Annotated in this window: 49 protein-coding genes (2 of these 49 only partly in view); 33 read left to right on the top strand and 16 right to left on the bottom strand. The window is 60.0% G+C overall.

Features of this window, described 5'->3' with window-relative positions:
• The 5 genes from mrdA to recF form a co-directional block, all read right to left on the bottom strand.
• Positions 1–849, bottom strand: partial view of a penicillin-binding protein 2 gene (gene mrdA / locus ACILSO_RS02885; protein WP_395735858.1) — the 5' end (the start) only. The gene continues 1,407 nt to the left of window position 1, outside the view; only the first 849 of its 2,256 coding nucleotides appear in the window; it begins with the start codon at positions 847–849; its stop codon lies off the left edge, out of view.
• A 19-nt stretch (positions 850–868) separates the two neighbouring features.
• Complete coding sequence (locus ACILSO_RS02880) at positions 869–1,375, bottom strand: hypothetical protein (protein ID WP_395735857.1); 507 nt, start codon at positions 1,373–1,375, stop codon at positions 869–871.
• Between the two features lie 114 nt (positions 1,376–1,489).
• The gene (gene mreC, locus ACILSO_RS02875) at positions 1,490–2,359 is read right to left on the bottom strand and encodes a rod shape-determining protein MreC (RefSeq protein ID WP_395735856.1); all 870 of its coding nucleotides are present in this window, start codon (positions 2,357–2,359) and stop codon (positions 1,490–1,492) included.
• An 80-nt stretch (positions 2,360–2,439) separates the two neighbouring features.
• Positions 2,440–3,471: a rod shape-determining protein gene (locus tag ACILSO_RS02870; protein ID WP_377169129.1), complete on the bottom strand. Its 1,032-nt coding sequence runs from the start codon at positions 3,469–3,471 to the stop codon at positions 2,440–2,442.
• Between the two features lie 215 nt (positions 3,472–3,686).
• Entirely contained in the window at positions 3,687–4,757 is a 1,071-nt protein-coding gene (gene recF, locus ACILSO_RS02865; protein ID WP_395735855.1) for a DNA replication/repair protein RecF, read from the bottom strand.
• Positions 4,758–4,836: 79 nt separating this feature from the next.
• Between recF and hisS the strand changes: the two genes are divergently transcribed.
• The 20 genes from hisS (at position 4,837) to ACILSO_RS02765 (ending at position 30,749) form a co-directional block, all read left to right on the top strand.
• Positions 4,837–6,129, top strand: a complete 1,293-nt coding sequence (hisS, locus tag ACILSO_RS02860; protein ID WP_395735854.1) for a histidine--tRNA ligase — start codon at positions 4,837–4,839, stop codon at positions 6,127–6,129.
• Positions 6,130–6,178: 49 nt separating this feature from the next.
• Positions 6,179–11,590 (top strand): neutral/alkaline non-lysosomal ceramidase N-terminal domain-containing protein, encoded by a 5,412-nt coding sequence (locus ACILSO_RS02855; RefSeq protein ID WP_395735853.1) that lies wholly within the window; start codon positions 6,179–6,181, stop codon positions 11,588–11,590.
• Between the two features lie 109 nt (positions 11,591–11,699).
• Positions 11,700–12,836 carry an NAD(P) transhydrogenase subunit alpha gene (locus ACILSO_RS02850; RefSeq protein ID WP_395736153.1) on the top strand — a complete coding sequence of 379 codons (1,137 nt, stop codon included), beginning with the start codon at positions 11,700–11,702 and terminating at the stop codon, positions 12,834–12,836.
• A 6-nt stretch (positions 12,837–12,842) separates the two neighbouring features.
• On the top strand, positions 12,843–13,124 hold the full coding sequence (locus tag ACILSO_RS02845) for an NAD(P) transhydrogenase subunit alpha (RefSeq protein WP_395735852.1): 282 nt from the start codon (positions 12,843–12,845) through the stop codon (positions 13,122–13,124).
• A 13-nt stretch (positions 13,125–13,137) separates the two neighbouring features.
• Positions 13,138–14,526, top strand: a complete 1,389-nt coding sequence (locus ACILSO_RS02840; protein ID WP_395735851.1) for an NAD(P)(+) transhydrogenase (Re/Si-specific) subunit beta — start codon at positions 13,138–13,140, stop codon at positions 14,524–14,526.
• A gap of 9 nt (positions 14,527–14,535) precedes the next feature.
• Positions 14,536–15,339, top strand: a complete 804-nt coding sequence (locus ACILSO_RS02835; RefSeq protein ID WP_395735850.1) for a metallophosphoesterase family protein — start codon at positions 14,536–14,538, stop codon at positions 15,337–15,339.
• Positions 15,340–15,425: 86 nt separating this feature from the next.
• Complete coding sequence (locus ACILSO_RS02830) at positions 15,426–16,769, top strand: DUF1501 domain-containing protein (protein WP_395735849.1); 1,344 nt, start codon at positions 15,426–15,428, stop codon at positions 16,767–16,769.
• Between the two features lie 63 nt (positions 16,770–16,832).
• Complete coding sequence (locus ACILSO_RS02825; RefSeq protein ID WP_395735848.1) at positions 16,833–17,825, top strand: DUF1080 domain-containing protein; 993 nt, start codon at positions 16,833–16,835, stop codon at positions 17,823–17,825.
• Between the two features lie 184 nt (positions 17,826–18,009).
• Positions 18,010–18,966, top strand: coding sequence for a cell division protein FtsQ/DivIB (locus ACILSO_RS02820; RefSeq protein WP_395735847.1), 957 nt, complete (start codon positions 18,010–18,012; stop codon positions 18,964–18,966).
• Positions 18,967–18,974: 8 nt separating this feature from the next.
• On the top strand, positions 18,975–20,192 hold the full coding sequence (gene ftsA, locus ACILSO_RS02815) for a cell division protein FtsA (RefSeq protein ID WP_395735846.1): 1,218 nt from the start codon (positions 18,975–18,977) through the stop codon (positions 20,190–20,192).
• A 42-nt stretch (positions 20,193–20,234) separates the two neighbouring features.
• Positions 20,235–22,013 carry a cell division protein FtsZ gene (locus ACILSO_RS02810; protein WP_395735845.1) on the top strand — a complete coding sequence of 593 codons (1,779 nt, stop codon included), beginning with the start codon at positions 20,235–20,237 and terminating at the stop codon, positions 22,011–22,013.
• Positions 22,014–22,065: 52 nt separating this feature from the next.
• Positions 22,066–23,385, top strand: coding sequence for a dipeptidase (locus ACILSO_RS02805; RefSeq protein WP_395735844.1), 1,320 nt, complete (start codon positions 22,066–22,068; stop codon positions 23,383–23,385).
• A gap of 102 nt (positions 23,386–23,487) precedes the next feature.
• On the top strand, positions 23,488–26,748 hold the full coding sequence (locus ACILSO_RS02800; RefSeq protein WP_395735843.1) for a PSD1 and planctomycete cytochrome C domain-containing protein: 3,261 nt from the start codon (positions 23,488–23,490) through the stop codon (positions 26,746–26,748).
• 64 nt (positions 26,749–26,812) lie between these two features.
• Positions 26,813–27,472 carry a hypothetical protein gene (locus ACILSO_RS02795; RefSeq protein WP_395735842.1) on the top strand — a complete coding sequence of 220 codons (660 nt, stop codon included), beginning with the start codon at positions 26,813–26,815 and terminating at the stop codon, positions 27,470–27,472.
• 150 nt (positions 27,473–27,622) lie between these two features.
• Positions 27,623–27,862, top strand: coding sequence for a hypothetical protein (locus ACILSO_RS02790; RefSeq protein ID WP_395735841.1), 240 nt, complete (start codon positions 27,623–27,625; stop codon positions 27,860–27,862).
• Positions 27,859–28,434 (top strand): hypothetical protein, encoded by a 576-nt coding sequence (locus ACILSO_RS02785; protein WP_395735840.1) that lies wholly within the window; start codon positions 27,859–27,861, stop codon positions 28,432–28,434. Before ACILSO_RS02790 ends, ACILSO_RS02785 begins: the two co-directional genes overlap by 4 nt.
• 22 nt (positions 28,435–28,456) lie before the next feature.
• Positions 28,457–28,699 (top strand): hypothetical protein, encoded by a 243-nt coding sequence (locus tag ACILSO_RS02780; RefSeq protein ID WP_395735839.1) that lies wholly within the window; start codon positions 28,457–28,459, stop codon positions 28,697–28,699.
• Positions 28,696–29,247 carry a hypothetical protein gene (locus tag ACILSO_RS02775; RefSeq protein WP_395735838.1) on the top strand — a complete coding sequence of 184 codons (552 nt, stop codon included), beginning with the start codon at positions 28,696–28,698 and terminating at the stop codon, positions 29,245–29,247. The genes ACILSO_RS02780 and ACILSO_RS02775 overlap by 4 nt, the downstream gene beginning before the upstream one ends.
• A 6-nt stretch (positions 29,248–29,253) precedes the next feature.
• Positions 29,254–29,964, top strand: a complete 711-nt coding sequence (locus tag ACILSO_RS02770; RefSeq protein ID WP_395735837.1) for a hypothetical protein — start codon at positions 29,254–29,256, stop codon at positions 29,962–29,964.
• Positions 29,961–30,749, top strand: coding sequence for a sterol desaturase family protein (locus ACILSO_RS02765; protein ID WP_395735836.1), 789 nt, complete (start codon positions 29,961–29,963; stop codon positions 30,747–30,749). Before ACILSO_RS02770 ends, ACILSO_RS02765 begins: the two co-directional genes overlap by 4 nt.
• A gap of 12 nt (positions 30,750–30,761) precedes the next feature.
• Here ACILSO_RS02765 and ACILSO_RS02760 read toward each other — a convergent pair whose 3' ends face one another.
• On the bottom strand, positions 30,762–31,355 hold the full coding sequence (locus ACILSO_RS02760) for an RDD family protein (RefSeq protein ID WP_395735835.1): 594 nt from the start codon (positions 31,353–31,355) through the stop codon (positions 30,762–30,764).
• Between the two features lie 151 nt (positions 31,356–31,506).
• Between ACILSO_RS02760 and ACILSO_RS02755 the strand changes: the two genes are divergently transcribed.
• Positions 31,507–32,976: a DUF1501 domain-containing protein gene (locus ACILSO_RS02755; protein WP_395735834.1), complete on the top strand. Its 1,470-nt coding sequence runs from the start codon at positions 31,507–31,509 to the stop codon at positions 32,974–32,976.
• 123 nt (positions 32,977–33,099) lie between these two features.
• Here the strand turns inward: ACILSO_RS02755 and ACILSO_RS02750 are convergent, their stop codons facing one another.
• Positions 33,100–33,573: a lipocalin family protein gene (locus ACILSO_RS02750; protein WP_395735833.1), complete on the bottom strand. Its 474-nt coding sequence runs from the start codon at positions 33,571–33,573 to the stop codon at positions 33,100–33,102.
• Between the two features lie 146 nt (positions 33,574–33,719).
• Between ACILSO_RS02750 and ACILSO_RS02745 the strand changes: the two genes are divergently transcribed.
• Positions 33,720–34,355 carry a YqjF family protein gene (locus ACILSO_RS02745; RefSeq protein ID WP_395735832.1) on the top strand — a complete coding sequence of 212 codons (636 nt, stop codon included), beginning with the start codon at positions 33,720–33,722 and terminating at the stop codon, positions 34,353–34,355.
• Positions 34,356–34,445: 90 nt separating this feature from the next.
• Here ACILSO_RS02745 and ACILSO_RS02740 read toward each other — a convergent pair whose 3' ends face one another.
• The 6 genes from ACILSO_RS02740 to ACILSO_RS02715 all read right to left on the bottom strand — a co-directional run bounded on the left by ACILSO_RS02740 (position 34,446) and on the right by ACILSO_RS02715 (position 40,871).
• The gene (locus ACILSO_RS02740) at positions 34,446–35,033 is read right to left on the bottom strand and encodes a hypothetical protein (RefSeq protein WP_395735831.1); all 588 of its coding nucleotides are present in this window, start codon (positions 35,031–35,033) and stop codon (positions 34,446–34,448) included.
• 31 nt (positions 35,034–35,064) lie between these two features.
• On the bottom strand, positions 35,065–36,435 hold the full coding sequence (locus tag ACILSO_RS02735) for an APC family permease (protein ID WP_395735830.1): 1,371 nt from the start codon (positions 36,433–36,435) through the stop codon (positions 35,065–35,067).
• 4 nt (positions 36,436–36,439) lie between these two features.
• The gene (locus ACILSO_RS02730; RefSeq protein ID WP_395735829.1) at positions 36,440–37,678 is read right to left on the bottom strand and encodes a glycosyltransferase; all 1,239 of its coding nucleotides are present in this window, start codon (positions 37,676–37,678) and stop codon (positions 36,440–36,442) included.
• The gene (locus tag ACILSO_RS02725) at positions 37,671–38,945 is read right to left on the bottom strand and encodes an MFS transporter (RefSeq protein ID WP_395735828.1); all 1,275 of its coding nucleotides are present in this window, start codon (positions 38,943–38,945) and stop codon (positions 37,671–37,673) included. Before ACILSO_RS02725 ends, ACILSO_RS02730 begins: the two co-directional genes overlap by 8 nt.
• A complete protein-coding gene (locus ACILSO_RS02720; RefSeq protein ID WP_395735827.1) occupies positions 38,942–39,610 on the bottom strand; it encodes a hypothetical protein in 669 nt (222 codons plus the stop codon). Before ACILSO_RS02720 ends, ACILSO_RS02725 begins: the two co-directional genes overlap by 4 nt.
• Positions 39,611–39,692: 82 nt before the next feature.
• Positions 39,693–40,871: a PQQ-binding-like beta-propeller repeat protein gene (locus ACILSO_RS02715; protein ID WP_395735826.1), complete on the bottom strand. Its 1,179-nt coding sequence runs from the start codon at positions 40,869–40,871 to the stop codon at positions 39,693–39,695.
• A gap of 131 nt (positions 40,872–41,002) precedes the next feature.
• Here ACILSO_RS02715 and ACILSO_RS02710 point away from each other — a divergent pair, with 131 nt between their 5' ends.
• From ACILSO_RS02710 to ACILSO_RS02695, 4 genes are read left to right on the top strand one after another with little or no spacing between them, the layout of a single operon-like run.
• Positions 41,003–42,799, top strand: a complete 1,797-nt coding sequence (locus ACILSO_RS02710; RefSeq protein WP_395735825.1) for a sulfurtransferase — start codon at positions 41,003–41,005, stop codon at positions 42,797–42,799.
• The gene (locus ACILSO_RS02705) at positions 42,796–44,016 is read left to right on the top strand and encodes an AGE family epimerase/isomerase (RefSeq protein WP_395735824.1); all 1,221 of its coding nucleotides are present in this window, start codon (positions 42,796–42,798) and stop codon (positions 44,014–44,016) included. Before ACILSO_RS02710 ends, ACILSO_RS02705 begins: the two co-directional genes overlap by 4 nt.
• A gap of 58 nt (positions 44,017–44,074) precedes the next feature.
• A complete protein-coding gene (locus ACILSO_RS02700) occupies positions 44,075–45,127 on the top strand; it encodes a type IV pilus twitching motility protein PilT (RefSeq protein ID WP_395735823.1) in 1,053 nt (350 codons plus the stop codon).
• A gap of 16 nt (positions 45,128–45,143) precedes the next feature.
• On the top strand, positions 45,144–46,238 hold the full coding sequence (locus ACILSO_RS02695) for a type IV pilus twitching motility protein PilT (RefSeq protein ID WP_395735822.1): 1,095 nt from the start codon (positions 45,144–45,146) through the stop codon (positions 46,236–46,238).
• Between the two features lie 72 nt (positions 46,239–46,310).
• On the opposite strand, the gene ACILSO_RS02690 is transcribed toward ACILSO_RS02695, so the two are convergent.
• Positions 46,311–46,490 carry a hypothetical protein gene (locus ACILSO_RS02690; protein WP_395735821.1) on the bottom strand — a complete coding sequence of 60 codons (180 nt, stop codon included), beginning with the start codon at positions 46,488–46,490 and terminating at the stop codon, positions 46,311–46,313.
• 155 nt (positions 46,491–46,645) lie between these two features.
• On the opposite strand from ACILSO_RS02690, the gene ACILSO_RS02685 reads away from it, so the two are divergent.
• The 3 genes from ACILSO_RS02685 to ACILSO_RS02675 all read left to right on the top strand — a co-directional run bounded on the left by ACILSO_RS02685 (position 46,646) and on the right by ACILSO_RS02675 (position 50,842).
• Positions 46,646–47,998, top strand: a complete 1,353-nt coding sequence (locus ACILSO_RS02685) for an OFA family MFS transporter (RefSeq protein WP_395735820.1) — start codon at positions 46,646–46,648, stop codon at positions 47,996–47,998.
• Between the two features lie 154 nt (positions 47,999–48,152).
• Positions 48,153–49,451, top strand: a complete 1,299-nt coding sequence (locus ACILSO_RS02680; RefSeq protein ID WP_395735819.1) for an FtsX-like permease family protein — start codon at positions 48,153–48,155, stop codon at positions 49,449–49,451.
• A 14-nt stretch (positions 49,452–49,465) separates the two neighbouring features.
• Complete coding sequence (locus ACILSO_RS02675) at positions 49,466–50,842, top strand: FtsX-like permease family protein (protein ID WP_395735818.1); 1,377 nt, start codon at positions 49,466–49,468, stop codon at positions 50,840–50,842.
• Between the two features lie 47 nt (positions 50,843–50,889).
• Here ACILSO_RS02675 and ACILSO_RS02670 read toward each other — a convergent pair whose 3' ends face one another.
• Positions 50,890–52,683, bottom strand: coding sequence for a DUF3592 domain-containing protein (locus ACILSO_RS02670; RefSeq protein WP_395735817.1), 1,794 nt, complete (start codon positions 52,681–52,683; stop codon positions 50,890–50,892).
• A 57-nt stretch (positions 52,684–52,740) separates the two neighbouring features.
• Here ACILSO_RS02670 and ACILSO_RS02665 point away from each other — a divergent pair, with 57 nt between their 5' ends.
• Both ACILSO_RS02665 and speA read left to right on the top strand, forming a co-directional pair.
• Complete coding sequence (locus ACILSO_RS02665; RefSeq protein WP_395735816.1) at positions 52,741–53,454, top strand: TIGR02206 family membrane protein; 714 nt, start codon at positions 52,741–52,743, stop codon at positions 53,452–53,454.
• A gap of 74 nt (positions 53,455–53,528) precedes the next feature.
• Positions 53,529–55,466, top strand: a complete 1,938-nt coding sequence (gene speA, locus ACILSO_RS02660) for a biosynthetic arginine decarboxylase (protein WP_395735815.1) — start codon at positions 53,529–53,531, stop codon at positions 55,464–55,466.
• Positions 55,467–55,473: 7 nt separating this feature from the next.
• Here speA and aat read toward each other — a convergent pair whose 3' ends face one another.
• Positions 55,474–56,049 (bottom strand): leucyl/phenylalanyl-tRNA--protein transferase, encoded by a 576-nt coding sequence (aat, locus tag ACILSO_RS02655; RefSeq protein ID WP_395735814.1) that lies wholly within the window; start codon positions 56,047–56,049, stop codon positions 55,474–55,476.
• A 52-nt stretch (positions 56,050–56,101) separates the two neighbouring features.
• On the opposite strand from aat, the gene pgsA reads away from it, so the two are divergent.
• Positions 56,102–56,695 (top strand): CDP-diacylglycerol--glycerol-3-phosphate 3-phosphatidyltransferase, encoded by a 594-nt coding sequence (pgsA, locus tag ACILSO_RS02650; protein WP_395735813.1) that lies wholly within the window; start codon positions 56,102–56,104, stop codon positions 56,693–56,695.
• A gap of 29 nt (positions 56,696–56,724) precedes the next feature.
• Positions 56,725–57,671: the 5' portion of a ribosome biogenesis GTPase Der gene (gene der, locus ACILSO_RS02645; RefSeq protein ID WP_395735812.1), read on the top strand. Its footprint extends 430 nt past the window's final position; the window shows 947 of its 1,377 coding nt (coding positions 1–947); the start codon lies at positions 56,725–56,727; its stop codon lies beyond the right edge, outside the window.

Genomic DNA, 57,671 nt, shown 5'->3' with positions numbered 1-57,671 from the left:
ACGCAGGGCCTTGTCTGCAATGATTTGGATGCGCGCATCCAGTGTCAGGTAAACATCATTTCCTTTGCGTGGCTCCTCGTATTCCTCGTCCACCTCGCCAACAGGCCTGCCGCGCTGGTCGCGCTGCATGACGCGTACTCCAGGCTTGCCACGCAGATAGGTGTCGAAGCTTTTTTCCACACCGGCGCCGCCGAAGTCATCCGGCACATAGTAGTCCCAGCCTTTTCGATCTTCGACGGAAGCACGCTGATCGTCCGGCAGACGCACGTAGCCGAGGATGTGGCAGGCGACAGATTTGAGCGGATAAACGCGCGAGGCACGCTCGGCTACCGTGACACCGGGCAGACCCAGGTTGTGCTCGGCGATGCGGCTGAACTCGGCAAAGGTAAGGTCATCTCGATACACCCATGGCACTGCGCCGTTGAAGCTGCGATAATGCACCCTCAGCGAATCTTTGGTGTAGTCCTTGTGCACGCCGAGTTCACGCATGCGGTCGGCAATCGTCTCTTCAAAAATCGTGAAGATGTCGAGCTCCGAATCCTGGCGTTTGATACCTTGCTTGATAATGTCGAGAGTAACTTCAGGAAGAGGGATTTTTTTGATCTTGGCCTGGCGTTTGAACTCTGTGACGACCTCGGCAAGGTTGATGCGAACTTCGAAGCTGGCCTTGTTAGTGGCCAGCACGACGCCGTTGCGGTCCTTGATTTCTCCCCGAGGGCCGGGAATGCGGGCCCGTTCCTTTTTCGCTCCAGGGACCATTTTGGCAAACTCCTCCCGGCGATCAATCTGCAGCGACCACAGCCTGAAGACAAGCAGTCCGAACCCGCACATCATGGCGAGGGCGAACATGTAGAGACGGAAGCGGTATTTAACGACCATCGAATCGGTACCTCAGGCCTTCGTATTTGATTTCATAGCTCGACAGGCGGGCCAGCGAATAGAGCAGCAGGAAGATGAGCGGCGCGGCGAGCATGGCAAGCAGGCTGTCGGTGATCATTTTCGTCCAGACACCGGCTGGAAACTGCAGGGAGCCGCGGAGAAACGTAATGATCAGGAACTGCGAAAGCAGCCAGGCAAAGGTGGCCAGGCCGACCATCAGCACTGGAAGCTCAAGCCGTCCGCGCTTGAACAATGGCCGGATGCCCTGCAACAGGGTGCCGAGCATGCCAAACAGAACGATGGAAAGGCCGAAGGGCAGCGGATGACTGCCCGCACCCAGCTCGGAATCGGCTCCCGTGCCAAAAACGTCCTGCGCGTTGGAGAGGCTGTCCACAACGCCCGGCAAATGGCGGGCATCCCAGAGGAATCCGGTCATGAACGCGAGCAGCAGCATCATCGAAAAAGGTGACGCCACTGATGCGCTGAAGAAAAACACGGCTGGAAGAAACAGCGTGGCAAACTGGGCGATCTCCAGCCCAGGGATGAACTCCTGCACCATGAAGGTGACCAGGAGCAAAATGATGGAGATCGGATGAAACAGCATGACGGCTCAGGGCTTGGCACGGGCTGGCTGAACCGCAGGCTCCGGCGCTGGCGCGGGAGCAGCCTCCGGTGCGGCCACCTGCATTTCGATCACAAAGACGTAATCCAAGGTGGAGAAATCAACGGCGGGCTCGATAACGGCCTCTCCGGATATCTCACGATTTTCAAAACGTTTCACCCGGCCCAGCAAGAGATCCGGCGGGAATACACCGCCTTCTCCCGAGGAGTAGACGCCGGCTCCGGCATTGATGTTGGAGTTACGATTCAAGAAGCGCAGATGCAGTTCCGGGCGCACCTCGAGCGCGGCACGCTCCCCGCCGAGGATGCCCTGCTCCAGCGTGCCTTCGATTTTCGCTGAAACACGGCACATTTCATCGGTCAGCAAAATCACCTTGGCCATGTGCGGGGCCAGTGTGGAGGTCTTTCCCACCAAGCCCACGGAGGTAATCACCGGACTGTCGGTGCCGATGCCATCCAGAGACCCTTTGTCGATGATAAGGCTGTTCCACCAGGTGCTGGAACTGCGGCGGATCACTTTGGCTGCGGTCATCTTGAACGGAGCCGACTGTTTGAACTCGATGATCTGCCGCAGCTTGGCATTCTCTTCGATGATTTGATTGTACTTCTGCTGAAAGATGCGCAGCCGTTCCAGCTGCACCTTCTGCGCGTCGTATTCGCGCTTCAGATCCGCCGGATTTACCTGCGGGGCCACGGCAGCCTCCGCCGCATTTTCCATGGCCGCACTGCTATGGATAAAGGGTGACAGCAGACTCATGACACGAGCCTGAATCTTGCGGGTGGTCGCAGTGTCGAACGTAAACACGGCGACCAGCCCTGCTATGAAGATCAAAAGCGCGAGGATGTTGAGCTTTTTCATGATTGGCCTTTCCTCCTGGCTGGATGCGGCGCTTTTCGGCAGACACCTTCAAGCGGGCGCAACACAGCGCGAGATGGTCATCAGACTTCGGTCGTGCTCACTTTGCGAAGGAATTCGAGTTCGCTGAGAACACGTCCGGTGCCTTCGCCGACAGCACTGAGTGGATCTTCAGCCACATGCACTGGGAGCGCCGTTTCTTCCTGCAAAAGCTTGTCGAGGCCGCGGAGCAAGGCACCGCCTCCAGCGAGCATGATGCCTCGATCCACAAGATCCGCCGAAAGCTCCGGCGGGCAGCGCTCGAGAGTGGTACGCACTGCATCGATGATCGCATTGAGCGGCTCCAGCATCGCTTCACGAACTTCCTGGCTGGTGATCGTGATTGTTTTCGGAAGACCCGCCACCATGTCACGTCCTTTGACCTCCATGGTCGTTTCCTTGCCGAGAGGGAAGGCGGAGCCGATGCGCAGCTTGATCTCTTCCGCCGTGCGCTCGCCAATCATGAGATTGTAGGCGCGCTTCATGTAATTGATGATGGCTTCGTCGAGTTCGTCTCCTGCCACACGCACGCTGCGGCTGTAAACGATGCCCGAGAGCGAAATGATGGCCACTTCGGTCGTGCCACCGCCAATGTCGACGATCATGTTGCCGGCAGCCTCCTGTACCGGCAGCCCCACCCCGATGGCTGCCGCCATGGGTTCCTCGATCAAATAAACCTCACGAGCGCCCGCCTGCTCTGCGCTTTCTTTGACGGCCCGCTTTTCCACCTCGGTAATCCCGGAAGGAACGGCGATGACCACGCGTGGCCCGCGCATCTTGCGCCCCCCGCCCTGCACCTTTTTGATGAAGTGACGCAGCATGGCCTCCGTAACCCGGAAGTCCGCGATGACGCCATCCTTGAGGGGGCGGATGGCAGTAATACCACCCGGCGTGCGTCCGAGCATGCGTTTGGCGTCGTCACCCACAGCGACGACTTCGTTGGTGCCGGTTTTAACCGCCACCACTGAAGGCTCTCTGAGGACAATGCCGTGATCTTTTACATAAACGAGAGTGTTAGCCGTGCCAAGATCGATGCCGATGTCTTGGGCAACAAAGCCGAAAAGTTTGCCAAACATTTGAGAATAAAGGGGAAAGGTGTTGAAGCGAGCGGGTGTCAGAATCCAGATGCGCGACGGAGAATTCCAACTATTTTGAAAATCACGAAAAGCAACGCGCGCACGGCAATCTAACCCATTATAAAGCTAAAACCGCCTGAAAATGCGTCAAGGGATGTTTCTAAGAAGCGCGGAATTGGCAATTTCAGCCTAATTTCGGCTAAAAACCAGCCTTTTCACCCCCGGAGGCGGCGGAATTTCGCCTCTTGGACTGCAAAGACCGTGCCCGCAAGATGGTCGGAATCCACCCAGTCCAGATTCGTGGTTGTGATGATTTTTTGCGTCCCGGGGGGGAGACAGGCCAGGAGGGCGCGGCGGCGGTGGGCGTCCAGTTCGCCAAAAACGTCGTCCATCAGCATCAGCGGAGGCGAACCGCCGGCGTGCTCCAGCACCCGCGCCTGGGCGAGTTTCATGGCCAGCGCAAAGGATCGCTGCTGGCCCTCAGACGCAAAAGTGGTCGCATCAAGGTCATTCAATCGCATGCCGATGTCATCTCGATGCGGACCGAATGCCGTTGAGCGGGTCCGGGCTTCTTCGTCGCGCATGGAAAGCAGTGCATCGAACAAGCTTGTTTCGGCATCACTCGTGCGCTGGAACATGATGCCCACCTCCTCTGCTCCATCGCTGAGCTTTGAGTGCGCCACCGTTACCTCGGGCTGCAGCGCAGCGCACAGCTCTGAGCGTCGCAGCCACAGCGTCTGTGCGAAGCCGTCCATCACTCTTGCAAACGCATCCGCCTGCTTCCACGCAATGCTGGCATCACGTTTCAAAACATAGTTGCGCCCACGCAAGGCACGCTCGTAACCACGCAGGGCATGCAGGTAATCAGGGAACATCTGGCTTGCGGCAAAATCGAGAAATCTTCGCCGGTGTTCGGCTCCACCACGCAGCAGGTTCATGTCACGGTGATCCATCCACACCACCACGCCCGAGGCGGCGAGATAGTCCGCTGATTTGCCGCAAACAGCGCCGTCAAGCGCCAGCCTGCGTGTGGTGGCTGATTGCGCATAACGCAGCCGCCGGCCATGCCAGTGAGCCTCGACCAAACAGGTGGCCGCGCCAAAACGCACCAACTCGGCCCGATTTGACGTACGTGGTGATTGCAGGCGCAGGAGCACGCACGCGGCCTCGATCAGGGAAGTCTTTCCCTGGGCATTCCGGCCGACCAGCAGCGTCACATCGGGATGCAGCTCCAGCTTCGCCTCGGCGAAGCAGCGGAAATCGCGCACAAACAGGTCGGAGAGCATGCAGTCAAAACACTTCCGCACCATGCCGCATTTCCGGTTGCGTTCACGTTGTGCATGAAGATGAATTCCGCCCCCCTCTATGGCCTCATTTCAAACAGTCAAAGGCTTTCGCGACTTCTTCCCCCAAGAATGCGCACTGCGAAACTACATCACAGAAACCTGGCGCTCCGTCGCACGCCGCTATGGCTTCGTGGAGTACGAGGCTCCACTGTTGGAAGAAACGAATCTCTACCGCAAAAAAAGCGGCGATGAAATCACCAACCAGCTGTTCTGTTTTCGCGACAAAGCGGAACGCGAAATCTCCCTGCGTCCGGAGGTCACTCCATCGCTCGCACGCATGGTTGCGGAGAAGCAGCGTGATTTCAAAAAGCCGATCAAATGGTTTCAGATCGGCCCCTGCTTCCGCTACGAAGTTCCCCAGAAGGGACGCGGGCGCGAGTTCATTCAGTTCAACGCCGACATCCTCGGCGACTCTTCGTCCGCACCTTCGGCGGAACTGATTGCGCTGGCAATCGACGTTCTGCGCGAGTTCGGCATCTGCACTCCCGAGGACTTCATCATCCGCCTTAGCAACCGTGAAATCTGGAATATCTTCCTCGCTGACAAAAAAATCGCCGAAGAACACACCACGACCTTTCTGAGCATCATCGACAAAATCGAGCGTGCATCTGCCGAAGAAACTGAAAAGAAGCTTTCTGTGATCGGCCTGACTCTGGCTGAAGTTCGTGATTTCATGGCCTCCACCAATGAGAACCACCCCGCCTTTGCCGAGCTGCGGGAGAACCTCACGGCCCGCGGTCTGTGGAAGTTTGTCGAAATCGATGCCACTATCGTCCGCGGTCTGGCCTACTACACAGGAGTGGTTTTCGAAGTCTTCGACAAAAAACACGGGCTACGCGCCCTCGCTGGAGGCGGAAGCTATGACAAACTGTGTGCGCTCATTAGCGACGGCACCGTGGATCTGCCTGCTGCAGGCTTTGCCATGGGCGATGTCGTGCTCGGCATTCTGCTGGAGCAGACACCGAGCGCACAGATGAAGCTGACCAGCGCCTATCTTGCGGCCAGCAGCATCGATGCCTTCGTCGTCGTTGCCGATGAAGCGCAGCGCCCGCACGCGCTTGCCGCAATCCAGGCCCTTCGCGCGGCAGGCATCCGCGCTGACTACAGCTTTGGACCGCAGAAAGTTGGCAAGCAGTTCCAGGCGGCAGAAGACCGCAAGGCGCGTTTTGCCATCGTCTTTGGCGCTGAATACCCCGAGGTCGTGATCAAGAACCTCCTGGCCCGCTCGCAGAGTGCGGTGCCTGTGGACGGCCTCGTCGCAGAAGTGCAGAAACTTCTCGCCGAGCCCGCTATCGGTCCGCTGATCGCGTAAACGCAGGGCAAGCAAGCGGTCTTCACGAGCGTTGGTTTAGGCCAGCCTCATGAAGATTCTTTCCGTTCTTGTCAGTCTTTTCCTTCTCTCCTCTCAGGTGCAGGCGGAGTTCCGCGCCGGTGTCGCTGCCGTGGACATCACGCCAAAAACATTCCCCCGCATTATCGCGGGTGGTTTTCTCGAGGGGCGTGGAGAAAAAATCGCGGACAAACTGCATGTGCGGAGCTTTGTGCTGGACGATGGCAAGATGAAGATCGCTTTCGCCATCGTGGACACTTGCATGATGGAGCAGTCGCTCATCGATGAGGCCAAGGCTTTGGCATCGAAGCAGTGCGGCATTCCTATGGACCGGATGATGGTCAGCGCCACGCACACGCATTCCGCCCCGGCGGCCATGGGCTGCCTTGGCACGCGCAAGGACACGGAGTACGGCAAATTCCTCACACCGAAAATTGCCGAGGCCATCGTGGTGGCGGACAAAGCCTTGCAGCCCGCACGCATCGGCTGGGGCAGCTTCGATGACTGGGAGCACACGCACAACCGCCGCTGGATTCGCCTGCCCGGAAAGGAAGTCGTCGATCCCTTCGGCGAACCCACGGGCCGCGCCAACATGCACCCCGGCTACCTCAGCAAAGACGTAGTCGGCCCCAGCGGTCCGGTGGATCCGCAGCTCTCGGTCATCTCGCTGCAAACGAAGGATGGGAAACCGCTCGGAGTGCTGGCGAACTACTCGCAGCACTACTTTGGCAGCGGCCCGATTTCGTCAGACTATTATGGACTCTTCTGCAAACACCTCGCGCAGAAGATGGGCCAGCCGGGCGAGGGCAACAGCTCCTTCGTCTGCGCCATGAGCCAGGGCACCAGCGGAGACCAGATGTGGATGGACTACGGCGCCGAGAAAAAGACCATCACGCTGGATGCTTATGCAGATGCCATTGCGGACAGCGCCATGCAGGCGCTGAAGGAGGTGACTTATGATGATCAGGCGACCCTGTCCATGATGGAGGAGACGCTGCTGTTAAACTATCGCACGCCTGATGAAAAGCGCCTCGCTTGGGCGCGCCCCATCGCTGCGAAAATCGTGAATGACGTCCCCAAGGACAAGCAGGAGGTGTATGCGCGTGAGGCTTTGATTCTGCACGAACGGCAGAAGACGACGGTTAAACTGCAGGCGATCCGCATCGGCACGCGGGAGGCGGGAGACCTCACCATCACCACCATGCCCAATGAGGTCTATGCACTGACAGGGCTGATGTTGCGATGGAACGCGCGTTTCGCCACCCATTTCAACATCAGCCTGGCCAATGGTGCCGAGGGGTACATCCCCCCCGAAGAGCAGCATGCACTGGGAGGCTACACCACCTGGCCGGCACGCACCGCAGGGCTGGAGGTGGGCGCCGAAGAAACAATCCGGGGCATGCTAGGCCTCATGCTCGAGAAGATCAATCCCTCCCGAGGCAGGGGGTATAGTTACGACGCCCCAGCTTACACCATGGCGGTCATCGACTCGCTGGAGAAACTCCATCTGGACTTTCAATACGGGACGGACTTTGGACGCAATGAAGCCGGAGTCGAAGTAAGCGGCGGGCATGCCTTGTGGCTGCCGGGTGTGGGGGCAGGCCTGGGCTATGGGGATGAATCCCATCTCAAAACAGAGGTCAGAGTCCCCCCTGATAAAATCAACCGCTCCATCCATCTGGCAGGCGGACACATCCGAATCCCAAAACTGGGGCTCGCCCCTCAGGCTTCCATCGGCTTGTGGTTCTGGCTGGGCCACGAAAGCGGTGCAAGCGACCGCACAGGGGAGCTGATCGACGCGCTGGGTGTCAGCTTGAAGGCGCATCAGGATGCCTCTCATCGCGTCAGGCTGACGCTGGGTGGAGAGGAGACCAAAGGCGATCTCCGCGCAGATGACTGGCACTTTGCGGTGCTCATCCGCGACGGGGAGAATGTGCGCGTTCATGTCGATGGCAGTGAAAAACCCGTTCTGAGCGGCAAGGCCGGGGTGGCAAAAAATGACCTGCTTTTTGGCGAAGGACTCGAAGGTCGCCTTGATGAAATCACCTTTTGGGATCGTGTCATTGAGCCCTCGGTTGTCGCTAAACTTTGGGACGTTTCAAAGGTGGCCGAAGACAATGTGCGGCACGCGATTGCGCGGAAAGAACGCGCGAAACAGGCCCAAGCTCAAAACTCGGCGCTGTTGAAGGGACACGAGAACTGGTCGGCATCGATGCGCTTTCGCAGCACCAAAGCGAACGAGGTCAGCCCTGTGACGGCCTACCTCATCTCGCGCGGGCCAAAGGGCGATCATCAGGCGCCGGGTGATCATCTTGGCATTGGTGGAAACTTCAAGGATTCGCAGCCAGGCAGGTTGTTTGTCTTCAACGGCAATGCCGCGAATCAAATCGTGCGCGGGCAGACGATCATCGCGCCAGGCACATCGAATGAGGTGAAGCTCGAACGCCAAGGTAATCACGTGAAGGTGATGCTGAACGGCAAGGTTGAGATCGACACCGAACTTTCCGTCACCGCGCCCGGCTCGACAGAACTCTTCTTTGGCAGGCGCTGCGATGACTTCGCTCCACTCCAAGGAGAGTATTCAGAGGTGGTGGTCGCCGGCCTGGAAAAGCCGACTGCCGCCACGCCCGCAAAACCGAAGGTTGAACTCGCCTCACAGCCGCTTTCTCCGGAGGAGTCGGCAAAGAAATGGCATTTGCGCGAGGGGTACCGCATTGAACTCGTCGCAGCGGAGCCGGTGGTGCTGGACCCGGTGGCGTTTGACTGGGACGACAAAGGAAGGCTGTGGGTGATCGAGATGGCAGACTACCCGCTAGGGATGGATGGCAATGGCAAACCCGGCGGACGCGTGGTGATGCTGGAGGATGAAAATGGCGATGGGCGTTACGACAAGCGCACGGTGATCGTGAACGACCTCAGCTACCCCACCGGCATCCTGGCCTGGCGCGAGGGCGTGCTCGTGACCGCTGCACCGGACCTTTTTTTCATCAAGCCGAATGGCGAAAAACAGGTGCTCTACACAGGCTTTAGCACGGGCAATCAACAGCTGCGCGTCAACGGCCTGCGCTGGGGCATGGACGGCTGGGTGTATTGCGCGGCTGGCGCACACCACGGCGGGTATAACAAAGGCACGCAGATTGAATGCAAGCTGACCGGGCAGAAGATCGACCTCGGCAGCCGGGACTTCCGCTTCAAGCCGGACACGGGCGAATTTGATCCCCAGAGCGGCCCTTCGCAGTTTGGCCGCACGCGAGATGACTGGGGCCACTGGTTCGGCGTGCAGAACAGTTATCCGCTGTGGCATTTCGTGCTGCAGGATCACTACCTGCGGCGCAACCCCCATGTGATTCCGCCGGACCCCATTCATCAACTCTTCCAGCGCAATCCACCGGTCTATCCCGCCAGCAGCATGGAGAAGCGTTTCCACAGCTTTGACCAATCAGGGCGCTTCACCAGTGCCTGCGGCATCGAGATGTATCGGGATCGAGTGCTGTTTGATGATGGCAAAACTCATGCCTTCACCTGCGAGCCCTTTCACAATGTAGTGCAGCACCATGTGCTGGAAGATGACGGCGTGACCTTCAAAGCCACTCGCGATCCCGCAGAGGCCAAGATGGACTTCCTCGCCAGCGAAGACCGCTGGTGCCGCCCCGTGATGGTCCGCACAGGGCCCGACGGCGCGCTGTGGGTGGCGGACATGTACCGCTACATGATCGAGCACCCGCAGTGGCTTCCGCAGAATGGGAAGGATGAGCTGCTTCCACACTATCGCGAAGGAGATAACAAGGGACGGATTTGGAAGGTGGTCCGCTCTTCAGAGCCAGTTAAAGGCGAGACCAAGATACAGGGCCTGGCCTCCACGAATGGGTGGCAGCGTGACAAGGCGCAGATGGAGCTGATGTGGAGCGGTGCAAAGACTTCTCTCGACCCCCTTCTGGATGAAAAGCTGCCGCAGGCAAGAGCGCAGGCGGCATGGACACTGCTAGCGACAGGCAGGCTGACAACGGCCATGTGTTTGAAACTGCTGGCGGATGAGTCCCCGAGGGTGCGCGAGCAAGCTCTGCAAATGGCCGAGCGGCTGGAGTGGAAAGGCGACGAGTCGGGGACGCTCCACCAGGCGCTGATGAAACTCACGGCAGACACGGATGCGAAGGTGCGGCTGCAGCTGGCCTGCTCGGTCGGTGAATGGCATGAGCCAGGCATGAGTTCCGTTCTGGTCGAACTGATGAAGAGAGACAGCGGGGATCCGATCATCCTTGGCGCGATCCTGAGCTCGGCATCCGACTTCCTGCTGGAAATCTCCGAGCATGCTCCGGACGCAGCATTTGAGCCTCTGGTCGGCATGGCCATTCATGCGTGGTATGAAGCCGCGCTGGCGAACCTGTGCGATCGCATGCTGATTCACGACGAGTTCAAGGACAGCCTGGAGCCGAGGCTGCTGCTGTTGCACAAATTCCTTCTCATCGCACAAGCCCAGGGAACCACGATTCTGAAGATGAAGGAGCGCGCCAGGACGGAGCGGCTGACGTCCTATCTCGAAGAATTGATGCAATACACCAATGCTGCCATGACCATTCCTTGGGACTGGAAAGACGCTCCGCTCTCGGCCCTGATCGCCATGGGTGAAATCCCTGTCATGGTGCCAGGGTGGGAGGCCAAGGGATATGAAACGCTTCAGAACTGGCTGGCCTATTCTCGGGCCGACCTTCAGCAAGCGGCAGTGAATGTGCTTGGCCGCCATCCGAAACCCGAGACGGACGATCTGCTTTTGGACAAGCTTCCAACGGCAACGCCCTTGCTGAAGCAGGACATCCTCACCGCGCTGCTCAGCCATGAGGATGGAGCATTGAAACTTCTGACCGGCATGAAGAACGGCAAGCTTCATCTCGCCGGCCTGATGGATGCCGCCACTCAAACCCGCCTGCTTCAGCATCCTTCCAAGCCCGTGAAGGCACTCGCCAAAGTGGTGCTTCAAGAGACTGGGGCATCGAAGCGCGCAGATGTGCTCGCGAAATTCAAACCGGCGCTCAAGCTCAAGGGCGATGCCACGAAAGGGAAGCAGGTGTTTGCGCAGGCATGCATCACCTGCCACAAGCTGGATGGCGTCGGCATCGACCTGGGGCCGGACCTGCGCAGCGTGGTGGAGCATGATGCGGAGAAGCTCATGAACTCCATCCTCGACCCGAGCGCGATCATTGAGCCGGGGTTCATGGCCTACAATTGCACACTCAAAAGTGGCGAGCAGCTTTATGGTGTGATCGCCACGGAAACGAGCGCGAGCCTGACGCTGAAGATGGCGGGGAATGTGACGAAGTCCGTACTGCGCAGCGAGATCACCAGCTTGCAGAGCACGGGCATGTCCCTGATGCCGGAGGGGCTTGAAGCGGCCCTCTCACCACAGTCGCTGGCGGATTTGATCGCGTATTTGAAAGTGCCGAAATGAGAGAATGACAGCTCCCGCTAGGACCCGAGCCTAGTCCATCACTGCTTTCATTCTTTACACGATGACGGCTAGATGGCAGTCTCCGACATCGTTCGTGTCCACCAAGCCCATGACCGTCGTCGTTTCCAAAGAAACCCATGCAGGAGAGACGCGCACCGCCCTGGTGCCTGAGCATGTGGCGAAGCTGGTGGCCCAGGGAGCTAGGATCGAGGTGGAAGCAGGCCTGGGCATTTCGTGCGGCCACGATGACGTGGACTACACTCGTGCAGGCGCGACGGTTCGAACAGATCGAGCGGCAATGCTGACTGCGGCGGACATCATTTTACAAGTTCGCAAGCCCGCTCTTGAAGACGTGAAAAACCTCCGCGCAGGCGCGGTGCTCATTGCTTTGCTGGATCCTTTTCAATCCCCGGAACTCATCTCGGCCCTTGCTCAACAAGGCGTGAGCGCCATCAGCCTTGAAATGGTACCGCGCAGCACGCGCGCGCAAAAGATGGATGTACTCTCGTCGCAGGCAAGCCTGGCCGGCTACGCCGCCGTAATCGCCGCCGCAGCGGAAACGGGAAAGATTTTTCCAATGATGATGACCCCCGCCGGCACGATCAAGCCGGTGAAGGTTTTCATCATCGGCGCTGGAGTGGCCGGACTGCAGGCCATCGCCACGGCCAAACGGTTGGGCGCCAAAGTGGAGGCTTTCGATACGCGGCCGGTCGTGGAAGAGCAGGTGAAGTCCCTCGGCGCGAAGTTTGTGAAGATCGACGTGGGTGAGACCGGCCAGACGGAGGGCGGCTATGCCAGGGCGCTTACCGATGAACAGCTCAGGCTCCAGCGTGAAGGCATGGCGCGCGTTTGCGCGGAATCAGACATCGTCATCACGGCAGCCCAGGTTTTTGGCCGGCGCGCACCAGTGCTCCTCACCAGCGAAATGCTGGATGCCATGAGGCCCGGCAGCGTCGTGGTCGATCTCGCAGTCGAGAGCGGCGGCAATGTCGAAGGCGTGGCGGCGGACCAGATCATTGAGCGCAAGGGCGTCAAAATCGTCGGCACGGCCAGCCTGCCTGGCCGCGTGCCCGTGCATGCGAGCCAAATGTTTTCGTCAAACGTCACCGCTCTGCTGACCGAGTTCTGGGACAAGGAGACGCAGGCGCTGAAGCTGAAGCTGAACCTGGACGACGACATCCTCAAAAGCTGCGTCGTCACCCATGGCGGTCGCATCGTGAATGAAAAAATCGCCACCACACCGTGACATGCCATGACTTCGGAAATGCTCGTCTTCACCATCTTCGTGCTGTCGATTTTTCTCGGCTTCGAGCTGATCTCCAAAGTTCCCTCCATGCTGCACACGCCCCTGATGTCCGGCACAAATGCCATCCACGGCATCATCCTGCTTGGGGGCATGCTGGCGCTGGCAGAAGCGGAGGGCTTCATTCAAACCACCGCTGGCTTTCTCGCCGTGGTGCTGGGTTCCGCCAATGTTTTTGGCGGCTTCATGGTCACGGACCGCATGCTGCAGATGTTCAAACGCAAGAAGTGAGACAGACGACACCATGATCACCGCCTTCGCCCTTCTCCTTGCTTCTGTTCTGTTCATCATCGGCATCAAGCTGCTGGCTTCACCCAAGACCGCACGTCCTGGAAATCGGGTGGCCGGACTTGGCATGATGATCGCCCTGCTGGCGGCACTGCCGCAGTTGCACGACTCCCACGGCGCAGGCGTCTCCCTTTGGAAGTGGGCGCTCATCCTCGCGGGGATAGCGCTGGGCTTGGTCGTCGGAGCTGCTGGTGCCTACAAGGTGAAGATGACCGCGATGCCGCAGATGGTGGCGCTCTTCAACGGGGCCGGCGGTGGCGCTGCGGCACTGGTTGCGGCGATCGAATTTGCTCACGTCACATCGGCCTCAAGCCTGACTTTTGTGATTTCCATGCTGTGCGCTGCCATGATCGGGGCGGTGTCGCTTTCCGGCAGCATCATCGCCTTCTTCAAGCTCGAGGGCCATTTCGACAAACCAGTGACCTACCCCGCGCAGCAGTTGCTCAATGGCGCCCTCTTTGTCATCAGCCTGCTTCTGGCACTCGCCATGGCGGCGGGCTCTCACAGCATGGTGCTGATGGTTTTGTTCCTCCTCATCGCTCTGGCGCTCGGTGTGCTGATGGTGATGCCCATCGGCGGTGCTGACATGCCAGTGGTGATTTCGTTGCTAAACTCCTTTACCGGGCTGGCCGTCGCGGCGGATGGTTTTGCCATCGAGAATGTCGCCATGATCATCGCCGGCACGCTCGTCGGCTCCTCGGGCACTATCCTCACGCTGGCCATGTGCAAGGCGATGAACCGCCCCGTGACCAATGTGCTCTTCAGCGCCTTTGGCCAGACGGGTGCCGCCGGGGCCGCAGCCACCGCGACAGGCAGCGTGAAGTCCGTGCCTGCAGATGAAGCTGCTCTGCTGCTCGGCATGGCGGGTCGGGTGGTGATCGTTCCCGGCTACGGCCTTGCAGTCGCGCAGGCGCAGCATCAGGTGCGGCAGCTTTCGGATGAACTCGCCAAAAAAGGCGTCGAAGTCAGCTTCGCCATCCATCCCGTGGCCGGCCGCATGCCCGGTCATATGAACGTGCTGCTGGCCGAAGCCGACGTGCCCTATGACCAGTTGATTGAGATGGAAACGATCAATCCTGAGATGGATCGCGTGGATGTGTGCCTCGTCATCGGAGCCAATGACGTGGTGAACCCCGCCGCCCGCGAGGACAAATCCAGCCCCATCTACGGCATGCCCATCATCGAGGCCGAGAAAGCTGCCACCGTGATCGTGATGAAGCGCAGCATGGGCAAAGGCTTTGCCGGCATCGAAAACGCCCTCTTCCTCCGCGACAACTGCCGCATGCTCTTTGGCGATGCCAAGGCCTCGCTGCAGGAGCTGGTGACGCTGGTGAAAACGGGGTAAGCTGCGGGCATGCGCATCCACGTCGTCAGCGACCTGCATCAAGAATTTGGCGAAGTTCCTCTGCCGAAGGTGGATTGTGAATGCGTGATTCTGGCAGGCGACGTCTCCACCAAGACCAACGGCCTGAAGTGGATCCTGCGCGAGATCACCGAGGTGCCGGTGATTTACATCTGCGGAAACCACGAGTTCTACGGCGAGAACTATCCAAGCCTGTTTGACAAGCTGCGCGAACAGGCACGTGGCACCAACGTGCACTTTTTGGAGAACGACTCCGTGACCATCGGCGGGGTGCGTTTTTTCGGCAGCACCCTGTGGACTGACCTGGCACTCATGGGCGACTGGATGGACGGAGCGGCCGAGGCGGGTGCCGTGATGAACGATTACAAAAGGGTGCGCAACTCCGCCCGCCATTATAGACGGCTCTCGCCTCGTGACACACGCTCCGTTCATCTGGCGTCTGTCCAGGCTCTGCGGGATTTCCTCAGCAGTGGCGATCCAGGAACCTCTGTTGTCGTCACTCATCATGCCCCTTCCCTTTTGTCTTTGCCCGAACACAGGCGCACCGAGCCGCTCAGCTGCGCGTATGCCTCCCATCTCGATGCACTGATCCACGAGTTTCAGCCGCATCTCTGGGTGCATGGCCACATCCATCACAGCAACGACTACCGCATTGGCGCAACCCGCATCCTGGCAAACCCACGCGCTTATCCGGACAAGCCAAACAAGGGGTTCGTGCCAGATTTCGTCGTCGAGGTGCCCGGCAAGGCTCCCCCGCTTTTACGAGACGCGGATGGATTGCATTCAAATGGTTAGAGTTTGCGCCCGCCACCGTATGACTGCGGATGTTATTCTCCGATCATCCCTGCCCGGGTCATAGCGATCCGCACGCGTTCACCTTCATGAACCCGCGTGTGAGGGATGGCGTGGTGGTTCACGGCCGGCGCTCGGTTCTCAAGACCAGCCTCGCCGGCCTGGGTGCCCTCACCCTGCCTGCGCTCACGAAGCTGCGCGCAGAGGGCAAGGTCACCAAGGGCAGCAAGGCGGTGATCCTGCTCTGGATGACCGGAGGCCCCTCGCAGATCGACACCTGGGACCCGAAACCCGACCGTCCCCGTGAGATTCGCGGCCCTTTCAAGACCATCCCAACGAAGCTGCCTGGCACTCACATTTGCGAATATCTGCCGAAGCAGGCTGCGATGCTCGACAAGTTCACGCTCGTTCGTTCGGTGGACTGCCGCTTCAGCAATCATGAGCCAAACATGGTCATGCAGACCGCCAATCTGGCCAATGAACCGCGCACGAATCCGAAGGCGAAGTATTACCCCTCCTTCGGCAGCATTGTGGCCAAACATCACGGTGCCAATCACCCTGGCATGCCACCCTATGTGGTGCTGAACATGAAATCCCGCTCGCACGTCGGCTGGGGTGGATACCTCGGCACCCAGTACGATCCCTTCGATGGCAGCAATGCCACCAAGCTTTTTCAACTGCCCACCGGACTCACCATGGACCGCCTGCACGCGCGCCAGACGCTGAGCAGGCAGATGGACGGACTGCGTGCCGAACTGGACGCCAGCGGCATGATGAGCGCCATGGACAGCTTCTCGCAGACAGCCTACGACATCGTCGCCGGAGGCCGGGCGCAGGAGGCTTTTGATCTGAATCAGGAACCGCAGAAGGTGCGTGACCGCTACGGTGACCACGACTGGGCGAAACAGGCGCTGCTGGCGCGGCGTCTGGTCGAGCGCGGTTCATCTTTCGTCACCATCGATCTGAGCAACCACGGAGCCTCCGGCACCTGGGACAATCATGGCGACAACATCCCGCCCTATGGCGGCATCTGGAACGGCCTGCGCCCGCTGCTTCCCGTCTTTGACCATGTCATCACCACACTTGTCAGCGACCTCTCCGAGCGCGGCATGCTGCATGACACCCTCGTCATTACCATGGGCGAGTTTGGCCGCACACCCACGCTCGGCACGCAGGGCAGCACAGACGGTCGCAACCATTGGCCGCATGTCATGTCCATATCCCTCGCCGGGGGCGGTTTTCGTCATGGTCAGGTCATCGGTGCGTCCGACAAAGACGGCGGCCAGATCGACGAACGTCCCGTCACTCCCGGCGACCTCGCCGCCACTATCTACCATCACATGGGCGTGCCTCTCGACACGACTTACACAGACCACTCGGGCCGTCCGAACTTCATTGTGGATCAGGGCGCGCCTCTCAAGGAGCTGATCTGAATCTTTGCGGCGCCGTGCCCTTTGCAAACTGGCGCAGAAGCAATTTCGCTCCATCTTCCCACCATGCGCCTCCTCCTCACCGCCCTTCTATTGACCACCGTCATGTACGGCCAGCAGCCTGCTGCACCAAAGCCGAAACCGAAGGCCTACACTGATCCGGCGCAAACGGACGAAGATTTCCCCATTCAGGGCGAGTACGTCGGGGAAATCGACGGCAAGACCTACGGCGTGCAGATCTGGGCACAGGGCGGCGGGAAGTTTGAGGCGGTCAGCCATCTGGGCGGGCTGCCGGGCGCAGGCTGGGACGGCGACCGAACGACAATCACCCGGGTCGTAGGCTCGCGGGCCGTAGGTGCGAAGAGTGCGTCCTTTGCCTCCCCTGACGGATCCATCAAGGCCGAGGCGACCGGGGCGAGCATTCTGGTAAACAATGCCGATGGCGTGAAGATCATGGAGCTGAACCGGATGAACCGGGCTTCCCCCACCCTGGGTGCCTCACCGCCTCAGAACGCGGTGGTGTTGTTTGATGGCAAAGGAGCGAATCGTTTCCCTCAATCTCGGGTCGATGAAAAACTCGGCGCGCTGATGGAGGGCATCACCAGTGAAGACACCTTTGGCGACTGCCATCTGCATGTGGAGTTTTACCTGCCCTACATGCCAGACGCGCGCGGCCAGGGCCGGGGTAACAGCGGCCTCTATTTGCAAGGCCGCTACGAGGTGCAGATGCTCGACAGCTTTGCCCTCGAAGGAAAGGACAACGAATGCGGTGGTCTCTACCGAATATCCGCCCCCAAGGTGAACATGTGCCTGCCACCCCTGACGTGGCAAACCTATGACGTGGACTTCACCGCCGCTAAATACGATGCGGAAGGCAAGAAGACGGCCAATGCCAAAATCACCGTCAAACACAATGGCGTGGCAATCCACGAAAACCAAGAGCTGCCCGGCTCGACGACCTCCGCTCCGAACAAAGAGGAGAACACTCCCGGCCCGATTCACCTGCAAAACCACGGCAATCCGGTGCGGTATCGCAACATTTGGGTCGTCCGAAAGTAACGCTCAAGGGTGGGTTCTAAGCCTTTTCTTAGCCCGAAGTTGTGAATAACTTACGCCTCTGTGAATACAGGAGGCGCATTTTTTCGCGAATAATTATGGCAAACAGACTGAGAATCCTTTATTTAAGGCTCATTAACTACCAATGAAGCCAGTGTTTCATACTGGTTTTTGTGTCTGTCTGCCCATGTCTGCCGCCAAGAATGGCTCCAAAAAATCGGCCAAGCGCTCTCCCCGCAAGCGCAAGGGTGTGGGCAGCCACGTCATCGACTACGAACCGGAATCTCCCGTCATTCGCGAGCATGAGGCAGTGGAACGCCGGCGCCGCGGCTTCCGCACGGCTATGTGGCTGATTGCAGCGATGCTCGTCGGTGGCGTCGGCTGGGTGACGTGGCATGAGGCACTGGAGAAAAACTCGCAGTTCCTGCTGAAGACCGTGGAGGTGAACACCTCCGGCACCCTCACAAGGCAGCAAATTGTGGCCGCCACCGGTCTAACCGAGGCCACGAACCTGCTCACCATGAACCTGAGAGAGGTGCGCGCGAAAATCGAAAGGCTGCCCCAGGTGAAGTCAGCGGTGATTCAGCGCGACTACCACGGCAAGCTCGTTCTTGACGTAGTTCAGCGCATTCCTGTGGCCTGGATCGAATGTCCGAAGCAGAAGCTGCTGGGGCCGCTGAGTGGCAAAGGCTGCCTGATGGATGCTGAAGGGGCCCTGGTGCCGTGCAATGTCATCACGAAGGAATATCTCGCCATGCCGCGCATTCTGTTTCCCGCTCTCAGTGAAACGGCCCCTGGCAAGCCTGCGGCAGATTTGCAGGTTCACGCGGCGCTGCGCCTCATGAACCAGCTGCAAGGTCGTGTGCAAGATGACCAGCCTGCGCTGGAAGTGATCGAAATTCCAAACCCGTGGTCGCTGGTGGCGCACTTCGCGGGGGATACCAAAGTCACCTTCGGCGTGGACGACCTCGATCCCCAGCTGGCACGGTTTGACCGAGTGATGCACGAAGCACGGGCGCGCAAGTGGCGCCTTGCCACCCTGAATCTTATCGCAAGCACCAATACTCCCGCCACTTTTCATGAAACGCCGGATGTCACCGGGCTGAATCTGGCGGACACCGCCTCCACTCCACCCGCACGCTGAAATCTCTCATGGCCAAAAGCACCATCTACGCAGGTCTTGAAATCGGAACACACAAGATCTGTGTCGTCGTAGGCGAGGCCAAGCGTGACGGCGCCATCAAAATTCTCGGTGTCGGCCAGGCTCCTTCACGTGGCGTGCGCAAAGGCGAAATCGTTGATTTTGAGAAGGTTCAGACCTGTGTGAACGACGCCCTTGTGCGTGCGGAAGACCGCAGCGATGTGATGATCCGGAACGTCTTCCTCGGCGTCACTGGAGCACACATTGAGAGCCTGAACAACCGCGGCCGCCACCGCCTGCCGGACGATCAGACGGAAATCACCGAGGACGACGTCGAAGAAGCGAAGGAGATCGCCCGCAGTGTCTCCATCCCGCAGTCAAACGTCTTCCTCCACAGCGTCACACGGCAATACATCGTGGACGGCCAGGAGGCCGTTCGTCAGCCGATCGGTCGCGAAGGCCGCATGCTGGAGGCGGACTACCACATCATCCATGGCGTGCGCGGGCGGGTGCAGAACGCGATCCGCTGCGTGCGTGAAATCCCTCTCGAGGTGGAGGACGTGGTCTTCAATCCTGTCGCTGCGGCACAGGTCGTGCTGACTCGTGAGGCCAAAATGCAGGGCGCGCTCATGATCGACTTTGGTGCCGGCACTTGTGACTACGTCCTGTATGAAGACGGCATGATCACGGCCTCCGGCTGCGTGCCGCTTGGTGGGGATCACATCACCAATGATGTCTCCATGGCGCTGCAGATCCCGAATGGCCGGGCCGAGAGGCTGAAAGTTGAGGAGGGCAGCGTCTTGTATGAGGAAGTCCCCGAAGGCGAGATGCTCAGCATTGAAGACGACACCGGCTTGATTCTCGGCGAGATCGAACGGGCATTCTTGAATGAAGTCATGAACCTCCGGACTAAAGAAATACTTACCCAGGTGCGCGTGCGGGTGGAGGACCATCTGGGCCGTCTGGGCGCAGGCATTTTTCTCACCGGCGGTGTCAGCATGATGAAAGGCATTGACGTGGTGGCCCGGGAAGTGTTTGGGATCAAAGTCACGCGCGCAGGTTCGGCTCCCGTCAGCGGCATCACCGCCACTTTCGAGAATCCCCAATACTCCGCCCCCATCGGACTCATTCGCTACGCGCAGATTCTGGACAGCGAGAAACCTTTTCTCTCTCCATTGAAACGCCTCGGCAGACGCATGCAGGAGCTCCTGTCATCCGTCACACTTTAACTTTTTCAAATACAAGCACTCCATCCTCAACCACCCACGATTATGGTAGAATACGACCGCTCCCAAACTCCCGAAGGTGCCAGCAAGTCAGCGCCTCGCATCTGCATCGTCGGTGTCGGCGGCGCGGGGTCCAATGTCGTTGACCGCATCACGCTTGACCGCATCGTCGACGCCACGCTGGTCTGCGCACACACGGATGTGCGGGTGCTCGGCCATTCGATGGCCCCGCTGAAAATCCAGCTGGGCGCCGATCTCATGAAGGGCATTGGTGCGGGTGGAGATCCTGACCTCGGACGTGAGGCGGCCCTTTTCTCCCGCGAGCAAATCCGCCAGGCGGTGGAGAATCACGACATCATTTTCATCAGCTCCGGTCTCGGTGGCGGCACCGGCAGCGGTGCGGCTCCAGTCATCGCTGAGATCGCCAAAAACACCGGCGCACTGGTGCTCGTCGTCGCCACCATGCCGTTCAGCTTTGAAGGCCGCCGTCGCCTCGCCCAGGCTGAAGAGGCGCTGGAACTGCTGCAGAAGCGTGCCGATGCGCTTGTGTTGTTTGAGAACAACCGAATGGGGGAACTCATTCTGCCCAAGGACGGCATCCAGAAAGCCTTCAATCAGGCGGATCAGCTCATCGCGCAGAGCCTGCGCGCCATCTCGACCATCACCACAACCCCCGGGCTGGTGAAACTTGGTCTTGATGACCTCACCTCTGCCCTGGCCAATGCCAACGGCCGCTGTCTCTTTGGATTTGGTGAATCCCGCGGCCAGAACCGCGGCACCGAGGCGCTCAAGAAAGCCCTCAAGAGCCCCCTTATCGATTCCGGCCGCCTCCTTCACCAGACGAAGAATCTCCTGGTGCACGTGGCAGGCGGCGAATCGCTCACCCTCGTGGAAGTGGAAGGTGTCATGAAGCAGCTCGGCCGCCATGTACCGGACCAGACTCACATTCTCTTCGGCATCGGAGTTGATTCGAAGCTGGGAGATGCCGTCGCCGTCACGCTGATTAGTTCGCTGGGTCTTAACCAGCTCAATGCGCACGCCGCTGCGGCTCCGCCTTCAGAGATGCTGCAGCCGCGTGCTGAACTGCCCATCACACCAGCTCCAGCTCCAGCTCCAGCTCCAGCTCCAGCTCCAGCGCCTGCAGCCGCCCCAGCGCCAAAACGCGAAGTCGCGCCCAAAAAGGCCCCCTCCCCCTACGCGCCTCCAGTGGAATCTCCACCAGACCTGCTCTTCAAGTCTGAGGAATTCACGGCCGTCCCAGCAGCAGGCGAGGCATTCCCATTCCCGCTGAACGGTGCCCACAAGGCCCCGGCGGTGGAAGTCCCGGCACCCGTGCCTGCCGCCGCGCTGGCACCAGCGCCTGCACCATTCCTCATGGATGAGCAGGTGGCACATATTGAAGAACCCGCAGCCCCTGCCTACGAGGAACCTCTCGCCCCTGTGATCGCCCCGACTCCGGTAATCGCTTCCACTCCTGAAACTGCACGAGTCCCTGTGCGCACTCCAGCCGCCAAGGAACTCGCCGACGCCGCCCGCAGCAACAAGGAGTCCACCCTTGCCTCCGTCGTTGCCCGCAGTGTGACTCTTCAGACCGAAGTCGCTCCTGCTCAGGACGATCTGATTTCTTTCGACCACGAACCCGAGGCAACGACGATCAGCGCCACCACAGCCGTGCTCACTCGCAAGGCCACCGACAGCCAGCAGACCTTCAGCCTTGGCGAAGAAGACCGCGGCCGCTTCAAGGACACCGAGCCTTCCATCGTGCAGGGCGAGGACCTTGACGTCCCCACCTGGATGCGCCTGAAGAAAAAGCTGCGCCGCTAGGCTCGTTATTTACCGCTCTAAAATGGCGGCTGAGGTGCGTTTGTTCCCACACATGAACGCTCCCCTTACACGCCGCCGCCTGCTTCAGTCGCTTCCACTTGCGGCATGCGCCGGCAGTTTCCACATCCATGTTCGCTCCCAGGAGTCGAAGAAATCATGGATCACTGGAAACCCGGCCATCGACAAGCCGCGTGAAATCGCCCTCAGCCTGCTGAAGCCCACGCAGGCACAGATCGAGCATGCCTGGGAGCTGCATTTTGGCTCCGTGGTGTTTGAGAGCTACGGCTTCGCGCCCCGCTGCGCCATCGATGCCGAGGCCATGAACGCAGCCATCAAATCCGGGGCGGCAGCCGCCGAGATCAATGATCTGCGCGAGTCCATGTCGATGAACCGCAACGCGACCAACGAGCGCGAGCGCAAGGAATTTCTGGATGCCTTCCATGCCGCCGGCGTAACCTGCATTTTCCAAAACACGGGCGAAGAAGGCAGCGATCCCATGCGGCTGATCAAACGCTTCGCCCATTTCACCAAGGCCACCGACTTGCTGAAGCCGACTCTCTCCAAAGTGGTCACGGCAGACGAGATCGTGGCGCTCAAAAAGGCGGGAAATGTGGGCCTGTGCTTCACCACCAACGGCGTCCCGCTGATGCAGGATTGGGAAAGCGTGCGCGATGAGCTGCGCTTTGTGCGCATTTTCCACGAACTCGGCGCTCGCATGATGCACCTGACCTACAACCGGCGAAACCCGCTGGGCGACGGTGCCGGCGAACCCCATGACGGCGGCCTGAGCGACTTCGGCCACGCTGCGGTGGCAGAGATGAACAAAATCGGCGTCATCGTGGACGTGGCGCACAGCGGCTGGAAGACGGCTTACGACGCAGCGAAGGCCAGCGCACGCCCCATGGTGGCCAGCCACACCACCTGCTGCGGCGTTTACGAGCACTTCCGCGGCAAACCTGATGACACCGTCAAGGCCATTTGCGACACCGACGGCCTGGTGGGCATCTGCTGCATTCCCCGTTTTTTGGGAGGCAAGGGAGACATCACCGCGCTGCTGGATCACCTCGACCACGTGATCAAAAAATTTGGGGCCAAGCACGCCGCCATCGGCTGCGATGTGGCCTACACCTCCCGTTTTGACAAGGAGGAGCGCGCCAAGCTGCTCAAGGCCCCCGGTGGCAGCGCGGACAAATGGGAACATCTCTGGCCCAAGGACAACTACGTCACCACCATCGAGGCGGAGCAAAGCGTGGCCTGGTCCAACTGGCCGCTTTTCACCCTGGGCATGATCATGCGCGGCCACAGCGACGAGGCGGTCCGGCAGGTCATCGGTGGCAACATGCTGCGGGTGCTCAAGGCAAATCAGGCCTGAAACAGGCAAAAGCCGCCTTTTTACCCCCTGCAAGGTGGCACGCGTGCTGCGCGTATGGATTTTGGCGGGAAGTGGTGTAGGATCACCCTGCCTTACCCCCACATGACCCTGCGCTTTCAGTTTCCCTCTCTCGTTTTGGGCGGCTTTGCCGTCGCCAGCTCCCTTGCGTCTGCCGCGGATACCTTTCCGCCTGACCAGATCGAATTCTTTGAGAAAAACGTCCGCCCCGTGCTCGCGGAGCGCTGCTACGAATGCCATGGCGCGCACAAGCACCAGAACGGCCTTCGCCTGGACTCGCGGGATGCCATCATTCGCGGCAGTGAGTATGGCAAAGTCGTGGAACCTGGCAACCCAAGCGCAAGCAAGCTGGTGAAGGCCATCAATCATGTGGCCGGTGTGGAATCGATGCCGAAAAAAGGCGGCAAGCTGCCCGGGCCGCAGATCGCCGCGATCGAGAAATGGATCAGCATGGGTCTCCCCTGGCCCGTGGAGGCTGCCGCTGCGGAACACCCCAAGGCCGACCCCATGCAGCACTGGGCCTTCAAGCCGGTGCAAAAGCCTGCGCTGCCCGCCGGCTACACCGGGAATCCCATCGATGCCTTTGTGGGTGCCAAGCTCAAGGCCGCAGGACTGGACTTCGCCGCGCCCGCGGACGCCGCCATGGTGACCCGCCGCATCTACCTGACGCTCACCGGCCTGCCACCGAGTTTTGAGGCGCTGCAGAAAAAGCCTGACCCGCAGGCGCTCGTGACGCAGCTGCTGGGCCAGACCGCCTACGGTGAGCGCTGGGCGCGCGTGTGGCTGGATGTGGTGCGCTACGCGGACACCAATGGCTACCAGGTGGCGGGCCGCAGCAACTACTACCCCTTTGCCTACACTTATCGTGACTGGATCGTCAAGGCACTGAACGATGACATGCCCTACGACAAGTTTGTTAGCCTCCAGCTTGCGGCGGATCGCATCACGGCTGCGACCCCGAATTCGCCCGATCTCGCGGCGCTGGGCTTTTACAATGTAGGCGAGCGCTTCATCAATGACCGCCTGCTCATCGCGGACGACCGCATCGACGTCATCGGCCGCGGCCTGCTGGGGCTGACGGTGGCCTGCGCGCGCTGCCATGATCACAAGTTCGACCCCATCCCGAGCCGCGACTACTATGCGATGTACAGCATCCTGAACAGCAGCGACGAGCCGGATGACACCGTGATGCCCGTTATCGGCAAGGCGGCGAACGAAGCCGATGCGAAGGACTATGACGCGAAGGTGGCGGAGATCGCCAAGAAGGAGCTCGATTTCAAGCAGACCGTCTATGACGAGTTCCGCAAGCCAGAGCGCCTGGCCGAGTACCTCGCGTTTGCCCAGGAGTCGGTGGACATCAAGGACAGCACTGAGTTCAAAGGCAAGGCCGGCCAGATGAAGCTGCGTGACCGTGTGGCCAACCAGTGGCGTGACTTCCTGAAGCGCTACGCCCTCACCGCCAAGCCCCATGCGACGATGGTGGCTTGGAGTCGTTTTGCCAAGATCCCTGAGGCCGAGTTTGCGGCCAAGGCCCCCGCCATCGTGCAGGAGCTGGCCAAACCGGAAAGCGGCTGCACTCCGGAGATCGCCACGGCCTTCTCCCAGGCCCAGCCCAAGTCCATGAAGGACGTCTCGCTGACGTATGCGCGCATCATTCTCGACAGCAAGGTGGAGCCGATGCGCCAACTCATGCAGGACAAGCTTTCCCCCATGTCCGTGCCGGTGGAGGGGGCCAATGTGTTTTTCACCCGCAAGGACAGCGAGACGGTGGTGCGCTTCAACAACGAACGCACCAAGCTGGACAGCACGCACCCCGGCGCACCACCACGTGCCATGGTGATGGTGGACAAGTCCAAGCCGCAGGACGTGCGTGTTTTCATCCGCGGCAATCCGGGGCGTCAGGGAGACCCCGCACCGCGTGCGTGGCTCACGATGTTTGGCGGCGAGAAGTTCACCGATGGCAGCGGCCGCCTGGAGCTGGCCAAACACATCGCCAGCAAAGACAATCCGCTCACCGCCCGCGTCATAGTGAACCGCGTGTGGCTGCAGCATTTTGGCAAGCCTCTCGTCTCGCAGACCAGTGACTTTGGCGTGCAGACGGCCAAGCCGGTGCAGGCAGATCTGCTGGACTACCTGGCCGCCACCTTCATGGAAAGCGGCTGGAGCTTGAAGAAGCTGCACACGCTCATCCTTACCTCCCGTACCTTCCAGCAGAGCAGCCATGCCACGCCGGAAAAAGCCACCAAGGATGCCGAGAACGACCTTCTCAGCCGCTTCAACCGCCAGCGCCTCGACTATGAAACGATGCGTGACTCGATCCTCGCCGTCACCGGTGAACTCGACACCCACCGGCATGGCGGACGCGCCACGGAGCTGAATGCGAAGGACGCCGACACCCTGCGCACCGTTTACCTCAAAGTGGACCGTTACGACCAGGCCAGCGTGCCTGCCATGTTTGACTTTGCCAATCCGGACAGCCACAGCCCGCAGCGCTTCAACACCACTGTGCCGCAGCAGGCGCTTTTCCTGATGAACAGCCCCTTCATGCGCGCGCGTGCGGACGCCATCGCCAAGGCCACACCATTGGCCGGCACCACGCTCGATTCCGAAGCCATCCGCGCGATGTATCACCGCATCCTCTCCCGCGATCCCAAACCGGATGAGGTGGATCTGGCCCAGCGCTTCGCGGCAGATGCCACGGAGCTGAACGCTGAAAAGGCCTTCCGCTGGAGCTATGGCACCATGAAGTTTGCCCGCACACCCGAGGGCAAGCCGAGCTTCACCGATTTCCTTGCCTTCACGCAGCTCACAGATCGCGGCGGTGGCGGTCAGAAAATCTGGAGTCCAGCCGCGAAGATCCCGGATCCCAAATGGGGTCACGTTTTCTGGGCCAATTACGGCGGCCATGCCGCGCCGAACGAATACGTCGTCACCGCTCGCTGGCATGTGCCGATGGACATGAAAATCTCCATCGACAGCGTCCTCACCCGCAGCAGCGACCGCGGCGACGGCGTCCGCGCCTGGGTTTACAATGAGCGAACCGGCATTCTGGCCGAGCAGCTCTGCAATCCGCAGAACAAGAAAGTTCCGGTCAAGCTCACCGCCGATGTGAAGCGCGGAGACACCCTCTGCTTCGTCATTCACAACGAGGGCGGCACCGACAGCGACAGCTTCGACTGGCAGCCCACCATCTCCCGCGCCGACACCGGCGAAGTCCTCACCAATTCCAAAACCGACTTCTGCGACGCCAGCCGCTGGCCCATCGGCCGCGCCCGCCCCCAGAGCGCCCTCAGCCAGCTCGCGCAGGTGCTCCTGATGAGCAATGAGTTTATGTTTGAGGATTGAGTTGAGCAGGCGAGGAGTTCCAAAAGGCTGGACATTCACCCGACGATCAAAGTAGCGTCATGGGATGAGATCGGTTTTGCGTATCTTTGCCGCGATGATTTTGCTCACGGTCATGGAGGGTCATGGTCGTTCCGAGATTGCAGCCGCCGCACCATCCCCCGCCGAGGAAAATGATGTCCAGCGTTGGAACGCCTGGTGGATGAATGAAGCGCTGCGGCAGAGCCTCCCCGTACCGCAATTGCTTTTCTTCGACAGCTATCCAGGACGACCTGGCAAATCTGCCACCAGGAATGGAAGTATCTGGGTGCCCGAAGAGTTCAAGATTCTCTACTTTTATCCCCTTTGCTTTCCTGACAGGCGTTACTCGTGGCGGTATCAAAGCAACACGGACTGGCTGAATACAGAAGCATTCGTGATGCCTTCGGTTGTCGGCATCCAAAACTATTCTTGTTACGAGTCCAGGCGCATGATTGAAGCCACGCACCAACCCCTCTCCTATGCTCGTCTTCAACTGTTCCCTCTTTGGCAGCCGCCTGTTTTTGACGTGCACGTGCCGGAAGAATATGGTGGCGCATTCTCCTGGCTGAAGAAGATGCGTGCACCTTCGGCTATCCGTCCCGTCACCTATTCTCTGGCTCACTGTGAAGATGTCAGCTCTCTGGGAATACCACTTCCGAAGCGGCTTTCCGCAGAAGGTGAGAATCTGTGGCGGAAGGACTATTGACTCATACCCTGGCGAGAAAATCCGTTCTTTGATATTGGACCTTTGGATCAAGCGGTGATGCAGGCCTGTTTCAAAAGTGTTCATCAGCAAGCCAAGTCCTGTAAGAAATGTTCTCGACACCCCACCCGGCTTCACAGTAGCATGGCCGGCATGAACTCGCCGCGTGCCCGGTCCTGCCTGCGCAGTGCTGTCATTGTCTCTTCCCTGGGGCTGCTCCTCGGCTGCTCCTGGTTTGCCCACAAACAAGCCAATCCGGCCATGCGGCCCAGTTCCAAAATCGGCCCGCCTCCGCCCATGATCATGTCGGGCAGCAAGTCACTCACAACGGGCATCAAAATTAGTTCGGGTGCTTTGCAAACTGGCGCGCTGCCGCAACCTGTGAAGCCGTGAGTAGAACACCCAAATTGTATTGGGCCGCCCTTCTGGCATTGTTGCTGGGGAGCCATGCGCAGCCATTGAAAGCCTTGACCCTGATTGACAGCGATTTAGCAAGCTGGCTCGAAGATGGTAAGGATGAAGTCTGCAAACTTGCGGAGCCAGTGCCGCAGTTGCTCCTCACGCTGCCAAAGCCTGACTGGTTTTCGCTGCTCACCAGCACGGAGCATCATCTGCTCTCTGATCCCATCAATCCCGATGCCAGAACTGTCTGGCTAGGAGATCGCCCATGTTTCTCATCATTTTATGACAGAGCTCGGCACCATACGACTCCAGAATGTCTGAATAGCCTCATACTCTACGACCCTCTGTGGCGAGGCAACCCGCCAGAGTTTTCTTCTTATCTTCGAAACAACGAGATCGAAGACAAATGGCGGAAATTTTTCTGGCCGAAAAGACTCCCTGCTCCAACGGCTGTCTATCCGACACCGCTCATCAGTGTGTCGTTGGGCACAGGAGGCTCACTGACTTTGAAAATCACGAATCGATTCTGGCAGACTGAAGAGGTAAACCCCTGGCCTCGCTAGAAAAATCATTTTTCATTCACCCATGAACCTACCTTCCAAACTCACCCGCCTTGGAGTTCTGGTATTGTCGCTCACGTTGCTGTCAGCCTATGTGATTCATACCCAATCCAAGGGCCAGGCGGCAGAACAAGAACCTGAGCCGGAGTTCATCATGCCAAGCTCCAAGGCGCTCACTCAACCTGTCTTTTCAGTTCGCAAAGTGGAACCAGCACCAGCCACGAAAGGCGGGTGCACCGAACCCGCCAATCCAACGCCAAAACCATGAGATTCGCCGCACTGATATCTGCCGTAGCAATAGTGGGAGGCAATGCCAGGGCATTGCCAGCATGGGCGGAAAACACCGCAAACAACGGCGCTGTGGAGAGCTGGGTAAACGGGTGGCAAGAAGAAGTCTGCAGTCAGGCGATGCCGATACCGATGCTGCTCTTTTCGCGTCCCCTTACCAAGTTAAGAAATGATACTTGGAACTTGTCATGGTTAAGCGGCGCCCAACTCAAGCCACTTCAAGAACGACTGAATCCCGACGCACGGCTGATTGACCTGAGCAATCAAACGATGGTTCGCGATCCGATTTTCTGGGAACTGGTGACAACGGACGGTTTGATCGTGGATATCACCGCACGTCCGAAAGATCCGATCCCGGGCGGCCACATCATTTACAGCATCAACTGCGAGCCGCGGTGGGAAACCTTCTGGCTCCGGAGGCAGCCCGTGCCGAGCGCCCTGCGGTCCATGGCATTCACGTGGGAGTTATTGCAGGAAGACGACAGGGTCTCCACGCACGCCATCAGGGGAGTATGCAGCTCAATCTGAATCTGTATGAAGGCGTCATCTCAAATCACACGCTTCGCAGTGCTGGCTTCGTCGCTCACGCTGCTGACAGGCTACGTGGTGTATTCACACCATTCCGCTCGGGACTTGGCTGACACGATGGCGGAAAGGCCCCTGGCACCGCTAACTTTCTCTGCCTCAGGCGACGATCCGATTGCCGCATTGGCCGCCTCAAGCTCCCACGATCTCCAAGTGCAGAGCGCACTCGATGAACGTCCAGGCAATTCTATCTGGATGCCTGACACGACTTCAAGCACCCTGCGTACACGCGGCAGCGACGGGAGTGCCAGCGAAAGCATGCCGACTCTCGAAAAACTCGTGCCAAAGCATTTTCAATCGAAGGCAACCGAGCAGCGCATCATGGCGGGGTCCAAATCAGGCCAGTTATTTTCACCGTTCCGCCCGTTGATTGATCCGCCGCCAGTCCAGTCCACGAGCCCCGACCTTTTCCACTTCAACTCTTTCGTACCTGCCGAGGCGATTGCCCAATTGCACATGGCCGAGCGCGTTTTAGGAGGTGACGGCTCCGGCTGGGGCATGAGCGGAAGAATACGGTCCCATGAAAAACTCCCGACGGATTTTCCCCTCATGAGAACAATGGGTTCAAGCTCCAAATCTTTAATCGTGTTTCCACCCACCTTTTTTCAACTGTCTCCTCCAGCAGTACAACCTCAGGGGTCCTTTCCCAGCAACCCATGAACCTCCCCGCCATCATCCTCTCGACGGGCGCCAGCCTGCTCTTCCTGGTGGTGCTGTTCCGCCCATTGGAAAAAATGTTCCCGGCTCGTGAGGGACAGAAGTTTTTCCGCCCGGCTTTCTGGACGGACATCTGTTTTTTCCTCGGCCAGTATCTGCTCTGGAGCGGGCTGGTGTTCCTGGCGCTGAATCATTTCCGTGGGTGGCTGGATGGCGTCGTGCCTCGGCATTTTCGAGCGGGTGTGGCGGCACAGTCGTGGTGGCTGCAGGCCCTTGAGATGGTGGTGCTGAGCGACTTCCTCATCTACTGGGCACACCGTTTGCAGCACACGGCACCGTTCTTGTGGCGCTTCCACGCCATCCATCACAGCGCGGAGCATCTGGACTGGCTGGCGGCGCATCGCGAGCATCCGCTGGACACCATCTACACCGTGGGCATCATCAATCTGCCCGCTTTCATCCTTGGCTTTCCGCTGGAGACGCTGGCTGGGTTTCTGGCGTTTCGGGGGCTGTGGGCCATCTTCATCCACTCGAATGTGCGGCTGCCCATCGGGCCGCTGGGCATGATTCTCGGGGCGCCGGCCTTGCACCATTGGCACCACGACAAGGCGCGGGACGCGGGGAACTACGCCAACATCTCACCGCTCATGGACATCCTCTTTGGCACCTACCGCTGCCCTGATCATGAGCCCGAAGCCTTCGGCATCCACGAGCCGATTTCAAAAAACTACCTGGGCCAGCTCTGGCATCCGTTTCGCCCGCGGAAGAAGTGTGCTCGTCAAGAATAGCGGGCGTGATGATCAGCCAAGCTGAGAGCGCAGGTCCACCACCTTGGTGCCGGCGATCTCGTCATGCAATGTGCGCTTGTTGCTGCGAAAAATCATCAGGCAGTCCACGATCATGAAGATGAAATTGATGACTGGGATGAGATAAAGCACCTGCATGACCAACATGCGGCGGGTGACAATGCGGGCTCGGTCACACGCACCGCCTTCGATGCGATCGATACGAATCTTGAGAACTTTCTTTCCGATCGTCTGCCCGTTGAGAAGGAAGCTCCAGTTGATTGCGATCATGAGCGCCAGCGAGCCCGCACTCCAGAGGATGTTTTCGGGATTGAACGCAAAGACGGACCCGCCAGCAGCCTGACGAGCAGCTTCTTTTTCGAAGGTGCCGGTTAAAAATTGCACCGGCATCAATACGACCATGAGAATGAGCGAATCGACGAAGGAAGCCACCAAACGGTACCAGCGACTGGCGAGGGGCAGCTCCGATTCTGTGGCAGGTGCAGTCAAGACGACAGACTTCGGAGCGGCATAGGGATTAAATTCTTCATTCATGGCAAAAACGCCGATAGCATGGAGGCTGATTCCTCGTCGATAGAAATCGGACATCGCTGGCAAAATCAGTTCATTGCCTCATCCCCGCCCCCGGCATGGAGTTTCCTGCCCAGGCCTGACGATCTGGCCTTGAATTGGCAAGATCAGCCCTTCCTTGTCGTACATGCCCCCGATATTGACCTTCCATCTCCACCCCTAGCACCCCATGTTCCGCATCCCTGGCGTTCCCGGCAAAGACCTTTGCGACAAAAACCTCGGCTTCTCGCGCCGTGACATCCTGCGCGTGGGCGGAGGCTCCATGATGGGCCTCACGCTCAACAACGTGCTGCGTGGCCAGGCCATGGCGGCGAATTCTCCGAACGCCGGCCGCGCCGGCTGGGGCAAGGCCAAGCATGTGCTCATGATCTACCTCCAGGGCGGCCCCTCGCACCTGGACCTGTGGGACCCCAAGGAGAATGTGCCTGACAAGGTGCGCAGCGCCTTCAAGACCATCCCGACAAAAGTTCCTGGCAAGCACTTCACCGAGATCCTCCCCGGCCTCGCGAAGGTGAACGACAAGTTCACCATGATCAATTCAATGAGCTACACGCCGAACGGTCTCTTCAACCACACGGCCGCCATCTACCAGATCATGACCGGCTACACGACGGACAAGGTCAGCCCCTCCGGCCAGCTTGAGCCGCCGAACGCCAAGGACTTCCCGAACTTCGGCAGCAACATCGTGCGCCTGAAGCCGCTCCAGGAGCCGATGCTCCCCTTCGTGCAGCTTCCACGCCCGCTGCAGGAGTCCAACGTCGTCGGCAAAGGCGGCGGCGCGGGTTTCCTGGGCAAGGCCTACGATCCCTACACGCTCTTCCCCGATGGCGATGACCTCGACATGGGCAAGATGGACCGCATCAAGATCGATGACCTCCAGCTCCGCCCGGACCTCTTCAGCGTGCGCCTGGAGCGCCGCGCCAAGCTGCGCGATGCCATCAATGACCAGATGCCGCAAATCGAAGCTGCAGTGAAGGACATGAGCCTGGACAGCTACTACAGCCAGGCGCTGAATCTCATCTCCAGCGGCCGTGCGCGCGATGCGTTCGCTCTGGACCGTGAGCCTGAGAAACTGCGCGACCGCTATGGCCGCAACACCTTTGGGCAGAGCTGCCTGCTCGCCCGCCGCCTGCTTGAGGCTGGCACCCGTGTGGTTGAAGTCATCTGGCCCAAGGTCGCGAACTCGGACAATCACTCGTGGGACCACCATGTGGGCCTCACCGAGCGTATGAAGACGAAGTCCGGCCCCATGCTGGACCAGGGCCTGAGCGCGTTGTTTGAAGATCTGGACGCCAGCGGTTTGCTGGATGAAACGATCGTCGTGGCCCTCGGTGAATTCGGACGCAGCCCTGAGAAAGGCGTGTCCACCAGCGGCAACGGCAACAGCGCCGACGGCCGTGACCACTGGCCTTACTGCTACACCGCCGTCGTGGGTGGTGCCGGCATCAAGCGTGGCTACGTCCATGGCAAGTCCGACGCCACCGGCTCCGCCCCTGCGGAAGACGCTGTGCATCCGACCGAACTCCTCGCCACCATCTACCATGCCGTCGGCATCGATCCCGAGACGATTGTTTACAATCACCTCAATCAGCCGCGTGAACTGGTGAAGGCCAAGCCGGTGACGAAGCTGTTTGCGTAATTGCGCCCTCTTTTTTTCTTGTTCCACGGCCTTCAGCGAGAAATCGTTGAAGGCCGTGTTGTTTGCCGAGGTTCGAAGCCGCCGTCGAATGAACGCAATGGATGATGCATCCTGTTTCTTATATCACCCCTTCGTCACCTGCGGCACCTTCTCGAACTTGCTGGCGTCATACCCTTGTTTCGCCAGGCGCTGCAAGATGCCCTGATAGGTCGCCTCATCCATCGTCGGGCTCTTGCTCAGGACCCAGCCGAGATTCCGTTTTGGATGCCCCACCACGCTCCACCGATATTCTTTGTCTAAATCGATGACGAGATAGGGTGAGCGCAGGGGCCAGATGAACTGCACACGCCACTCGGCATTTGTCTGTTTGTTGTGCACCCACGCCAGCGCCTTCCACTGCTGCAGCGGCGCATCCAAGCTCTTTTTGTGGAAAAGGAAGGCGTTGTCGATCCTGCCATCAGGCCGCAGCAGATAGCGGTCCAGCGTGCCCACCTTGCCCTTCTCCAGCGAGTTTGGCAGATGGGCGATGACGTACCAGTCGCCCATGTAGCGTTTGAGATCCACATAGGGCACCGTTTGCAGAGGGGGCTGTTTCATGGAGCAAGATAAAAGTCCCGTGAGAGCCAGCAGGAACAAAAAGGGTCTGCAAAATCTCAAACGGGCGGAAATGCGGGAGTTCATTTTAGTGGTGATCGCATTTCCCTGCCGTCATGCGCGTATGCAGTATGCTGCCTCCATTCTCCATGCCAGTCTTACCCACGCCTGAACACCGCCTCGCCTTCCGCGAGCGCCCGGTGCGTGCCCATGTGATGTACCAGTCATGGGCCAGCCTTCTCTTCCTGCACTGGCGGTGGAATGCTGAGGAGATCCAGCGCACGCTGCCACCTGGCTTGTTCGCGGACACCTTTCAGGGCGAAGCCTGGCTGGCCATCGTGCCGTTTTACATGCGTGGCATCCGCCCGCGGTTCCTTCCCGCGATGCGGGGCGTCAGCGACTTTCTGGAGCTCAACGTGCGCACCTATGTGCATGATGAGCAGGGTCGGCCCGGTGTGTGGTTCTATTCGCTGGACTGCAATCAGCCGCTCGCGGTATGGACGGCGCGCAGGTTCTTTCACCTGCCGTATCAGCATGCCAGGATGAGCGCGGCAGTGAGCGAGGGCTGGATCGACTACCGCTGCCAGCGACGCGGTGAGCCGGCGGAGTCGCACTACCGTTATCGCCTTGGAAAGGAAACGCGACATGCTGAAGCAGGCTCGCTCGCCTTCTTTCTGGCCGAGCGCTACCTGCTCTTCTCCCATCTGCGCGTGGCATCCGCTGCGGACAGGTGTACCACTCGCCCTATCCGCTGGCCGAGGCCGCGCTGGAGGCGTGGGATGTGAACCCGCTGCGGCAGGCGGGGTTTGCAGATCCCCAGCGTCCGCCGGACCACGTCATCGGCTCGCCAGGGGTCGATGTCGCGGTGTATTCGCTCACCGCATGAAGACAGAGATGCCTTCATCCACTACCGGCTTGGCGGCGCGCAGTTTCTTGTCCGAAGAGGAGAGCTGTTTGTCACCGCTGAGATATTCGGGGATGTTCTCCACGGTCGGGCTGAAGCGGATGCTGACTTTGCCATCCAGCTTGCCGCCTTCAAAGTTGGCGTAGCCACCGTAGTCCCATTCAAAGCCCGCGATCTTGAAGGGCTTGCCGTTGATCTTTTCCACCTCTTCGACGGTCATGCCGGACTTGAGGCCGTTGTCAAATTTCCAGGCCTTGCCGATGACACGGATGTCGAACACGACTTTCTTTTTCTCGTTGTCCGGGTCCCACACGATCTCCAGTTCGCGGTCCGTTTCTGCAAACAGCTTCGCGCCATCGATCTCCTCGCCCTCGGCTCCGGGAATCTTCTGCAGCTTGAGGTTGTCCTTTCCGTAGGCGCGCTCGATGTCGGTGGAGGTCATGCCGGGTTTGATCAGGCCCACGCGCTTGCCGAGCACGATGGTGCTGTCCTTGGGATCAAATTCATCGGCGTGGAGGAAGGCGGTGAGGAGCAGCAGGCAGGTGAGGATGCGTGTCATGTGGGAAATACATCGGTTCAGGGCCTGCAAATCAAGCCTCTTTTGTCCCCCCAAATGGCCAGCGGCGGGTCTTCCAGCTCCAGGCGAGGAAAACGAGGCAGCCCAGCAGCAGCGCCACCATGCCATACCCGATCAGCAAGCGGTCGGTCGTGACGAGCAGGTACAGCCAGCCAGCCAGCGCCAGCAGGGCGGGCAGAGGATAGAGCCACATGCGAAACGGCCGCTCCATCTCCGGCCTCACGCGCCGCAGTAGCACCAGCGCGCCGATCTGTCCCGCAAACTGCACGACGATGCGGGTGGTGAGCAACCCATCGATCAGAGTTCCCAGCTTCACAAACGTGGCCGCCGCGGCGATGACCCCGACGACGATCAAGGACACATGCGGAAAGCCCAGGCGCGGATGCAGGCGGCCAAAGAGGCTGAAGAAGCTGCCATCCCGTGCAGCCGCATACGGGATGCGTGAGTAGCCCAGCAGCATGGCAAAGCAGCAGGCCACCATGGTCCACAGCACGAGACCGGTGAAGAGTTGCGCAAAGTCGCTGCCATAGATCCTGGCCATCATCATCGTCACCACCGGCTTGCTCACGCCCTCGGCGCTCACAAACTCACGCCATGGCACCACGCCGATGATGGAGAGATTCACCGCAAAGTAAATCAGCGCCACCAGCACAAGGCTGAGCATCACGGCACGCGGGATCACCCTTCCCGGCTGCTGCACTTCATCGCCGATGAAGCAGATGTCATAGTAGCCGAGGTAGTCATACATGCCGATGCGTGCCGCCGCACCGAGTGCAATCCATTTGGCGGCGTCGAAATGCCACGCATCCGGAGGAAAATCGAACGCCACTTTGGCATCAAAATGCAGCACGCCCGTGACGATGACGACGGCCATGGCCAGCAGCGCACCGCCCCACAGCGTGATCATGATTTTGCCGATCGACTCGATGCGCCGGTAGAGCAACAAGATGATGAGCAAGCCCACGCCCGCCCCCACGCACAGCCGGGTGAACTCGCTGCTCCGGGGCCACAGCGGCTGCACATACTGCGCCACGCCCACGTAGGCCGTCGCCAGTTCCAGAGGTCCGCTGAGGATGAACTGCCAGATGAACAGGAAGCCCATGAAGCGCCCCCATTTCTCGCGCCCGTAGCCCTCGCGCAGATACACATAGGAGCCGCCGGACTTTTGCAGCGCCGCGCCCAGCTCGCTCCACACCAGGCCATCCGCCAGAGCCAGCACCAGGGCCACGCCCCAGCCGAGCATGGACTGCGGCCCGCCTAGGGTCAGCATCAGCGCAGGGATGGTGATGAACGGCCCCGCACCGAGCATGTTGGACATGTTCAGCGCCGTGGCCTGCAGCAGGCCGAATCGGCGTTCGGGGATCTGGGAGGCAGATGCATCCATGCGCTCATTCCAGGTGTGACTCGACCCATTGCAGCAGGACATCCCGTGAAGGCGCATCCTTCACTTTCGCAGCGCATTCCAGCGCAGCCTGACGTATCGCCGCATCGTTTAGCAGCCGCTTCAGCTCCAGCGCCACACGCTCCGGCGTGAACTGGCGCACGTTTAGGCCAAGGCCCGCACCGAGTCTCTCCAAACGAGCCGCATTGTCGGGCTGGTCATGCGCCATGGCCATGATAAGCTGCGGCACCCCAGCGGCAAATCCCTGCGACATCGTTCCCACGCCTCCATGATGCACAAACACCGCTGCGTGTCGCAACAGCGTGCTGAAAGGGGCATATTCCACAGTCAGGATGCTCGCGGGCAGCCCCTGTGGCACTTGTTTCGGCTCGCGCGTGACGAAGACAGCACGGCACCCGATTCGCTGCACAGCAGCTGCCGCCACGGCAAAGAAGCGTGCGGCCTGCACATTCGCACTGCCAGGGGTGAAGACGACAGGCCGCTCACCACTCGAAAGAAAAGCCAGCAACTCCGGCTTCAGCACCTGCTCCTTGGCGAGGTCTTCGAGCGGGAAGGTCCATTGCAGCAGATTTGCGGGCCAGTCGGGCTGCGGGGCCGCAAACCAATCGGGAAACATGGCGAGCACCCCATCCGGCGAGTCCCACCACTCACGCCACAGGCTGCGTGGAGGCCTGACGCCATGGGCTGCGCAGATGCGGCGAACTTTTGGCAGTGCGAAGAGATCAACGGGATTAGGCAGGGAAAGAATCCGCTTCTTCAGCCACACGGGCAGCTTGTTGAAGAACCGCATGGCGGGATGCAGCAGCGGCGTTTCGTATGCACTTACAAATACCGCGGGCTGCAGGTGCACCGTGATCAGAGGGATGCCGTGCTTTTCACGAGCCAGCCGCCCGGCAAATGCGGTCACTGGCGCGAGCATGAGATCTACCTGGCCACAGCTCTCAATGGCCGCCAGGTAGGGCTCCACCGATTTCGCGGCAAATTCGAATACGACCTTGGTGCCGATCCCCGACTGCCAGATGCGGGGATCGCGGATCATCGCCTCAAACTCATCCTTTTCCCCAAGTGGGATGAAATCGAGCCCTGCTCGACGCGCGTTGTCTTCAAACAAGCAGGCGGTGATCATCCGCACATGATGCCCGCGCGCCATGAGCTGCCGCCCAAGCCAGATGAAAGGAAACACATCGCCGGCGCTGCCGAATGGAAGCAAAAGGATCTCAGCCATGGCCCCCGTGAGTCCAGCGTTTGAGCAAAGCAGGGAGCGCCTGCGGACGGGACATCGTCACATACACCCCGCCTACGATGGCACTGGCTCCGCAGAACCAGAAAATGTTTCCTGGTGTCCAGCCGAGGCGGGTGTTCAGTTCCTTCTGCAATACAGCAGCGGCGCAGATGCCCACCCAGGAGAGCCATGAGGCCGCCCCCTGTACCGAGCCTTTGCGGTCCGCCGGGGGGCGATGCTGCAGCACCGCCGCCAGGGGCACGATAAACATGCCGCCACCGATGCCAAGCAGCGTGAGGCAGACGGTGAAGGCAGCCTTGGGAATCTCGGACCAGCCGAGTGCAAATCCCATCGCAGCCATGAGGAAAGCGCCGAGTGGTATGAGGCCATACTCCACATGATCGCCGCTGAGCTTTCCGGCGAGCAGGCTGCCCGCCGCCATGCCGACCGCCAGCGCCACCTGAAGTGCGCTGTTTTCCATCGGCTTGATGTGCAGCACCTGCTCGGCGTAGAGCACCAGGTTCATCTGAATGAGAACGGCGATGAAGAAAAAGCCGGTGTTGCCAAGATTGGCACGCCACAGGTCGCGGTCCGTACGCATCCATTGAAACTCACGCCACAGGTCGCCGAGGAAGTTGAGGCGCAGCAGCTTGCCAGGACTGGCAGCAGGCACGCGGGAGATGCCAAGGCTCATGAGCCAGCCGATCATGGCAAGTCCGAGCAGGATGCCGCCGGACCACGCAGGCTTGCCCGCAAAGCTCTCCGCCAGCCACGCGGCGGCCAGAGTGCCGAAGATCGCGGCCAGAAAGGTGAGCATCTCGATGATGCCATTGGCCCACGAAAGTCTGTCGGCGGGCACCAGTTCAGGAAGGGAGCCGTATTTGGATGCTGCGAAGAAGGCGCTGTGCACTCCCATGAGGCAGATGCTCACCAGTTGAAGTCCCATCCTGCCGGAGTGCAGCGCATAGGTGGCAAAAACCATGATGCCGATCTCCATGGTCTTCACGCCGATCATCACGCTGCGTTTGCTGAAGCGGTCCGCCATCCAGCCTCCCAGCATGGACAGCAGCAGGAAGGGTATCGCAAAATACATGCCTGAATCTGACACCAGCGCGTCAAGCTGCTCCTTGGGCAGTTTTTGCGCGATGACCAGGTAGATGACCAGCCACTTGAGCACGTTATCGGAAAACGCGCCCTGAAACTGAGTGCCCATCAGGCTCCAGAAGCCGCGCTGCCAGTTTGATTCAAGGGTCGGGGTGGGGGCGTTCATGCGCGTTTGGCGGCGGCGTGTTCGGGCGTAGGGCAGACTTTCTTCAATACGAAATGCGTCGGCACATAGACGACCATGATGAGCACCCCAATCCATGTCAGGAGATACAACTCCGGACTCATCCAGGTCTGCGGCTGTGCATCGTTCATGCCAAAGACGTAGTCCACATTGCGTGGCAGATTGGGGTCTGGCAGTGTTTCACCTGCCTTCGGCAGCCAGAGGAATGCCACCACGCAGAGGCCCGAAGCCAGGCCCGACCAGCCCTTGAGAGCCCGCTTGTCGTAGCCGAGTCTGCAAACGAGAAAGACCAGCAGAAAAGGCAGCCAGCCATGAAAGAGCGAGAGGCTGCGCAAAAACAACGGCTTTGCACCGTCAAACATATAAGCCGTCATCCCTGTCATGGAGTGACCGGAAAGCTGTACGAAGTAATCCACGCACCACAGCGCCTGCGGCATTAATATGCCCACGGCTGGCATGGAGATGAGCAGCGGACTCTCCATCCACATCCCCGCAAGAGTGAGCAGCAGGGCGATGTCGCAGAAATACAGGAAGTTTGTCGGTCCGTAGTGGTACCAGTAAACGGGAATCAAAACCGCCATGAAGACGGTGTAGGCCACTTTGAGCCAGAGCGGGATAAGGTGGGAGGAGTGTGTGCTGGTTTTCATGCGCGTCAGAACGTCCAGCCGTCATTTCATTGTGACCAATCGACCATTTGTGAGCTTGTATTGAGGAAATGAATGACACCGATTACTGAACCGCCAGGCACACCATGTCACCCGTCGCATTGCGCAAAAAAATGTGACCGTTGGCGAAAACGGGGGCCGTCCAGCAGCGGCCGGTGAGCACCGGAGTGCGGGAAAGAGGCTCAAACTTGGCAGGACTGGCCTTGGCGATAATGAGTTCGCCCTTGGCGGTCATGATGATGAGCCTGCCATCGGCCGCTGCGGTGAGCGAGCAGAAGCCCACGCCGCCCTCGCTCCATTTCTCGGTGCCGGTGGCAAAGTCGATGCATTTCAGGCTGGCTGCCTTGCTTTCATCGCCATCGCTGCCGTAAAGGTGGCCTTCGATCAGCACGCTGGAGTTGAACTGATTTTTCATCACCCGGCTGCGCCAGACCTCTTTGGGACTGCCGGAAGAGATGTCGAGAACTGCGCAGCCTTTGTTGTAGCCGGTGGAAATGAAGAGTTGAGTGCCGCTGAGGATGGGATCAGCCGCATTTACCCCGTAGCTGGTGGACCATGTATGCTCCCACAGCACGGCTCCACTCGTGGGATCTACGCCTTTGTAGGCTCGCCCTGAACTGAGCACCACCTGGGCTTTTCCATTCACCGTGATGGGATACGGCGTGCAGTAGCCGGAGCTGGCCTTGTCACTGGTCCACACGGTCTTCCCCGTGGCCTTTTCGACGGCAGTCCCCGCTTTCCCGACATTGACGATGAGCAGATTTCCGGAAACGAGCGGAGAGCCTGCATATCCCCAGTCCGGGATGTCCGCCTCGGTTTCCTTCTGGATGTTCTTCTGCCAGACGATCTTGCCCGTGGCGGCATCAAAGCAAATCAGATCCCCCCAGCGGCTCAGGTGGTAGGCTTTGCCGTCCTCGATGGTGGGCGTGGCCGAGGTGCCACCCTCATAGTACTTGTCCCCGAGATCTGCGGCATAGTCGTGCTTCCACACCGTTTTTCCGGTTTCCACATCGAGGCAAAAAACGGTGTCTTTCCCATCCGCGTGCCCGGTGGTGTAAACATGACCGGCAGCCACCGTGAAAGAAGAAAAGCCAATGCCAATCTGAGTTCCCCAGACTTTTTTCACCGACGTTCCCGCCAGTTTTTCCGTTGAAATGCCATCATGATTTGGCCCGCGCCAGACCGCCCAGTCGGCGGCGTGAGCACTGGCAGCGGCAACAATAAGAAGGAGCAGGGGTTTCATGCCTGAGAATGGAGCGGGAACGGAAGGGAATGGCAAGCTTGATCTGAATTGCTGCCCACTGTTCCATTCCTGCGCCCGGACTACGGATTTGCACTCGCGATTCACCGGTTCGTGTGCTTTCTCCACCGTCCATGTCAGCCTCCGCCGCCACGATCACCAACATTTCATGCTATCAGTTCGCCGATCTTTCCGGATTGAAGGATCTGCGTGCACGCCTGCTGGAACGTTGCAGGCACCTGGGCCTGAAAGGGACGATTCTGCTGAGCACGGAAGGCATCAACATGTTCGTGGCAGGGGCGCGGGAGAATGTCGATGCGCTGGTCGATGAACTGCGCTGCATCCCCGGTTTGGAGGCGCTTAAGCCCAAATACAGTGAAAGCCTGGAGCAGCCTTTCCGGCGCATGCTGGTGCGAATCAAGAAGGAGATCATCGCCTTCGGTGTCGAGGGCATCGAACCGGCCAAGTACACCTCGCCGCGGCTGGAGCCGAAGGTTTTGAAGCAGTGGCTGGATGAAGGCCGCCCGGTGATCCTCTATGACACACGCAACGACTACGAGGTGAAGCTCGGCACATTCAAAGGGGCCGTGGTGGCCGGCGTCGATTCCTTCCGCGAATTTCCCGAAGCAGTGCGCAAACTGCCGCCGGAGATGAAGAAAGCGGAGATCGTCTCCTTCTGCACCGGCGGCATCCGCTGCGAGAAAGCAGCGCCCTTCATGGAGCGTGAGGGCTTTGAGCATGTCTGGCAGCTTGAAGGCGGGATTTTGAAGTATTTTGAAGAATGCGGCAGCGCCCATTACGAGGGCGAATGCTTTGTGTTTGATCAGCGCGTGGGGGTCGATCCCGGCCTGCACGAGACGGCTTCCTCCCAGTGCTTCGCCTGCCAGACACCCCTCACCTCCGAGGAGCAGGCCGACCCGCGCTACGTGGAGCATGTGTCCTGCCCCTACTGTTTTAAAACAAGTGAGCAGCAGCAGCGCGAAAACCTGGAGCAGCGCCACGCCGCCCTGCGCGCAGCCGTGACACCGCTGCCGGGCAGCGTGCCTTATGATCAAACCCGCCCGCTCAATGTGCCCGAGGCCTGCGATAGCACCAGCATCCTTGACTGTCTCTGCCATGTGATGCCGCACATCCCGCGCGAGCAATGGCTGGCCGTGTGCGAAGAGGGCCGCATCGTCACGGATGACCGCGAGATCGTCCCCGCGCACCAGATCGTGCGCGCAGGCGAGCGCTACCTGCACCTGAAACCCGCGCAACGGGAGCCAGACGTGAATGCAGACATCCGCGTGCTGTGTGAAGACGAGGCCATCATCGTGCTGAACAAACCCGCGCCGCTGCCCGTACATGTGGGCGGCAGGTTCAATCGCAACACGCTGCAGTTTATCCTCAACACCGTGTGGCATCCGCTGAAACCGCGCAGTGTGCACCGGCTGGATGCCAACACGACCGGCGTGACTGTTTTGTGCAAGACGCGGCATTTCGCCAGCTTTGTGCAGCCGCAGTTTGAGCGTGGTGAGGTGGAGAAGATTTATCTCGCCCGCGTGAAGGGGCATCCGTCGCAGGACGAGTTTGCCTGCGAGGCACCCGTGAGCGGCGAGGCAGGAAAACTCGGTGGCCGTAACGTCGATGCCGAAGGCCAGGAGGCCCGCACGGAGTTCCGCGTGCTGCGTCGCGATGCCGATGGCACCGCGCTGCTGGAGGCACGCCCGCTCACCGGCCGCACCAATCAGATCCGCATCCACCTCTGGCACCTTGGCTATGCGATCCTGGGAGACGCCACCTACCTGGCTGACGGCTCCGTGGGCGAGACGCAAACGCTGGCCGTGGGCGATCCACCGCTCTGCCTGCATGCGCTGCGCATCACCTTCACGCATCCTTTGACGAAGGAACGCGTGACGTTTTCCGCAGAGCAGCCAGAGTGGGCGCGATGAACCGCACGCTTGCCGACCCCGCCCACCGCCTGCACCTGAAGGCGCTCTACCGCGACACGTTGCTGAAAGACGTGATGCCGTTCTGGATGAAGCACGGCATGGATGCTGAGTTTGATGGAATCATCACATCATTGGATCGTGATGGGTCCATTTTGGATACGGACAAGAGCATCTGGTTTCAAGGACGCGCCGCGTGGACCCTCTCCACGCTGTACAACACAGTGGAAAAACGTCGTGACTGGATCGAGGCCGCAGGCTCATGCCTGGCGTTTCTGGAGAAGTACGGCTACTCCACCGAGGGAAAGCTTTTCTTCACCGTCACCCGCGAGGGCAGGCCCCTGCGCATGCGACGCTATGTTTTCAGCGAGGCCTTTGCTGCCATTGCGCATGCCGCCTATGCCAAGGCCACGGGCGATGAGAGCTATGCGGAACGTGCCAAACGGGACTTCGCCACCTATCTGAAGTATTCTTTTGAGAAGGGTCTGCTGCACCCGAAGATCGAGCCGAATACGCGGCCGATGATGGGCATTGGCGCGCTCATGATCGGCATTGCCACGGCGCAGGAGCTGCGCGTGAACCTGGGCGATGTGAAGATCTCCGGCCATACCTGCTCGGAATGGGCGGACCGCTTTATCCTGGAGATTCAGCAGTACTTTTTCAAACCGGACATCAGCGCGCTGATGGAGGTCGTTTCTCCCGATGGATCGCTCATTGACCACTTCGACGGCCGCACGCTGAACCCCGGCCATGCGCTGGAGTGCGCGTGGTTCATCCTGCATGAGGGCCGCTGGCGTGGCGAGAAAAGCTACATCAGGCTCGGTTTGGAAATCCTCGACGGCATGTGGCAGCGTGGCTGGGACGCGGAGCATGGCGGCATTTTCTATTTCCGCGATGTCTTCGGTAAACCAGTGCAGGAGTACTGGCACGACATGAAATTCTGGTGGCCGCACAATGAGGCCGTCATTGCCACGCAGCTCGCGTGGCACATCACGGGAGATGCAAAGTATGCGCAGTGGCACCAGCAGGTGCATGACTGGAGTTTTGAGCATTTCCCCGATGCCTTGCACGGCGAGTGGTTTGGCTACCTGCACCGCGATGGAAGGCCCTCCGTGCAGCTGAAGGGCAACATGTGGAAAGGCCCCTTCCACCTGCCGCGCATGCTGTGGTACTGCGGCAAGCTGCTCGAAAATCACATCGCTGAATCAGATACTTTGTAACAAAAGCCGGAGAGCAGGCTTGAGCACATGAGCGGCGCCCGCTAGCTTTTGCACAACCATGGCCATTACCCTCGATGACATCCTCCAAGCCGCAGAAGAACACCAGGCGAGTGACATCTTTCTGCAGGAAGGCGAGGTGCCGCGAATGAAGATCAATGAGCAGCTCATGATCTTTGGCGATGATCCGCTGCTGCTGCCGCACATGGCAGGCCTGTGGCAGGCCTGCGGCGGAGACACGCTCAATGACACGGACCGCGACTCCGGCCTCATTTCACGCACACATACTCGTTTCCGCGTCAATCTGCATAAAGTGCTTGGCCGCATGGCCGCCGTGCTGCGCCGCATCCGCACTGACATTCCCGGTCTGAACACACTCGGCGCGCCGGACTGGCTGCTGCAGCGCTGGGCCCAGAAACAGCATGGCATGATCCTCGTCACCGGTGCCACCGGCCAGGGGAAATCCACCACGCTGGCCGCGCTGCTGCAGTGGATGAATGAAAACATCGCCCGGCATGTGGTCACGATCGAAGACCCTGTGGAGTACATTTTTTCCAACAATCGCTGCCTCTTCACTCAGCGCGAAGTCGGGCGGGACACGCCCACCTTTGCGCGCGGTCTGCGCAGCGCCATGCGCCAGGCACCGGATGTGATTTTCGTGGGAGAAATTCGCGATCAGGAAACGGCTCTCACCGCCCTGCAGGCCTGCGAGACGGGGCATCTCGTGCTCGCCTCCATGCATTCCGCCACGGTTTCCGACACGATGGAACGCTTTGTAAATCTCTTCCCCCCGGATCAGGTGGGCATGGGTCTGCATCTGCTTTCGCATCAGCTGGTCGGCGTTTTGTGCCAGAAACTCGTCCCGAATGTTCAGGGCAAGCTGGTCCTCCTGACGGAACACCTCCAAAACGGCGGCGCCGTGCGTGACTGGATTGCCAAACGCCACATCGGAGACATCGCGGACTACCTGAACCGCGGCAGCGATCCCAATACGCGGACCTTCCTGCACTCCACCGTGGCAGCCTACCAGGCCGGCGTGATCTCCGAAGCGGAAGCCGTGGCCGCCATCGGCAATGAGGCTGAATTCCGCCGCGCTGCCCGGGGCATTTCCTGATCCTCCTTTTACTATCATGCGCTCCCACGATCTCATTGAATACCTGGCCATGGTCACCAATCAGGGTGGCTCTGACCTGCACCTCAGCGTGGGTGCCGCACCGACGGGCCGCATCTTCGGCCAGCTCCAGCCTTTGACGGACGAGATTCTGGATATCGGCGACATTCGCGATCTCGTTTTCGGTGTGCTGAAGGAAACGCAGCGCACCAAGCTGGAGCAGGAATGGGAGCTGGATTTTGCCATCCAGGTGGAAAACTTGGGCCGCTTCCGCGGCAATGCCTGCTATGTACTCGGCCGCATCGAGGCGTCTTTCCGCTTCATTCCCGATGTCATTCCCGAACTTCGCGATCTGGGCCACGGGCCTACGGTGGAAAGTCTTTGCGGCCTGCGTGACGGGCTGATCCTCGTGACCGGCACCAGCAATTCCGGCAAGACCACCACTCTGAGCTCGATGACCCAGCACATCTCACGCGAGCGTCAGGTCAATATTGTCAGCATCGAGGACCCCATCGAATACGTGTTCAAACACTCGCGCAGTCTGGTGCGCCAGCGTCAGGTGGGCAGCGACACCCACAGCTTTGCGCAGGCCCTGCGCAGCGCCCTGCGCCAGGATGCCAACATCATCATCGTCAGCGAACTGCGCGATCTGGAGACCATCCGCATCGCCCTGACCGCCGCTGAGACCGGCCACCTCGTCATCAGCACGCTGCACACGCAGGATGCTCCCTCCACCATCATGCGTGTGCTGGACGCCTTTCCCGAAGATCAGCAGGACTTCGTGTCCTCCCAGCTGGCCAACTGCCTGCAAGGCGTGATCTGCCAGAACCTGATGCCGCGCCTTGATCAGGACGGCCGCGTGATGGCCTCGGAGATCATGGTAAACAACCAGGGCATCGCCTCCTGCATTCGCTCCCGCCGCCTCCAGCAGCTGCCCAGCCTGATCCAGATCGGTGCCAATGATGGCATGCACACTATTGACGACAGCGTGACGCACCTGGCCATTCACGGCTTCATCTCCCTCGATGACGCGCTGCTGCGGGCACGAGACAAAGAATTCGTCACCATGGGCTACGAGCGCAAGATGCGCGAGCGCGAGGCGCGGCAGCGTTAATGCACAAAAAAGCGGAAACAGTTGCCTGCTTCCGCTTTTTCAAAAACGCTGATCGTGTCAGCGCCGTCGCAGTTACTTGTTCTTGGCGTCGAACTTGGCTTTGCACTTCTCGCAGCAGAAGGCCACGGTTTTGCCGTCTTTGCCTTTGCTGGTGATGCTTGGGTCAACGGGCTTGCCGCTGATGGGGCAATTGTCGGCGGCCATGGCGGCCGAGGCGAAGGAGAGAGCGCAGATGGTGAGCAGTGTTTTCATTGAGGTGGAGTGGGTGGATTGAGCCCGGCCAATAGGACCGGACAGTGCTCAGAACGCACAAAACCTCTCGTTTCTTGTCATTCTTCATTCTTTCCTTGTCCGAACAACGGGCGGCCCGCTAGATTTTGACGTTCGATCCCCTACCACGATCAACCATGAGTTTCCTCTCCCGCGAAGCCACCGTCGCCCAGCCAGGATTCAGCCGCTGGCTCGTCCCACCCGCCGCCATCGCCGTGCACATGTGCATCGGCCAGGTGTATGGCTTCAGCGTGTTTAAGAAGCCGCTGGCCAAAGTGCTTGGCATCACCGCTCCTGCTGCAGGAGACTGGACGGAGGCGGATGTCGGCGTGGCCTACACCATCGCGCTGGCTCTGCTGGGGCTTTCCGCCGCCTTTTTTGGCAAGTGGGTGGAGCGCAGCGGCCCGCGCAAAACCATGCTGGCCAGCATGCTGTGCTTCTGCAGCGGTCTGGTGATCACTTCGCTCGCCGTTCGCTGGCATCAATTGTGGCTGCTGTATGCCGGTTATGGCTTGATCGGCGGCATCGGGCTGGGGCTGGGCTACATCGCCCCGGTTTCCACTTTGATGAAATGGTTCCCCGACCGCCCCGGCATGGCCACGGGCATGGCGATCATGGGCTTTGGCGGCGGTGCTCTCATCGGCGGCCCGCTGGCGGAAGCGCTGATGAAGCACTTTTCCGAAGCCGCCTCCGGAACCTCCGTCGGTGCCAGTGAAGCCCTCCTGGTGATGGCTGGCCTCTACTGCGCCTCCATGCTCTTTGGCGCCCTCATGGTCCGCGTGCCTCCTGATGGCTGGAGGCCCGCCGGCTGGGTGCCGAAGGAGCACACTGCAAAGCTCGTCACGACCGCCAGCGTGGCTGTGGACACCGCCTGGAAGACGCCGCAGTTCTGGCTGCTCTGGGTGGTGCTCTGCATGAATGTGAGCGCAGGCATCGGCATTCTCGGCCAGGCCTCGCCGATGATTCAGGACATGTTCAAGGTCACACCGGAGGCGGGTGCGGGCTACGTGGGCCTGCTTTCCCTGTGCAATCTCGGCGGCCGCTTTTTCTGGTCCTCCATGTCAGACATCATCGGGCGGAAGGGCATCTACTGCCTCTACTTCATCCTCGGCGTGGCGCTCTATGCCAGCGTGCCGTGGATTCAGGGCCGGGGCAGCGTCACTCTCTTTGTCATCGCCACCGGGCTCATCCTCACCATGTATGGCGGCGGTTTTGCCACCATCCCCGCTTATCTGCGCGATCTGTTTGGCAGCTATCAGGTCGGCGCCATTCATGGCCGTCTTATCACCGCCTGGTCCATGGCCGCCATCATCGGCCCGCAGCTCATGGACCGCCTCTCGGTGGCGAACAAAAAAAACATGCCACCGGAGCAGGCCTACAATTCGATCTTCCATCTCATGGTCGGCCTGCTCGTGGTCGGATTGCTCGCCAATCTGCTCGTCCGCCCCGTCGATCCCAAACACCACCGCACTGAAAACTCCCACGCCTGAGCCGTCATGAAAACCGTCCTCCTTCTCCTCGCCTGGGCCTGGGTGGCCGCGCCGCTCGGCTGGGGTGTCTACCAGTCCGTACAGAAATCATTGCCGCTGTTTGGCATCACGGCAGTTGCGAAATAGCCTCGGCATCGCTTTGGTGCGCCACCCCATGTTTTCGAACGCCACCCTCTTCCTCGCCCGCCGCTACCTGCGCGCGAAGCGTTCGTTTGTCTCCATCATCACCGTTATTTCCATCCTCGGCGTGACGGTGGGTGTGGTGGCCATGATCGTCATTGGCTCTGTCATGAAGGGCTTTGAAGGAGAGTTCCGCAAGACTCTCATCGGCTCGGAGCCGCACATCCTGCTGCACCCGCAGGGCGGCAAGCCCGTGGAGGCAAACGCCACTGCCGAACTGCTCGCCAAAGTAAAGCAGCAGCCAGAAGTGATGGTCGCGAGCACCTACGCCCTCGGCGCCATGTTTGCCGAGCACGATGGCGGCCAGTCCGCCATGCGCGTGCTGGGCCTGCCGGAGGACACCGCCAAGTTTTACATGGCCAAGATCGCCACGCACAGGCTGGACGGCAAGCTGGAGCTGACACCCGGCGGCGTCGTGTGCCCGGATTATCTGGCGGGTCAGATCAACGCGCATCCTGAAGACGTCATCAGCGTGTTTGCCTCCAGCAACGTCACCAGTGCCGTGCAGCGCTTCCGCACCGCCTCGGACGAGCAGGACGAAAAGAAGCGCCACGCCGCCTACAAGGAAATCAAGCTGCACCCCAAGGAGATCCGGCTGCTGGGCGTGACGAAAACAGTTTCCGCCGGCCCCTATGGCTACGCCTCGCTGGACACCGCGCAGCAGATCTTCGGCCTGGGCACTCAGGTGCATGGCGTGCTCATCGAGTTGAAGCAGCCCGGCGAAGTGAAGGCCGTGATCCAACGCTTCAAAGACGCCGGCCTCATCCCCGGCGGGTGGAACGAGTCACTTTGGACTGATGAAGGCGATGCGCGGCTCGCCGCCATGAGCAATGAGCGCGTGATGATGAACATTGTGCTCCTCATCATCTTCGTCGTCGCCGCGTTCTCGGTGATGAACACCACCATCACCGTAACCACGCAGAAGCGGCGCGAGATTGGCGTGCTCACCGCGCTGGGCACGCGGCAGAGCCAGATCGTGGGCATCTTCGTCTCGCAGGCCGCCTTTGTTGGCCTGCTGGGTACGCTCATGGGCCTCGTTCTGAGCGGCGTTGTGCTGCGCTTCCGCGATGAAATCCGCATGGGCATCGCCGTTCTCAACGGTGGCAGCGCGAATGCGGACTCCGGCATGTTCCTTGCCAACATTCCCGCGCAGATCGAGCCCTGGTTCATCGTCGTCACCTGCATCGGTTCTGTCCTGCTCTGCCTGCTCGCCGCCCTGCCGCCTGCCTGGCTCGCCGCCCGCGTGGACCCCGCCGTCGCGCTCCGCGATTAACAATCATAGTCTCCATGACCAGCGCCCCACTTTTCCTCGCCCTGCGCTACCTGCGGCCCACGCGCTCGTTCATCTCGGTCATCACCGTGATCTCGATGCTTGGCGTCATGCTCGGCGTGGGCGTGCTGGTGTTTGTGATGTCCGTCTTCAGCGGCTGGCAGCGCGAGTTCCGGCAAATGCTCATCGGCTTTGAGCCGCATGCCCTGGTGAAGCCATTCTCAACCCCCGAAGGAGATCCCTCCGCCCCCAAACCTGCTGACTGGCGCGAGCTGCGTAAAGTCCTCGCCCAGCGACCTGAAGTCGTCTCCGCCGTGCCGGTGGCTGAAGGCACCATCGTCGTCGAAAACAACGGCAATTTACAGGGACTCCCCGTCATCGGCATGATGGATGAGCCGGACAACGCGCTGCTGATAAAGCTCAAGAAGCACATTGCGGAAGACGCAAAGGGCAACACAAAAGTCGTCGATCAGAAAACTGGCAAAGTGACCTATCGCAAAGGCGAGTTCAACCTCAGTGACGACTGCATCGTCATCAGCGACAAATTCGCCAAGGAACTCGGCGCCAAAGTCGGCGACACCCTCGTCGTGCATGCCGAGAAAAGCGTGACACAGTTTATCCGGCAGGTGCGGGAGATTCCCGAGGACGCCGAGGAAAAGAAGCGCGCCGAAGCGCTCGACAACGTCACGGTGCTTTCGAAAGACCTCAAGCTCGTCGCCACCCTGCGCGCTGACACCGCCGGCCAGAAGGCTTATGTGCCGATGAATGTCGCGCAGGAATTCTTCAATCTCGAAAGCGATGTCAGCGGCATCGAGCTGGAACTGAAGGAACCCGAAGACGTCGAGAAGGTGATGGACCGCATCTATCATTCGGGCGCGATACCGGACACCTGGGTCTACAGCACCTGGATTCAGGAGCACGCCATGCACCTCGAGTCGGTGGAAAACCAGCACACCATGATGTGGTTCATCCTGCTCTTCATCATGCTGGTGGCCTCCATCTGCGTGATGAACACCACCATCACCGTCACCGTGAAAAAGCGCCGCGAAATCGGCATCCTCACAGCCCTGGGCACACGCGCCTGGCAGATCATCGCCATCTTCGTTTCGCAGGCGGGCATCGTCGCCCTCGTCGGCGTTGTGGCAGGACTCGCCGGCGGTTTCTTCGTCCTCAGCATCCGCAACTGGCTGCGCGACCAGATTTCCAGCCTCACCGGCCGCGACATCTTCCCTCAGGACATCTATTTCCTCTCCAGCATCCCAGCGCACACCGACCCCGCCGAACTCCTCGCCATCTGCACCACCGCCGTCGCCCTCTGCCTCCTGGCCGCACTGATTCCCTCATGGTTTGCGGCGAGAGTGGATCCTGCAGTCGCATTGAGAGACGGGGGCTAGTTCAATAACCTCAAAAATCAGCTGTCGATTTTCCGAGGTGCCAGAAATCACCGCCCTCTCCACTCCTCCAGCCTCCGCACCAGCACCTGCGCGGTCACAGATTCCGTGATGCCATCGATCACCGTCTTCGGTTTGCCAAAAATCGTCTCCGCACGCACCCGGTAGAAGAACTGGTTTCCGGACTGCATGTTGCTGTCGCAAACAAAACCGGTGACCTGATGCTTCTCAAAGGTCTCGTTCCACGAATAGAACGGACCCACGCGGTTGAGGATGCGTAGTTTGTCCGCCGTGATTTCGATGCGCCGGCTATGCAGCAAAGTCCAGATCCCGGTGCCGAGGATCAGCGGCGAGGTGATGCCCCAGACCACCCTGAAAAGCCATGGTGCGTCCTGCATCACCATGAATAGGAATGCCGCGGACCAGAACGCGCCAAAGAACAGCAGAAAGATCCCCAGGCCGCGGAACCTGCCCGCCGGACAGTCAATGAAGATGGGCGCGCCACCCGGATCAAACTCCGCCTGAAGCCCCCGCGCCTTCAGACGCGCGACGAGATCGGGCGTGCTCAGGGTAATGCCATCCTCATCTGCGTCTTTTTCGACAGCCTCCACCACACCCGTCGTGGCAGGCATGGCCGCCGATGCAAACACCGGCAGTGGAAGCACCACCGGCTTGCCGCCTTGTGAAGAGCGGATCGTCAGCGTCCACACGTGCTGCTCCCCCGCGATCGTGACGATGGTGGTTTCATCGACGGCAGAACAGGGCAGCCCGCGCGGAATGGCGATGCGCAGCGGCAGCGCCACACCGTCAATATCACGCCGCGCCAGGAAGGTGGCCAGGGTCTCCGTGTGCTCCCAGATCGTCTCCTTGGCCGTCGTGTTTGAGCTGCCGCTCCTGCGGGTGATCTGGCGCTGGCAGAGTACCTGCACTGAAACCGTGCCAAGAGTGGAAGGCTCGCGGTCGAACCGCAGTTCACCCGCCAGCGCCTGCCCTGGTGAGACAGGCAGCTGACCGAGCTTTAAAGTCGGATGTCCCAGGATGCGGCGTGACTTCACACGCTGCCAGGCAAAGCTTAGCGGGATCAGCGCCAGCAAGGATGGCAGCAGCGCCAGCAAAGCCTTCGCCGATTGCGCGATCTCACCTCCCACGGTCACCGCCAGTGCCAGTGGCAGCTGCACCAGGAGAATCCAGCCCGCGATGCCGAGAATGTAAGGCAGGCCGTCCGCCATGGCCTGCACCGCATCTCCCGACCACTCGCTGCGCCAGCGCCAGGGCGCGTCCGGGTGCTGCGCGGCCAGCCGTGCCATCTGACGTGCCCTGCGGGCCTGCAGCCAGCCGGAGACTGACACCGTGAAACCAGCCAGCGGAAAAAGCGTCGGAAAAATGGAGATCATGAGCAGCTGCCCCCACCGCAGATCACGAAAGAGCACCGCCTCCTCCGGCAGCGCCGGATTCACATAGCAGCGGAACGGCCGAGCCTTGCCTTCGTACTCCTTGATCTGCTGATACACCTTTTCTTCAAAGCCCCCTTTGCGGTCGGAACCGTCATAAAACCTCACTTTTTCTGAATGATACTGATGCCGGTCAAACTCGTAGCGATAGAGCGCAGCGGCATGAAAGGTGGTTCCGCCTTTGGTGCCATGCGAGGCTTTCAGCTCCGCCTTTTCGATCCAGCACGGCACCTCCGCCCAGCCACGCGCGGACCACCAAGACGCAATCGGCCAAAGGTAGCCCAACAGGCCCACGGCCACACCCGCCAGAATAAATGGCAGCCCAAACAGCACGGCACAGCCGCCGCTGAGCTGTTTCCCGGAGCTGGAGGAGGAGCGGTAGGCGCGTGACATCTTGGCAGCATGCCATAAACCGACTGACTTCCGCAACATCCGCGTATGGTGCAGGCCATGACTCCCGCCTTCCATCCCTTCGGCCCCTCGCACAAGGCGGTGCTCCTCATCACCCTTGGAGTCTTTGTCGTCATGCTGCTGCTTGCCCGCACGCGGTGGGCGGTTGCTTCACAGAAGGTGCTCGCCGGCATCTTGCTGGCCGTTTATCCCGTGGGGCTGCGAATTCACTTTTTGCATGACTCGCTCAACTGGCAGACGGCGCTGCCCCTGCAGTACTGCGACGTCGCCACGCTCGCTGGGGTGATTGCGCTTTGGACGCACCGGCCGTTTTTCTGCGAGGTGGTCTATTTTTTCGGGATCGCAGGCACGCTGCAGGGGCTGCTGACACCTGCGCTGATCTACGAGTATCCCGACCCTCGTTTTGTGCTGTTTTTTGTCATTCATGCAGGGGTGCCCGTCACGGCATTTTACGTGGTTACCGCCATGGGCGTGCGGCCGCGCCCTGGAGCCGTTCCACGCATGATGGCTTTCTCCATCGCCTGGTACGCCGTGGTCGCCTTGGTCAACTACGCCCTGGGAGTCAACTACGCCTTTCAGTGCTCAAAACCGGTGCAGGCCAGCCTGTTTGATCAGCTGGGCCCCTGGCCTTGGTATAACTTCAGCACCATACTCCTTGGAGTCGTTTTCTACTCCATCCTTTACCTCCCCTTTGCCTTCCGCAAGACCACACTGGGCACCCGGGGCGATCTGACTGCGCCCGAACCTCCCTGAGATGTCGCTTTGCATTTCCGAATTTGCCCCCATAATCGCGCCCCTTGAAAGCCCCTCCAACCCAGCCCACGAAAATGAAATCCCCCGCATGGACCACCGACGACAGCGCCGAGCTTTATGGCATCCGCGAATGGGGGCATGATTATTTCGACATCGCCAAAACCGGCGAGGTCGTGGTGAAGCTCAAGGACGGCAAAAAAACCAAGGACGTCTCGCTCGCCTCCATCGTGAAAGGTTTGCGTGAGCGCGGCACCCAGCTCCCGCTGCTCATCCGTTTCGGCGATCTGCTGCGCTGGCGCATCGACGAGCTGAATGAGGGCTTCGCCGCCGCCATCAAGGAAGGCAAATACCAGGGCGTTTATCGCGGCGTTTATCCCATCAAGGTGAACCAGCAGCAGGAGGTCATCGAGGAGATCACCCGCTACGGCCGAAAGTATCACTACGGCCTTGAGGCAGGCAGCAAGCCGGAACTGATCGCCGCGCTCAGCTACATGCACGACCCTGAAGCCTACATCGTGTGCAATGGCTACAAGGACGAGGAGTTCATCGACCTCGCGCTCTACGCGCAGAAGATGGGCCTGCAGGTCATTCTCGTGCTGGAAATGCCCACCGAGCTGGACCTCATCCTGGAACGTTGCGAAAAAATGGGCGTGCGACCCACGCTCGGCGTGCGCTTCCGGCTCAGCGCGGAAAGCGCCGGCCACTGGAGCGGCTCCGGCGGCGATGCCAGCGTCTTCGGCCTGAACATCTCCCAGCTCATGCACGTGGTCGATCACCTGCGTGATAAAGGCATGCTCGACTGCCTGCGCATGCTGCACTACCACCAGGGCTCCCAGATCCCGAACATCCGCGCCATCCGCCAGGCGGTCACGGAGGCCACCCGCGTGTACGTCGGCCTCGTTCAGGAAGGCGCTCGCATGGGCATTCTCGATCTCGGCGGTGGTCTGGCCATCAGCTACGACGGTCTTAAAGGCGCGTCTGAAGCCAGCAGCAACTACGGCACCAAGGAGTACTGCGCCGACATCATCGAGGCGATCACCGAAGTGACCGCCGAGGCTGGCGTCCCGCATCCCGATCTCATCACCGAATCCGGACGCGCCATCGTGGCCTACTATTCGGTGTTGATCATCAACATCCTCGACATCAACCGCTTTGAGCCGCGCAAGAGCATCGCAGATCTTGAGATCGACAAGGATGCGCCTCCCCTGCTCCGCAATCTTTACGAACTGCGCCTGGATGCCGAAAAGCATGCCACCAAGACCTCTCGCGACCGCCTGCAGGAGATCTACAACGACGCCATCTACTACCGCGACAAGCTCCGCAGCGAGTTCAATTACGGCAAGGTCAACCTGCGCGAACGCGCCCACGGCGAAGAGCTCTACTGGGACATCCTCACCTGGGTGGACCGCATGCGTGCGAGCTGTGAGCATGACGGCAACCAGATGGACCGCCTGGAGACCATCACGACCGATTTCTACTACGGCAACTTCAGCGTCTTCCAGAGCCTGCCTGACCTTTGGGCCATCGACCAGATCTTCCCGGTCATGCCCATCCACCGCCTCAAGGAAAAGCCCACGCGAAATGCCGTGCTCTCAGACATCACCTGTGACAGCGATGGCAAGATCGACAAGTTTGCCCACTCCCACGGCATCAATCCCACCCTTCCGCTACACGATCCTCAGATCGAAAAAGGCCACGAGTACATGCTCGGCATCTTCCTCGTCGGTGCCTATCAGGAAACCCTCGGCGACCTGCACAACCTCCTCGGCGACACCAACGTGGTCAGCGTCCGCGTGGAAAACGGCAAGGTGAAGTACAGCCGCGAACTCGAAGGCGACAGCGTCTCCGAGGTGCTCACCTACGTGGAGTATGATCCGAAGGACATGCTCACCCGTTTCCGCAATCTGGCCGAAAGCGCCGTCATCTCCAAGCGCATCAGCGCCATCGAGCGCCGCGAGATCATGGAAAGCTTTGAGGCCGGCCTGCGCGGCTACACGTACTTCGAGAGCTGAGCGAGCCTCACATAAACGTCGCCTTGCGCAGGATAGCCCGTTGCAGCAGTTCCAGATACTGCGCGCAGGGAATCTCGTGCCCGCCAAACATGGCCAGATGCGGCGTGGTCCACTGTGTGTCATGCAGCAGGTAGCCGCGCGCGTGCAGACGACGCTGCAGGTAGGTCAGCGCCACCTTGGAGGCCTGCGGCTCACGGCTGAACATCGACTCGCCAAAAAACGCCCCGCCGATGCTCACGCCATAGACGCCGCCGCGCAGCTTCCCATCCCGCCATACCTCCACACAATGCGCAAAGCCCAGGCGGTGCAGCTCCTCATAAGTGTCCATGATGGCATCCGTGATCCACGTGCTCTCCCGGTCGGCGCAGCCACGGATCACATCGCCAAAAGCCGTGTTCCACCGCACCTCGAACGGATGATCTTTGAGGTAGCGCTCAAACCGGCGCGGCACATGAAAATCCGCCACCGGCAGGATGCCGCGCATCCTGGGGCGATACCATGAGATCGAGCCGTCCTCCTCCCCCATCGGGAAGGCGCCCTCACAGTAAGCGTTCAAGAGATCCACCGGCTCGATTTGCTGCATGGCATATTCTAAAGCGATCAAACTTCATGATTCAACTCTTGAACCATGAACCGTGAACCACGAACGTAGAGATGTGAATCTCGCCAATCAGATCACCATTTTCCGCATCCTGCTGATCCCGGTCTTCATCGGGCTGGTAATCTATTACGGCGACGGCGCCCGTGGCGAGCACCCCAATGAGGCCCTGCGCCTGTGGGCCGCCGCGGTGTTTGGCATCGCCTCCATCAGCGATGCCATCGACGGCTGGGTCGCGCGCCGGTTCAATCAGCGCACCCGCTTTGGGGCCATCATGGACCCGCTGGCAGACAAGCTGCTCATGCTCGCCGCCATCATTCTGCTCAGCTTCACCTCCTGGCGGCAGCATTTTCCGCTATGGTTTCCGATTTTGGTCATTGGCCGAGACCTCCTTTCCATCGGCGGGGCGTTCTTGATCGACCACTTTGCGGGAAAGTTCCAAATTCACACGCACTGGACGGGCAAAACGGCCACGTTTGCCCAGATGGCGGCCATTCTGTGGATCTTGCTCGACCTCAAGCCGGACTGGCTCATCTGGCCCACCCTCTTTGCCGCCACCTTCACCGCCTTGTCCGGAATCCTCAATCTGGTGGACGGTGTCAAGCAGCTCCAGGCTGCGGGTCAAGATTGACTCGGGGGGCGCGGCGTGCTCTCTGAACAATGCTCAAAACCGTCGCCATCGTCGGACGCCCCAATGTGGGCAAGTCCGCGCTCTTCAACCGCCTTGCCGGCAAAACCATTTCCATCGTCCACGATCAGGCCGGTGTGACGCGGGACCGCATCGTGGCGCAGTGCCGCCGCGGCCCGGCATGGTTTGAGATCATGGACACCGGCGGCATCGGCGCCAGCACCGACGACGTGCTGACCGACCAGGTGCAGACGGAGGCCTCCATCGCCCTGGACGTGGCGGATCTGCTTCTGTTTGTGGTCGATGTCGTCGATGGTGTCACCACCATTGATCAAAGCCTCGCCCGTGAGTTGCGCCGCACCAACAAGCCCGTCATTCTCGTCTGCAACAAGGCCGACTCACCGAAGCGCAAGCTGAACGCCAGTGAGTTCACCCGCTTCGGCTTCGCCGATACGATCGAAGTCAGCGCTGCGCATGGCTTGGGCATCGATGAGCTGGTGGCTCTCATCTCCACCCGCCTCGATCTGAAGGAATCCACCGAAACGGAAGACGCCATCGCCCGCCAGAACGCACGTCCCTTGAAGCTCGCCATTGTGGGCCGTCCAAACGCCGGCAAGTCCTCCCTCGTCAATGCCATCCTCGGGCAGGACCGCGCCATCGTCAGCGATGTGCCCGGCACCACGCGCGATGCGCTGGACATCAAGGCCACCTACAACGGCAAGCACTACCAGCTCATCGACACCGCCGGCATCCGCCGCCGCTCCAATCTCGACACCGTCGTCGAGATCTCCAGCGTGGACCGCAGCCTGCAGAGCATCAAACGCGCCGACCTCTGCCTGCTTGTGATTGACTGCGCCGCCGGCGCCAAGATGCAGGACCGCAAGATCGCCCAGCTTATTCTGGAGGAGCGCAAGCCCTGCATCCTCGTCATGAACAAGTGGGATCTCTTCCATCCCGATGCGAAACAAAAGGACCGCAT

The organism is Prosthecobacter sp. (assembly GCF_044226605.1).
GTDB lineage: Bacteria > Verrucomicrobiota > Verrucomicrobiia > Verrucomicrobiales > Verrucomicrobiaceae > Prosthecobacter.
The sequence above is the reverse complement of the archived record's forward strand: the minus strand, read 5'-3'. Positions and strand labels throughout refer to the sequence as shown.

What these genes read in the sequence shown, in the direction of transcription:
- ACILSO_RS02800 (WP_395735843.1), top strand. Translation starts at nt 23,488, where the DNA reads ATGACCCTGCGCTTTCAGTTTCCCTCTCTCGTTTTGGGCGGCTTTGCC.
- ACILSO_RS02705 (WP_395735824.1), top strand. Translation starts at nt 42,796, where the DNA reads ATGAACCGCACGCTTGCCGACCCCGCCCACCGCCTGCACCTGAAGGCG.
- ACILSO_RS02700 (WP_395735823.1), top strand. Translation starts at nt 44,075, where the DNA reads ATGGCCATTACCCTCGATGACATCCTCCAAGCCGCAGAAGAACACCAG.
- recF (WP_395735855.1), bottom strand. Translation starts at nt 4,757, where the DNA reads ATGCTCTCCGACCTGTTTGTGCGCGATTTCCGCTGCTTCGCCGAGGCG.
- ACILSO_RS02775 (WP_395735838.1), top strand. Translation starts at nt 28,696, where the DNA reads ATGAGATTCGCCGCACTGATATCTGCCGTAGCAATAGTGGGAGGCAAT.
- ACILSO_RS02805 (WP_395735844.1), top strand. Translation starts at nt 22,066, where the DNA reads ATGAACGCTCCCCTTACACGCCGCCGCCTGCTTCAGTCGCTTCCACTT.
- ACILSO_RS02740 (WP_395735831.1), bottom strand. Translation starts at nt 35,033, where the DNA reads ATGACACGCATCCTCACCTGCCTGCTGCTCCTCACCGCCTTCCTCCAC.
- ACILSO_RS02845 (WP_395735852.1), top strand. Translation starts at nt 12,843, where the DNA reads ATGACTTCGGAAATGCTCGTCTTCACCATCTTCGTGCTGTCGATTTTT.
- ACILSO_RS02725 (WP_395735828.1), bottom strand. Translation starts at nt 38,945, where the DNA reads ATGAACGCCCCCACCCCGACCCTTGAATCAAACTGGCAGCGCGGCTTC.
- ACILSO_RS02695 (WP_395735822.1), top strand. Translation starts at nt 45,144, where the DNA reads ATGCGCTCCCACGATCTCATTGAATACCTGGCCATGGTCACCAATCAG.
- ACILSO_RS02755 (WP_395735834.1), top strand. Translation starts at nt 31,507, where the DNA reads ATGTTCCGCATCCCTGGCGTTCCCGGCAAAGACCTTTGCGACAAAAAC.
- ACILSO_RS02870 (WP_377169129.1), bottom strand. Translation starts at nt 3,471, where the DNA reads ATGTTTGGCAAACTTTTCGGCTTTGTTGCCCAAGACATCGGCATCGAT.
- ACILSO_RS02810 (WP_395735845.1), top strand. Translation starts at nt 20,235, where the DNA reads ATGGTAGAATACGACCGCTCCCAAACTCCCGAAGGTGCCAGCAAGTCA.
- hisS (WP_395735854.1), top strand. Translation starts at nt 4,837, where the DNA reads ATGGCCTCATTTCAAACAGTCAAAGGCTTTCGCGACTTCTTCCCCCAA.
- ACILSO_RS02675 (WP_395735818.1), top strand. Translation starts at nt 49,466, where the DNA reads ATGACCAGCGCCCCACTTTTCCTCGCCCTGCGCTACCTGCGGCCCACG.
- ACILSO_RS02850 (WP_395736153.1), top strand. Translation starts at nt 11,700, where the DNA reads ATGACCGTCGTCGTTTCCAAAGAAACCCATGCAGGAGAGACGCGCACC.
- ACILSO_RS02730 (WP_395735829.1), bottom strand. Translation starts at nt 37,678, where the DNA reads ATGGCTGAGATCCTTTTGCTTCCATTCGGCAGCGCCGGCGATGTGTTT.
- ACILSO_RS02690 (WP_395735821.1), bottom strand. Translation starts at nt 46,490, where the DNA reads ATGAAAACACTGCTCACCATCTGCGCTCTCTCCTTCGCCTCGGCCGCC.
- ACILSO_RS02750 (WP_395735833.1), bottom strand. Translation starts at nt 33,573, where the DNA reads ATGAAACAGCCCCCTCTGCAAACGGTGCCCTATGTGGATCTCAAACGC.
- ACILSO_RS02720 (WP_395735827.1), bottom strand. Translation starts at nt 39,610, where the DNA reads ATGAAAACCAGCACACACTCCTCCCACCTTATCCCGCTCTGGCTCAAA.
- ACILSO_RS02710 (WP_395735825.1), top strand. Translation starts at nt 41,003, where the DNA reads ATGTCAGCCTCCGCCGCCACGATCACCAACATTTCATGCTATCAGTTC.
- ACILSO_RS02790 (WP_395735841.1), top strand. Translation starts at nt 27,623, where the DNA reads ATGAACTCGCCGCGTGCCCGGTCCTGCCTGCGCAGTGCTGTCATTGTC.
- ACILSO_RS02830 (WP_395735849.1), top strand. Translation starts at nt 15,426, where the DNA reads ATGAACCCGCGTGTGAGGGATGGCGTGGTGGTTCACGGCCGGCGCTCG.
- ACILSO_RS02745 (WP_395735832.1), top strand. Translation starts at nt 33,720, where the DNA reads ATGCCAGTCTTACCCACGCCTGAACACCGCCTCGCCTTCCGCGAGCGC.
- ACILSO_RS02735 (WP_395735830.1), bottom strand. Translation starts at nt 36,435, where the DNA reads ATGGATGCATCTGCCTCCCAGATCCCCGAACGCCGATTCGGCCTGCTG.
- ACILSO_RS02670 (WP_395735817.1), bottom strand. Translation starts at nt 52,683, where the DNA reads ATGTCACGCGCCTACCGCTCCTCCTCCAGCTCCGGGAAACAGCTCAGC.
- ACILSO_RS02840 (WP_395735851.1), top strand. Translation starts at nt 13,138, where the DNA reads ATGATCACCGCCTTCGCCCTTCTCCTTGCTTCTGTTCTGTTCATCATC.
- ACILSO_RS02715 (WP_395735826.1), bottom strand. Translation starts at nt 40,871, where the DNA reads ATGAAACCCCTGCTCCTTCTTATTGTTGCCGCTGCCAGTGCTCACGCC.
- mreC (WP_395735856.1), bottom strand. Translation starts at nt 2,359, where the DNA reads ATGAAAAAGCTCAACATCCTCGCGCTTTTGATCTTCATAGCAGGGCTG.
- ACILSO_RS02765 (WP_395735836.1), top strand. Translation starts at nt 29,961, where the DNA reads ATGAACCTCCCCGCCATCATCCTCTCGACGGGCGCCAGCCTGCTCTTC.
- ACILSO_RS02820 (WP_395735847.1), top strand. Translation starts at nt 18,010, where the DNA reads ATGTCTGCCGCCAAGAATGGCTCCAAAAAATCGGCCAAGCGCTCTCCC.
- speA (WP_395735815.1), top strand. Translation starts at nt 53,529, where the DNA reads ATGAAATCCCCCGCATGGACCACCGACGACAGCGCCGAGCTTTATGGC.
- ACILSO_RS02680 (WP_395735819.1), top strand. Translation starts at nt 48,153, where the DNA reads ATGTTTTCGAACGCCACCCTCTTCCTCGCCCGCCGCTACCTGCGCGCG.
- ACILSO_RS02795 (WP_395735842.1), top strand. Translation starts at nt 26,813, where the DNA reads ATGAGATCGGTTTTGCGTATCTTTGCCGCGATGATTTTGCTCACGGTC.
- ACILSO_RS02835 (WP_395735850.1), top strand. Translation starts at nt 14,536, where the DNA reads ATGCGCATCCACGTCGTCAGCGACCTGCATCAAGAATTTGGCGAAGTT.
- ACILSO_RS02665 (WP_395735816.1), top strand. Translation starts at nt 52,741, where the DNA reads ATGACTCCCGCCTTCCATCCCTTCGGCCCCTCGCACAAGGCGGTGCTC.
- ACILSO_RS02685 (WP_395735820.1), top strand. Translation starts at nt 46,646, where the DNA reads ATGAGTTTCCTCTCCCGCGAAGCCACCGTCGCCCAGCCAGGATTCAGC.
- ACILSO_RS02825 (WP_395735848.1), top strand. Translation starts at nt 16,833, where the DNA reads ATGCGCCTCCTCCTCACCGCCCTTCTATTGACCACCGTCATGTACGGC.
- ACILSO_RS02770 (WP_395735837.1), top strand. Translation starts at nt 29,254, where the DNA reads ATGAAGGCGTCATCTCAAATCACACGCTTCGCAGTGCTGGCTTCGTCG.
- ftsA (WP_395735846.1), top strand. Translation starts at nt 18,975, where the DNA reads ATGGCCAAAAGCACCATCTACGCAGGTCTTGAAATCGGAACACACAAG.
- ACILSO_RS02780 (WP_395735839.1), top strand. Translation starts at nt 28,457, where the DNA reads ATGAACCTACCTTCCAAACTCACCCGCCTTGGAGTTCTGGTATTGTCG.
- aat (WP_395735814.1), bottom strand. Translation starts at nt 56,049, where the DNA reads ATGCAGCAAATCGAGCCGGTGGATCTCTTGAACGCTTACTGTGAGGGC.
- ACILSO_RS02760 (WP_395735835.1), bottom strand. Translation starts at nt 31,355, where the DNA reads ATGTCCGATTTCTATCGACGAGGAATCAGCCTCCATGCTATCGGCGTT.
- ACILSO_RS02855 (WP_395735853.1), top strand. Translation starts at nt 6,179, where the DNA reads ATGAAGATTCTTTCCGTTCTTGTCAGTCTTTTCCTTCTCTCCTCTCAG.